The 55309-nt window shown below is 71.6% G+C and carries 53 protein-coding genes, 1 other RNA gene and 3 pseudogenes (1 of these 57 running past the window's edge); 24 read left to right on the top strand and 33 right to left on the bottom strand.

Translation table 11 applies throughout. From position 1 onward, the window contains the following. Positions 1 to 271, bottom strand: partial view of a PPOX class F420-dependent oxidoreductase gene (locus tag ACIBU0_RS15240; protein ID WP_398817351.1) — the 5' portion only. Its footprint begins 161 nt before the window's first position; only the first 271 of its 432 coding nucleotides appear in the window; its start codon is at positions 269 to 271; its stop codon lies off the left edge, out of view. After that, positions 268 to 987, bottom strand: coding sequence for a TetR family transcriptional regulator (locus ACIBU0_RS15245; protein ID WP_398817354.1), 720 nt, complete (start codon positions 985 to 987; stop codon positions 268 to 270). Before ACIBU0_RS15245 ends, ACIBU0_RS15240 begins: the two co-directional genes overlap by 4 nt. Before the next feature lie 110 nt (positions 988 to 1097). Between ACIBU0_RS15245 and ACIBU0_RS15250 the strand changes: the two genes are divergently transcribed. Next, positions 1098 to 2585: a DHA2 family efflux MFS transporter permease subunit gene (locus tag ACIBU0_RS15250; RefSeq protein WP_398817356.1), complete on the top strand. Its 1488-nt coding sequence runs from the start codon at positions 1098 to 1100 to the stop codon at positions 2583 to 2585. A 25-nt stretch (positions 2586 to 2610) separates the two neighbouring features. Here the strand turns inward: ACIBU0_RS15250 and ACIBU0_RS15255 are convergent, their stop codons facing one another. Both ACIBU0_RS15255 and ACIBU0_RS15260 read right to left on the bottom strand, forming a co-directional pair. Next, positions 2611 to 3816 carry an acyltransferase family protein gene (locus ACIBU0_RS15255; protein ID WP_398817358.1) on the bottom strand — a complete coding sequence of 402 codons (1206 nt, stop codon included), beginning with the start codon at positions 3814 to 3816 and terminating at the stop codon, positions 2611 to 2613. An 11-nt stretch (positions 3817 to 3827) separates the two neighbouring features. Continuing rightward, complete coding sequence (locus ACIBU0_RS15260) at positions 3828 to 4706, bottom strand: NmrA/HSCARG family protein (protein WP_398817361.1); 879 nt, start codon at positions 4704 to 4706, stop codon at positions 3828 to 3830. A 281-nt stretch (positions 4707 to 4987) separates the two neighbouring features. On the opposite strand from ACIBU0_RS15260, the gene ACIBU0_RS15265 reads away from it, so the two are divergent. Together ACIBU0_RS15265 and ACIBU0_RS15270 are read left to right on the top strand one after the other, a co-directional pair. Next, positions 4988 to 5398 (top strand): DoxX family protein, encoded by a 411-nt coding sequence (locus ACIBU0_RS15265; RefSeq protein ID WP_398817364.1) that lies wholly within the window; start codon positions 4988 to 4990, stop codon positions 5396 to 5398. After that, complete coding sequence (locus ACIBU0_RS15270; RefSeq protein WP_398817366.1) at positions 5398 to 6570, top strand: acyl-CoA dehydrogenase family protein; 1173 nt, start codon at positions 5398 to 5400, stop codon at positions 6568 to 6570. The genes ACIBU0_RS15265 and ACIBU0_RS15270 overlap by 1 nt, the downstream gene beginning before the upstream one ends. A 117-nt stretch (positions 6571 to 6687) precedes the next feature. On the opposite strand, the gene ACIBU0_RS15275 is transcribed toward ACIBU0_RS15270, so the two are convergent. The 4 genes from ACIBU0_RS15275 to fabG form a co-directional block, all read right to left on the bottom strand. Further along, positions 6688 to 7536 carry a DUF6081 family protein gene (locus tag ACIBU0_RS15275; protein WP_398817369.1) on the bottom strand — a complete coding sequence of 283 codons (849 nt, stop codon included), beginning with the start codon at positions 7534 to 7536 and terminating at the stop codon, positions 6688 to 6690. A 105-nt stretch (positions 7537 to 7641) separates the two neighbouring features. Beyond that, positions 7642 to 8676, bottom strand: a complete 1035-nt coding sequence (locus ACIBU0_RS15280) for an LLM class flavin-dependent oxidoreductase (RefSeq protein ID WP_398817372.1) — start codon at positions 8674 to 8676, stop codon at positions 7642 to 7644. 47 nt (positions 8677 to 8723) lie between these two features. Then, positions 8724 to 9461, bottom strand: coding sequence for an SDR family NAD(P)-dependent oxidoreductase (locus ACIBU0_RS15285; protein ID WP_398817375.1), 738 nt, complete (start codon positions 9459 to 9461; stop codon positions 8724 to 8726). After that, a complete protein-coding gene (gene fabG, locus ACIBU0_RS15290) occupies positions 9461 to 10246 on the bottom strand; it encodes a 3-oxoacyl-ACP reductase FabG (protein ID WP_398817378.1) in 786 nt (261 codons plus the stop codon). The genes ACIBU0_RS15285 and fabG overlap by 1 nt, the downstream gene beginning before the upstream one ends. A gap of 231 nt (positions 10247 to 10477) precedes the next feature. On the opposite strand from fabG, the gene ACIBU0_RS15295 reads away from it, so the two are divergent. After that, a complete protein-coding gene (locus tag ACIBU0_RS15295) occupies positions 10478 to 10906 on the top strand; it encodes a nuclear transport factor 2 family protein (RefSeq protein ID WP_398817380.1) in 429 nt (142 codons plus the stop codon). Between the two features lie 83 nt (positions 10907 to 10989). Here ACIBU0_RS15295 and ACIBU0_RS15300 read toward each other — a convergent pair whose 3' ends face one another. Beyond that, positions 10990 to 11799 carry a BTAD domain-containing putative transcriptional regulator gene (locus ACIBU0_RS15300; RefSeq protein ID WP_398817383.1) on the bottom strand — a complete coding sequence of 270 codons (810 nt, stop codon included), beginning with the start codon at positions 11797 to 11799 and terminating at the stop codon, positions 10990 to 10992. A 179-nt stretch (positions 11800 to 11978) separates the two neighbouring features. After that, positions 11979 to 13562 carry an acyl-CoA carboxylase subunit beta gene (locus ACIBU0_RS15305; RefSeq protein ID WP_398817386.1) on the bottom strand — a complete coding sequence of 528 codons (1584 nt, stop codon included), beginning with the start codon at positions 13560 to 13562 and terminating at the stop codon, positions 11979 to 11981. Positions 13563 to 13746: 184 nt separating this feature from the next. Between ACIBU0_RS15305 and ACIBU0_RS15310 the strand changes: the two genes are divergently transcribed. Then, the gene (locus ACIBU0_RS15310) at positions 13747 to 14259 is read left to right on the top strand and encodes a flavin reductase family protein (RefSeq protein WP_398817389.1); all 513 of its coding nucleotides are present in this window, start codon (positions 13747 to 13749) and stop codon (positions 14257 to 14259) included. Here ACIBU0_RS15310 and ACIBU0_RS15315 read toward each other — a convergent pair. Further along, positions 14229 to 15173, bottom strand: coding sequence for an MBL fold metallo-hydrolase (locus ACIBU0_RS15315; RefSeq protein ID WP_398817392.1), 945 nt, complete (start codon positions 15171 to 15173; stop codon positions 14229 to 14231). The two genes, ACIBU0_RS15310 and ACIBU0_RS15315, sit on opposite strands and share 31 nt — an antisense overlap. Before the next feature lie 262 nt (positions 15174 to 15435). On the opposite strand from ACIBU0_RS15315, the gene ACIBU0_RS15320 reads away from it, so the two are divergent. Next, on the top strand, positions 15436 to 16041 hold the full coding sequence (locus tag ACIBU0_RS15320; protein ID WP_398817396.1) for a DNA-binding response regulator: 606 nt from the start codon (positions 15436 to 15438) through the stop codon (positions 16039 to 16041). 408 nt (positions 16042 to 16449) lie between these two features. On the opposite strand, the pseudogene ACIBU0_RS15325 reads toward ACIBU0_RS15320, so the two are convergent. The 5 genes and pseudogenes from ACIBU0_RS15325 to ACIBU0_RS15345 form a co-directional block, all read right to left on the bottom strand. Continuing rightward, a pseudogene (locus tag ACIBU0_RS15325) lies at positions 16450 to 17175 on the bottom strand (sensor histidine kinase); the annotation flags it as partial. 343 nt (positions 17176 to 17518) lie between these two features. Next, positions 17519 to 17926, bottom strand: an RNA gene (rnpB, locus tag ACIBU0_RS15330) — RNase P RNA component class A. Positions 17927 to 18029: 103 nt separating this feature from the next. Further along, positions 18030 to 18809, bottom strand: a pseudogene (locus ACIBU0_RS15335) (DMT family transporter); the annotation flags it as partial. A 19-nt stretch (positions 18810 to 18828) separates the two neighbouring features. Further along, entirely contained in the window at positions 18829 to 19653 is an 825-nt protein-coding gene (locus tag ACIBU0_RS15340) for a helix-turn-helix domain-containing protein (protein WP_398817399.1), read from the bottom strand. 44 nt (positions 19654 to 19697) lie between these two features. Beyond that, positions 19698 to 20090 (bottom strand): annotated as a pseudogene (locus ACIBU0_RS15345) (Uma2 family endonuclease); the annotation flags it as partial. A gap of 182 nt (positions 20091 to 20272) precedes the next feature. On the opposite strand from ACIBU0_RS15345, the gene ACIBU0_RS15350 reads away from it, so the two are divergent. Beyond that, on the top strand, positions 20273 to 21040 hold the full coding sequence (locus tag ACIBU0_RS15350) for a MerR family transcriptional regulator (protein WP_398817402.1): 768 nt from the start codon (positions 20273 to 20275) through the stop codon (positions 21038 to 21040). Beyond that, positions 21037 to 21621, top strand: a complete 585-nt coding sequence (locus ACIBU0_RS15355) for a hypothetical protein (protein WP_398817405.1) — start codon at positions 21037 to 21039, stop codon at positions 21619 to 21621. The genes ACIBU0_RS15350 and ACIBU0_RS15355 overlap by 4 nt, the downstream gene beginning before the upstream one ends. 21 nt (positions 21622 to 21642) lie before the next feature. Here ACIBU0_RS15355 and ACIBU0_RS15360 read toward each other — a convergent pair whose 3' ends face one another. The 3 genes from ACIBU0_RS15360 to ACIBU0_RS15370 all read right to left on the bottom strand — a co-directional run bounded on the left by ACIBU0_RS15360 (position 21643) and on the right by ACIBU0_RS15370 (position 24170). Further along, on the bottom strand, positions 21643 to 22179 hold the full coding sequence (locus tag ACIBU0_RS15360) for a TetR/AcrR family transcriptional regulator (RefSeq protein ID WP_398817407.1): 537 nt from the start codon (positions 22177 to 22179) through the stop codon (positions 21643 to 21645). Then, positions 22172 to 22642: a DUF4260 family protein gene (locus ACIBU0_RS15365; protein ID WP_398817410.1), complete on the bottom strand. Its 471-nt coding sequence runs from the start codon at positions 22640 to 22642 to the stop codon at positions 22172 to 22174. Before ACIBU0_RS15365 ends, ACIBU0_RS15360 begins: the two co-directional genes overlap by 8 nt. Before the next feature lie 79 nt (positions 22643 to 22721). Next, positions 22722 to 24170, bottom strand: coding sequence for an RNB domain-containing ribonuclease (locus ACIBU0_RS15370; protein WP_398817413.1), 1449 nt, complete (start codon positions 24168 to 24170; stop codon positions 22722 to 22724). Positions 24171 to 24523: 353 nt separating this feature from the next. Here ACIBU0_RS15370 and yaaA point away from each other — a divergent pair, with 353 nt between their 5' ends. Both yaaA and eda read left to right on the top strand, forming a co-directional pair. Beyond that, positions 24524 to 25306, top strand: a complete 783-nt coding sequence (gene yaaA / locus ACIBU0_RS15375; RefSeq protein WP_398817416.1) for a peroxide stress protein YaaA — start codon at positions 24524 to 24526, stop codon at positions 25304 to 25306. Positions 25307 to 25380: 74 nt separating this feature from the next. After that, positions 25381 to 26013 (top strand): bifunctional 4-hydroxy-2-oxoglutarate aldolase/2-dehydro-3-deoxy-phosphogluconate aldolase, encoded by a 633-nt coding sequence (gene eda / locus ACIBU0_RS15380; RefSeq protein WP_398817418.1) that lies wholly within the window; start codon positions 25381 to 25383, stop codon positions 26011 to 26013. Here the strand turns inward: eda and ACIBU0_RS15385 are convergent. The 3 genes from ACIBU0_RS15385 to ACIBU0_RS15395 are packed head-to-tail and all read right to left on the bottom strand — an operon-like array spanning position 25988 to position 28930. Further along, entirely contained in the window at positions 25988 to 27283 is a 1296-nt protein-coding gene (locus ACIBU0_RS15385; RefSeq protein WP_398817420.1) for a bifunctional RNase H/acid phosphatase, read from the bottom strand. The genes eda and ACIBU0_RS15385 overlap by 26 nt on opposite strands. A 49-nt stretch (positions 27284 to 27332) precedes the next feature. Beyond that, a complete protein-coding gene (locus ACIBU0_RS15390) occupies positions 27333 to 28076 on the bottom strand; it encodes a zinc ribbon domain-containing protein (RefSeq protein WP_398818286.1) in 744 nt (247 codons plus the stop codon). Then, positions 28073 to 28930, bottom strand: a complete 858-nt coding sequence (locus ACIBU0_RS15395; protein WP_398817423.1) for a Nif3-like dinuclear metal center hexameric protein — start codon at positions 28928 to 28930, stop codon at positions 28073 to 28075. Before ACIBU0_RS15395 ends, ACIBU0_RS15390 begins: the two co-directional genes overlap by 4 nt. A 232-nt stretch (positions 28931 to 29162) precedes the next feature. Between ACIBU0_RS15395 and ACIBU0_RS15400 the strand changes: the two genes are divergently transcribed. Together ACIBU0_RS15400 and ACIBU0_RS15405 are read left to right on the top strand one after the other, a co-directional pair. Beyond that, positions 29163 to 30362 (top strand): hypothetical protein, encoded by a 1200-nt coding sequence (locus tag ACIBU0_RS15400; RefSeq protein ID WP_398817426.1) that lies wholly within the window; start codon positions 29163 to 29165, stop codon positions 30360 to 30362. Between the two features lie 96 nt (positions 30363 to 30458). Continuing rightward, positions 30459 to 30611 carry a hypothetical protein gene (locus ACIBU0_RS15405; protein WP_398817429.1) on the top strand — a complete coding sequence of 51 codons (153 nt, stop codon included), beginning with the start codon at positions 30459 to 30461 and terminating at the stop codon, positions 30609 to 30611. An 81-nt stretch (positions 30612 to 30692) separates the two neighbouring features. Here the strand turns inward: ACIBU0_RS15405 and ACIBU0_RS15410 are convergent, their stop codons facing one another. The 3 genes from ACIBU0_RS15410 to ACIBU0_RS15420 are packed head-to-tail and all read right to left on the bottom strand — an operon-like array spanning position 30693 to position 33628. Continuing rightward, positions 30693 to 31631: a 3-oxoacyl-ACP reductase gene (locus ACIBU0_RS15410; RefSeq protein ID WP_398817432.1), complete on the bottom strand. Its 939-nt coding sequence runs from the start codon at positions 31629 to 31631 to the stop codon at positions 30693 to 30695. Positions 31632 to 31642: 11 nt separating this feature from the next. Beyond that, on the bottom strand, positions 31643 to 32719 hold the full coding sequence (locus ACIBU0_RS15415; protein WP_398817435.1) for a Zn-dependent alcohol dehydrogenase: 1077 nt from the start codon (positions 32717 to 32719) through the stop codon (positions 31643 to 31645). Between the two features lie 48 nt (positions 32720 to 32767). Then, entirely contained in the window at positions 32768 to 33628 is an 861-nt protein-coding gene (locus ACIBU0_RS15420) for a MaoC/PaaZ C-terminal domain-containing protein (protein WP_398817438.1), read from the bottom strand. 251 nt (positions 33629 to 33879) lie between these two features. Here ACIBU0_RS15420 and ACIBU0_RS15425 point away from each other — a divergent pair, with 251 nt between their 5' ends. The 4 genes from ACIBU0_RS15425 to ACIBU0_RS15440 all read left to right on the top strand — a co-directional run bounded on the left by ACIBU0_RS15425 (position 33880) and on the right by ACIBU0_RS15440 (position 37752). Next, positions 33880 to 34854 (top strand): ABC transporter ATP-binding protein, encoded by a 975-nt coding sequence (locus ACIBU0_RS15425; RefSeq protein WP_398817441.1) that lies wholly within the window; start codon positions 33880 to 33882, stop codon positions 34852 to 34854. Further along, positions 34854 to 35570: an ABC transporter permease gene (locus ACIBU0_RS15430; protein WP_398817444.1), complete on the top strand. Its 717-nt coding sequence runs from the start codon at positions 34854 to 34856 to the stop codon at positions 35568 to 35570. The genes ACIBU0_RS15425 and ACIBU0_RS15430 overlap by 1 nt, the downstream gene beginning before the upstream one ends. A 12-nt stretch (positions 35571 to 35582) precedes the next feature. Then, the gene (locus tag ACIBU0_RS15435; protein ID WP_398817446.1) at positions 35583 to 36992 is read left to right on the top strand and encodes a sensor histidine kinase; all 1410 of its coding nucleotides are present in this window, start codon (positions 35583 to 35585) and stop codon (positions 36990 to 36992) included. Positions 36993 to 37119: 127 nt separating this feature from the next. Further along, a complete protein-coding gene (locus tag ACIBU0_RS15440) occupies positions 37120 to 37752 on the top strand; it encodes a response regulator (protein WP_398818289.1) in 633 nt (210 codons plus the stop codon). A gap of 41 nt (positions 37753 to 37793) precedes the next feature. Here ACIBU0_RS15440 and ACIBU0_RS15445 read toward each other — a convergent pair whose 3' ends face one another. The 5 genes from ACIBU0_RS15445 to ACIBU0_RS15465 all read right to left on the bottom strand — a co-directional run bounded on the left by ACIBU0_RS15445 (position 37794) and on the right by ACIBU0_RS15465 (position 42663). Continuing rightward, positions 37794 to 38522, bottom strand: coding sequence for a class I SAM-dependent methyltransferase (locus tag ACIBU0_RS15445; RefSeq protein ID WP_398817449.1), 729 nt, complete (start codon positions 38520 to 38522; stop codon positions 37794 to 37796). 246 nt (positions 38523 to 38768) lie between these two features. Beyond that, the gene (locus ACIBU0_RS15450; RefSeq protein WP_398817452.1) at positions 38769 to 39608 is read right to left on the bottom strand and encodes a hypothetical protein; all 840 of its coding nucleotides are present in this window, start codon (positions 39606 to 39608) and stop codon (positions 38769 to 38771) included. Further along, the gene (locus ACIBU0_RS15455; RefSeq protein WP_398817454.1) at positions 39608 to 40147 is read right to left on the bottom strand and encodes a SigE family RNA polymerase sigma factor; all 540 of its coding nucleotides are present in this window, start codon (positions 40145 to 40147) and stop codon (positions 39608 to 39610) included. The genes ACIBU0_RS15450 and ACIBU0_RS15455 overlap by 1 nt, the downstream gene beginning before the upstream one ends. 172 nt (positions 40148 to 40319) lie before the next feature. Then, positions 40320 to 41738: an MFS transporter gene (locus ACIBU0_RS15460; RefSeq protein ID WP_398817457.1), complete on the bottom strand. Its 1419-nt coding sequence runs from the start codon at positions 41736 to 41738 to the stop codon at positions 40320 to 40322. 97 nt (positions 41739 to 41835) lie between these two features. Then, positions 41836 to 42663, bottom strand: a complete 828-nt coding sequence (locus tag ACIBU0_RS15465; protein WP_398817460.1) for an alpha/beta fold hydrolase — start codon at positions 42661 to 42663, stop codon at positions 41836 to 41838. A 282-nt stretch (positions 42664 to 42945) separates the two neighbouring features. Here ACIBU0_RS15465 and ACIBU0_RS15470 point away from each other — a divergent pair, with 282 nt between their 5' ends. The 8 genes from ACIBU0_RS15470 to ACIBU0_RS15505 all read left to right on the top strand — a co-directional run bounded on the left by ACIBU0_RS15470 (position 42946) and on the right by ACIBU0_RS15505 (position 51449). Beyond that, on the top strand, positions 42946 to 44703 hold the full coding sequence (locus ACIBU0_RS15470; RefSeq protein WP_398817463.1) for an MFS transporter: 1758 nt from the start codon (positions 42946 to 42948) through the stop codon (positions 44701 to 44703). Between the two features lie 432 nt (positions 44704 to 45135). After that, entirely contained in the window at positions 45136 to 46062 is a 927-nt protein-coding gene (locus ACIBU0_RS15475) for an RICIN domain-containing protein (protein ID WP_398817466.1), read from the top strand. Then, a complete protein-coding gene (locus ACIBU0_RS15480) occupies positions 46020 to 47204 on the top strand; it encodes an exo-alpha-sialidase (RefSeq protein ID WP_398817469.1) in 1185 nt (394 codons plus the stop codon). Before ACIBU0_RS15475 ends, ACIBU0_RS15480 begins: the two co-directional genes overlap by 43 nt. A gap of 99 nt (positions 47205 to 47303) precedes the next feature. After that, positions 47304 to 47954: a class I SAM-dependent methyltransferase gene (locus tag ACIBU0_RS15485; protein WP_398817472.1), complete on the top strand. Its 651-nt coding sequence runs from the start codon at positions 47304 to 47306 to the stop codon at positions 47952 to 47954. Between the two features lie 79 nt (positions 47955 to 48033). Then, positions 48034 to 48999, top strand: a complete 966-nt coding sequence (locus ACIBU0_RS15490) for an N-acetylmuramoyl-L-alanine amidase (protein WP_398817475.1) — start codon at positions 48034 to 48036, stop codon at positions 48997 to 48999. A 164-nt stretch (positions 49000 to 49163) separates the two neighbouring features. Further along, positions 49164 to 49976 carry a hypothetical protein gene (locus tag ACIBU0_RS15495; RefSeq protein ID WP_398817478.1) on the top strand — a complete coding sequence of 271 codons (813 nt, stop codon included), beginning with the start codon at positions 49164 to 49166 and terminating at the stop codon, positions 49974 to 49976. A gap of 105 nt (positions 49977 to 50081) precedes the next feature. Further along, on the top strand, positions 50082 to 51095 hold the full coding sequence (locus tag ACIBU0_RS15500) for an LLM class F420-dependent oxidoreductase (protein WP_398817480.1): 1014 nt from the start codon (positions 50082 to 50084) through the stop codon (positions 51093 to 51095). A 60-nt stretch (positions 51096 to 51155) separates the two neighbouring features. Then, complete coding sequence (locus ACIBU0_RS15505; protein WP_398817483.1) at positions 51156 to 51449, top strand: hypothetical protein; 294 nt, start codon at positions 51156 to 51158, stop codon at positions 51447 to 51449. 12 nt (positions 51450 to 51461) lie between these two features. Here the strand turns inward: ACIBU0_RS15505 and ACIBU0_RS15510 are convergent, their stop codons facing one another. The 3 genes from ACIBU0_RS15510 to ACIBU0_RS15520 all read right to left on the bottom strand — a co-directional run bounded on the left by ACIBU0_RS15510 (position 51462) and on the right by ACIBU0_RS15520 (position 55136). Further along, positions 51462 to 52532 carry a prenyltransferase gene (locus tag ACIBU0_RS15510; protein WP_398817486.1) on the bottom strand — a complete coding sequence of 357 codons (1071 nt, stop codon included), beginning with the start codon at positions 52530 to 52532 and terminating at the stop codon, positions 51462 to 51464. Then, entirely contained in the window at positions 52529 to 53263 is a 735-nt protein-coding gene (locus tag ACIBU0_RS15515; protein ID WP_398817489.1) for a class I SAM-dependent methyltransferase, read from the bottom strand. Before ACIBU0_RS15515 ends, ACIBU0_RS15510 begins: the two co-directional genes overlap by 4 nt. Before the next feature lie 64 nt (positions 53264 to 53327). Further along, positions 53328 to 55136: a glycosyltransferase gene (locus ACIBU0_RS15520; protein WP_398817492.1), complete on the bottom strand. Its 1809-nt coding sequence runs from the start codon at positions 55134 to 55136 to the stop codon at positions 53328 to 53330. Between the last annotated feature and the right edge of the window lie 173 nt (positions 55137 to 55309).

Here is a 55309-nt window from a genome sequence, read left to right on the forward strand (position 1 = left end):
CGATACCCCGCCCGCGGTACGGGGAGTTCACGCTCCCGGCGGGCGCGAAGTCGTCGACGACGAACGAGACCGCCGGATGCGCCTCGATGTTGCGGAACTTCCGGCTGGCCGCGAGGTTCGGCCCGCCGATGTCGATCGTGCCGGTGTCCGTGTTGAGGACGAAGCTGACCGGACGGTTCTGCGGCCGCCCGGACGGGTCGACCGTCGCCAGGCGGCCGTGTCCCTGCGCGGCCAGATAGCTCAGTTCGACCTCGCTGAACGGCACGGTCATCGGGGGCTCCCCTCGTCGGGTTCGGTCACGGTTTGCTGTGGGGACTGCGCTGCGGTGCCGCCGAGGTGGCGGATGAGCCGGCGCAGCTGCTCGCCGTAGGACTCCTGGAACTCCGGTGAGTCGGGGTCCAGGCCGGTCACCTGCCGGGCGGTCTGCGACAGCACGACCGGAGCCAGGATGATGCCCATGAGCGCCAGCCGGACGAAGCCCGGGTCGAGGTCGGCGGCGATCTCGCCGCGCTCCTGGGCGTGGCGCAGGTTGGCCACGTCCTGGCCGAGCGTGGCGTCGTCGTAGGTGTCGTCCGCCGTCGACTCGGCGGTCAGGCCCCGCCAGATGAGCAGCCGGGCCGGGCGCGGGTCCGCGAGGCCGGCCTCGAGGTAGCGGGCGGCCACCTCCTCCAGCGGCAGGTCCGGGTCGGCGAAGACCGTCTCCTGCTCCGCCCAGCCGCGCTGGATCTCGCGGTACAGCCCTTCCTTTCCGCCGAAGTAGTAGTTGATCAGCTGCTTGTTGACACCCGCGCGGGCAGCGATGTCCTGGACGCGGGCGCCTGCGAACCCCTTCTCGGCGAACTCGTCCAGGGCGGCCTCGCACAGGGCCTTCCGGGATCGCTCGGCGTCCCGCTGCCGCTCCTCGGGGGTGGGGGAACGGCGCGACCCCTTCCGTCCGCTCGCTGCCGGTGGGGTCTCCTCGGCCGTCGGGCCGGTCGTCGAGGTCATGACGGCAGCCTAGCAAACCCGTCAACCATCCACCTGACTGAATCAGCCAACTACAACACTTAATCAACCATCCGTTTGACAGAAGAGAACAGTCGGTTGAGACTGCTGGCGTGACAGCTTCCCCCAGCAATGAACCCGACCGCACGACGGAACAGCCGGGGCTGACGCCCGAGGCGCGGCGAGCCGTGATCGTCGTACTCGTCGGCGCCGTACTGGCCTTCCTGGACGCGACCATCGTCAATGTCGCCCTCGACTCGCTGTCGTCGGCGCTGGACAGCTCCCTCCCGACCATCCAGTGGGTGGTCACCGCCTATCTGCTGGCCCAGGCGGCCGTCCTTCCCATGACGGGGTGGGCCGCGCGGAAGGTCGGCCCACGGCGCCTCTACGTGGCCTCACTGCTGTTGTTCACCCTGGCCTCGGTGGCCTGCGGGCTGGTCGACAGCGCCTGGGCCCTCATCGTCGCCCGGACCTTCCAGGGCATCGGCGGCGGCATGATGATTCCGGCCGGGCAGATCATCCTGGTCACGGCGGCGGGGCCGCAGGGACTGGCCCGGGTGATGGGCGCGGTCGGCATTCCGATGGTGCTGACCCCGGTCTTCGGCCCCACCGTCGGCGGCCTGCTGCTCGATCACGCCGGCTGGCAGTGGATCTTCCTGATCAACCTGCCGCTCGGCACGGCCGGTCTGGCCCTCGCGCTGCGTCTGCTGCCCGCGGACCGGCGGGGCGAGGACGCCGGGCCGCTGGACACGGCCGGCCTGGTCCTCGTCTCCCTGGGCATGGTCGGCATCACCTTCGGACTGTCCGAGGCGGGCGGTGACAACGGGCTCGGATCGGTCCAGGTGCTCGGCCCGTTCCTGGCAGGGGCGGCGCTGACCGCCGGCTTCGTGCTGCGTGCGCTGCGGGTGCGGCATCCGCTGCTCGACGTACGGCTCTACCGGGACCGGCTGTTCGGCGCCGCCTCGTTCGTGACCTTCGTCTTCGGCGCGGCCACCTACGGCGGAATGATCCTCATGCCGCTCTACTACCAGGTGGTCCGGCACGAGGACGCCGCGACGACCGGCCTGCTGCTCGCCCCGCAGGGCATCGGCGCCGCCGTCGCCATGGGGCTGTCGAGCCGGCTGTTCGAGAAGATCGGCAGCGTTACCTGTGTGATCGGCGCGGCGGTCAGCGTGGTCGCCAGTGTGCCGTTCGTCCTCATCGGGGGCGACACCTCGTACTGGCTGCTCGGCCTGGCCATGGTGGTACGGGGCCTGGGCATCGGTCTGTCCGTCATGCCGGCCATGACGGCGGCCTTCCAGGCTCTCGACCCGGGCCAGGTCAACGACGCGACGCCTCAGCTCAACATGGCGCAGCGGGTCGGCGGCTCCATGGGTACGGCCGTGTTCGTCGTCGTGCTGCAGCAGCACCTGGTCGGCAGCACCCGGCCGGCCGACCAGGCGTCGGCGTTCGGCACCGCGTTCTGGTGGGTGTTCGGTACCGCCGTACTGGCCGTGCTGCCGACCCTGCTGATGGCGGCGGTCGAACGCCGCCGCCATCAGAGCGAGGCGTCGTCCCACGGCAGCGGGCAGGCCGCCGTCGACGGCGTCGGTACGGCCTGAGCAGGCCGAGGCCGCACCACCTGGCTCACGCGGTGTCCGAGGAGGGTGCCGCGGTCCGCTCGGCCCGCGGCACCGTCTCCCGCTCCCGCGGGCCCGGCGCGGCCGTGGGCCGGCGGGAGCGGGACCAGCGTCGCATCACCGGCATCTCGACCAGTGAGTGCAGCAGCCAGGCGACCGGCAGGCAGGCGGCCAGGAACAGCAGGCTGAGTCCCGCCGCCTGCCAGCCGGACAGTCCCATGCCGAACCCGATCGCCCGGGCGCCGTAGCCGAGCACCAGTTGATGGACCATGTAGAGCGCGAAGGACACCTCGCCCAGCCACACGGCCACCCTCCCGCGCAGGGGAGAGAACTCTCCTTCCAGGTCGGCGACCGCCCCGGCCGGAATGAGCAGGGCCAGCGGCACGATGGTCATGGCGACCGTGCCGTACTGGCCGGGGGCGTACAGCGCGCCGACGTAACCGACGAGGAACAGCAGCGCGGCCGGCCCGAGCCCCACCGGCAGCCGGCGGCCGAGGATCACCAGCCGGGCCAGGAACATGCCGAGCACGAACTCGAACGCCCGCGCCAGCGGGAAGAAGTACACGAACCACAGCTGCGTGACCGAGTAGTCCATGCGGGGCGAGAGGTGCGGGCCGCCGTCCAGGAAGGCCGAGGAGAGCACCGGCAGGCTCCACACGGCGACCACCGCGGCCGCCGCACCCCACCACAGCGCCCGGGCGGAGAGCCGGTTCACCAGCGGCAGCAGGAACGGGAAGGCGGCGTAGAACAGCAACTCGCTGCACAGCGACCAGCTCACCTGGTTGATGCCGGTCAGGACGTCGTACCTCGGGATCCAGGACTGCACGAGCAGCAGATTGGGCACCAGCTGGCCGGCCGTGAACGCGTCGCCGAATCCCAGCATCAGCACGACCGCGGCCAGCGCGGTCACCAGGTGGGTGGGGTAGATCTTGCACAGCCGTCGCCGCCAGAAGGCGCGTGCCGTGGTGCCCGGCCGCGCCGACCAGGTCAGGACGAAGCCACTGAGTACGAAGAAGAACGACACACCCGTCGAGCCGGCGGCGCTCCACCAGAAGCCCGGGCCGGTGCCCGAGATCCAGCTCGCGGGCAGGAGGATGAAGAAGGCGTGCGAGAAGAAGACCATCCCGGAGGCGACGAACCGCATTCCGGTGAGGGTCGGCAGGGCGGGGCGGCGCGACTGCGCCACCGTCTGCACGGAGCCGGTCGTGTCCATGAGCGCCGCCCTCAGCTGCTCGGCGGCGTCCAGCCGCTGCGGCGCAGAAGGTCCGCGAAGGTCAGCAGGTCCGGGTGTGCGGCGCGCAGTGCCGGGATGTCCGCCCGGTAGCCGATGTCGTTGAACCACTCGAATGTCTTCGCCATCCAGATGTCCTTCTTGGCCAGTTCCTCGAGCGGGATGAACTCGTAACGCGCGGGGCGGCCGGTGTACGCGGCGAAGGCGTTCGCGATCTCCGGGCCGGTCAGCGCCTCACCGGCGACCTCCAGGCTGCGCCCCACGAAGGAGTCCGGGTCGTCGAACGCGTCGGCGACGAAGTGGCCGATGTCCTGGGAGGCGATCACCTGCAGCTTCGTGTGCGGGTACAGGGCGCGGCGGAAGACCAGCGTGCCGTCCGCGTCGGGCTCGGGCGGCAGATCCAGGAAGTTCTCCATGAAGTAGACGGGGCGCAGGAAGGTGGTGGGCACGCCCGCCGTGCCGATCGCCTGCTCGGCGCGGAGCTTGGTCTCCCGCCAGCCCACACCGCCCGGCTTCTCCACGCCGCCGACGGAGCTGTGCACGAGATGGCGGACGCCGGCCCGGCCGGCCTCCTCGGCGAGCAGCCGGGCATGCCGCTCCTCGCCGTCCAGGCCGTTGCCGTGGGTCGGGGTGAACACCGTGAACAGACCGTGGGCACCGGCCAGGGCCGACCGGACCGCCTCGCGGTCGTCGAACTCGCCGGACACCAGCACGGCGCCCTTGGCGGCCAGTTCGCGGGCGGCGGGCTTGTCGGGGTCACGCACGAACGCGTGCACCGTCCAGCCCCGGTCCATCAGATGCCGGGCGGCGCTGCCGCCCTGGCGGCCGGTCGCGCCCAGGACCAGGATCCATCGCTTGTCGTCTGCCGTCATCGCGGTCTCCTCGGATAGCCAGCGCTGCGCCGCGGAGCACGGGTGCGCCCGGCGGCTCGCGGCCAGCGTCACCGCCACCGCTCGAATCCGACTCGAGATGTGCGGTCGACACCGGTACGGCAGCGAGTACCGGACCCGGGTGCGGCCCCGGACGGAGTGCGAGCCGTCTTCGAGCGCTCTTCGAGACCTCGCCGGAAGCCTTGCCTCGGGATCGGCGCGCCCGACGACAGAGCCCGTGAACCCGGAAGACCCACCGCTGAACGCTAAGGAGAAGGCGGCCCATGCCTGAAGGACCCCAGCTCATCAGCCGGCTGGCCCGGCCGCTGCTGGCGACGAGCTTCGTCGCCGGCGGCTACGGCGTGCTCCGCGAGCCCGGCCCACTGCCCGAACTCGCCAGGCAGTACGGCATTCCGCTGCCCGAGGCCGCCACCCGGGCGACCGCCACCGGCATGATCGTCGGCGGACTGGCCCTGGGCAGCGGCATCGCGCCGGTGCTCGGCGGCGGCGCGCTGATCGCCTGCCTGGTGCCGACGACAGTGACCGTGCACGCCTTCTGGCGCCAGTCGGACCCGGCGCGACGGCGTATGCAGCGCAACGAGTTCCTCAAGAACGTCAGCCTGCTCGGCGGCCTCGCGATCGCCGCCGCGGCCTCGTCCCGGCGGTCGCTGCCGGGCGGCGGGGAGGGTATCTGATGTCGGACGACGGACAGACCCGAGCCGTGGTGCCGCCGACGGCTCCACCCGCACTCGTCGAGCGCACCCGCGACCTGGCGTCGCTGGCGGGCAAGCACGCGGCGGACGCGGACAGGGAGCGGCGCCTGCACCCCGACGTGGTGCGTGCCGTGGCGGAGGCGGGATTCGGGCGGCACTTCGTTCCGGCCCGCTGGGGCGGCGCCGAGGGTACGTTCACGGACCTGCTGGCCGCGGTCGCCCGCGTCGGCGAAGGATGCACGTCCGCCGCCTGGGTCGCCGCCCTGGCCGCCACCGTGCCGCGCATGGCGGCGCACCTGCCCCGCCAGGGGCAGGCCGAGATCTGGTCCGACGGCCCGGACACGCTGCTGGTCGGCGCACTGATGCCGCTCGGCCGGGCGGAGCGGTCGGCCGGCGGATGGCGGCTGACCGGCACCTGGTCCTACGTCAGCGGCGTCGACTTCTCCGACTGGGCCCTGGTGTGTGCGCGGACGGCGCAGGACGGTGCCGAGGTGCCGCGCTACTTCGCGCTGCCGCGCGAGGCGTACGCGACACGGGACACCTGGTTCACCGTCGGGATGCGCGGCACCGGCAGCAACACCCTCTGTGTGGACGACGTGTACGTTCCCGACCACCGGGTGTGCACCCGCGCGGCCGTGCTGGACGGCGAGTGCCCGGACGCGCCCACCACCTGTGCCCGGGTGCCGCTGAAGGCGGTGAACGGCCTGTCCTTCGCGGCGCCGGTGCTGGGTGCCGCACGGGCGCTGCTGGCCGAGTGGACGCGCTGGGCCGCACCCCGGATCGAGGCGACAGGCGGCGGCGATCCCCGGCTGGCGGACAACGCGCTGCGGCACGGGGTACTGGCTCGCGCGGCCGGGGAGGTGGACGGGGCCGAGTTGCTGCTGGACCGCACCGCTCGTGCGGCGGATGGGGGCGTGCTCGACCAGCTGCTCACCGCGCGCGGTGGCCGGGACTGCGCGCTCGCCGCGGAGCTGCTGCTGGCCGCGGCGGACCGGTTGTTCAGGGCCGCGGGAACGGCCGCCCAGGTCGAGGGCAGTCCGTTCGAACGCGGCTGGCGCGACGTCAGCGCGGCGGTGAGCCACCTGGTGCTGCGCTTCGAACCGGCGGCGACGGCCTACGCGCAGGCGGTGCTGGCGGCACGGGCGGAGGCCTGACAGGCGGTACGACACCAGACCCGCCCTCCCCACGCGGCGATGCGGGGGAGGGCGGGTTCCTTGGTGTCCGGCAGGCTGGGGCGTCGCGGGAGGGCTGTCGCGGGTGGGGTGGCCGTGTCAGCGGGTCGGGACGGAGCGCGAGACCGCGAACCGGCGCACCGTCAGGCGTACGCCGGGGCCCTCCGGAAGTTCGCTGAACAGGCCCATGCCCAGGGCGAGTCGGTCGGGCCGGACGCTCTCCTCGGGGCCGTCGGCCGACCGGGTGAGGTGGGCGCAGCGGGACGGGAGGCGGCGGCCGAGGTCCGGCACCGAGAAGACCTCCACGCCCTCCAGCAGCCACGTCGCCGTGCCGCGGGCCCGGTCGACCCGTATCGCGCACTGATGACGGCGGTCCGGCGAACGCTCGGCGACCGGGATCTCGTAGGTGAAGGTGCCGTGGCCGGTGCCGGGTCGGCCGAGCCGCTCGTACAGCACCCAGACCCGGTCGTTGGTGAGCAGGAAGTCGAGAGCCAGACCGGAGCCGAAGTCCACGCAGAGCATGCCGCCCATCCCGGCCCGGGTGTCGGTCGAGCCGATGTCGGTCACCGAAGCGGGTCCGTAGATCTGGGCGGCGAGTTCCATGTGAGCGGTGAACACCTCCCCGTCGCGCAGGACGAATCCCGGCGCGGTGGTCGTGTCGGCGAAGGCGGCCCAGCGCAGGTGGCCCGCGGCAGCCGCCGGCGGGGGTGCCGCGAACCGGGGCAGACCGGTCGCCGGATCGGTGCCCGGCGGCGCCACGACCAGGCCCTCCGGGGTGATGCGGGCCCTCCCGTCCCCGGCGGGCAGCCCGGCTGCGGGACGGGCGAGCCACCCCGGCGGCAGCCCGACCCGTTCCCGTTCCGGCCCCGCGAGCCGGAACTCGTCGGCGAACACCGACTCGTCCTGGACGTCCGTCGGAACGCCCGTACCGCTGTGTCGTGCGTCCATCACCGTGCCTCCCGCTTCCCACGCCCGGCCGGGCGCTGTCCCTTCGTGCGCGGACCTTCTCGCGGGCGGTCACCCGCCCGTCTGCCGGCCCGCGAGATCGCCGCGTCAGTCGCCGACTCCCGACATCTCCAGCGCCTCCGCCGCGGCGCGCAGGATCCGCAGCCGCCCCTCCAGGGACGTCGCCGCCGCGGACACCATCACGCCCAGCGTGGTCACGCCGGCCTCCGCGTACGCCCGCATCCGGTCGGCGAGCCGGGGCACCGGGCCGGCGAGCGAGGTGCGGTCGATGAAGTCCAGCGGCAGCGCGGCCGCCGCACCGGCCCGGTCGCCACCGGCCAGCCGCTCGTGGAAGACCTCGATCTCGTCGGCGTAGCCCATCCCGCGTGCGAGTGCGCAGTAGAAGTTGTGCGCCGGGTCGCCGATGCCCAGCAGGTAGACGTACTGGCCGCGCAACGCGTCCACCGCGGTGGGCACGTCGTCCGCGACCGAGGCGGGCAGGCTGGGCAGGATCTCGAAGCCGGTCATGGCCCGCCCGGCCGCCTCCCGGCCCGCACGGATCTCGATGACGGCCTTGGCCGCCGCGTCGGGCGGGGTGAACACCCCCAACCAGCCATCCGCGATCTCCCCCGCGAGCCGGAGGCTGCGGGGCCCGACTGCCGCCAGGTAGACGGGGATGCGGGGCCGCGGCAGCTCGGTCAGCACATGCAGCGGCGCCCCGTCACGGCCGTCGGCCGGCAGTCGGAAGTGCCTGCCCCGGTAGGTCACGGGGGCACCGCCGAGCGCCTGCCGGACGATGTCGACGTACTCCCTGGTCCGCTCCAGGGGCCGGTTGAACGGCACTCCGTACCAGCCGTCCGAGACATCGGGGTTGGACACTCCGAGGCCCAGCCGGAACCGGCCGCCGCTCAGCGCGTCCAGGGTGGCCGCGGTGAGGGCGGTCAGACCCGGCGGGCGCGCCGGAATCTGCATGACGCCGGAGGCCAGGCCGATCCGCTCGGTCCGGGCCGCCACCAGACCCAGCACGCTGACCGCGTCCGACCGGTAGCCCTCCGGGGCCAGCACGAGCTCGTACCCCAGGGCCTCGGCGGCGCGGGCGAGTTCCCCCGCGCCCTGATAGACCAGATTCGCCGCAAGTCGCATCGTCAACTCCCCGACAGGATCCCGGACGTCCAGACGCTCATGACTCTTCAGATGAGGTGCGCGCCGCCGTCCACGAGCAGCACCTGCCCGGTTGTGTACGCGGCGTCGGCCAGCGCCAGCACGGCCTCGGCGACGTCCTCGGGCCTGCCCACCCGGCGCAGCGGCGTGCTCTCCCGTACCTTCTGCGCGATCGGCACGAAGAAGTCCTTGCCCTGGGTCCACGGCGTCTCGACCAGGCCGGGAGCGACCGCGTTGACACGGACCGCGGGTCCGGTCACGTTCGCCAGCAGCCGGGTCATGTGCTCGATCGCCGCCTTGCTCACGGCGTACGGGATCGAGCTGCCCGCCGGGCGGCTGCCGGCGATCGAGGAAACGTTCACCACCGATCCGCTGCCGGCCCGGGCCAGGTGCGGCATCGCGGCAACCGTCGTCTGCCAGGTGCCGATGACGTTGAGGCCGAGGACGTCCCGCCAGAGGTCCGGCGTGACCGCCTCCAGGTCGGCGTGCGGCACCGGCCGGGAGAGGCCGGCGTTGTTGACCAGGATGTCGAGCCGCCCGTAGTGCGCGACGGCGGCGTCGACGAGGTTCCGGGCGTCTGTCTCGTCCGAGACGTCGGCCCGTACGTAGATCGCGTCGGGCAGAGCGGCGGCGACCTTCTCGCCGGCCTCCACCGACCGCGCGGAGTTGACGACGACGCGGATCCCCTCGGCGGCGAGCCGGACCGCGACGGCCTCGCCGATACCGGAGGAGGAGCCGGTGACGAGTGCGACCCGTGCGACGGTCATCAGTAGTTCCCCAGTCCGCCGCAGACGTTGAGCGCCTGGGCCGTCACGGCCGCCGCGTCGTCACCGACCAGGTACTCGACCATGGCGGCCACCTCGCGGGGCTCCACGTACCGGCCGAGCGGCACGCGCGTGGTGATGCGGTCGTGCGCCTCCCGCTCGTCCACGCCCCAGATGGCCGCGTAGTGTTCGCGAACCCGCTCGGCCATCGGCGTCTCGACGAAGCCGGGGCAGACCGCGTTGACCGTGATGCCGGTGCGGGCGAGTTCCAGGCCGAGGGCCTTGGTGAAGCCGACCACCCCGTGCTTGGACGCCGAGTAGGGCGCGGCGTGGACGACTCCCTGCTTGCCGCCGGTGGAGGCGATGTTGATGATCCGGCCGCGCCCCCGGTCCAGCATGCCGCCTGCGTTGAGCACTTCCTTGGTCATGAGGAAGACGCTGTTGAGGTTGGTGTTGATCACGTCGAGCCACAGCTCGTCGGGGATCTCGGCGGTGGCGCCACCGCCGCTGCGGCCCGCGTTGTTCACGAGGACGTCCACCGGTCCGTACCGCTCCACCGCGGCGCGGACATACCCTCGGATCTGCTCGGGGTCGCTCACGTCGCAGACGGTCCCGTCGACCTCCAGGCCCTTGTCCCGCAACTCCTTGATCACCCGGGTCAGTTCCACGGAGCCGCGGGCGCAGATGAAGACCTTCGCGCCGCGGCCCGCCAGCCGACCGGTGATCTCCAGGCCGATCCCGCTGGTGGCACCGGTCACCAACGCCACCGGTCGCACTGCCTCCGTCATGCTGCCTCCCTGCGCGTCCTCGACGACGACCGCCCCTTGTGGGGCCTGCGCGTCCTGCGGACCGAGACTGACCGGCGGGACTAGAGGCGGAGTGGAAGGGAGATGGAGCCGGGCGGGCGGTGGCATATCGGAACCGAGGGACGTCGTACCGTCCTTCAAGCTGCTCTCGAGGCGAGCCGGGCACGGTGGGTGCGGCATCAGCCGTTCGCACCTGCAGCCCTGGAGGAGCCGATGACCGCCACCCCGGTCCGCACCGACCTGTACTCGCAGATCCAGCATTTCTACGCGCACCAGATGCAGGCGCTGGACGCCGGCCGGTTCGCGGACTACGCCGCCACCTTCACCGAGGACGGCACCTTCCAGCACTCGCCGGACGCCACGCCTGCGATCACCCGGCCGGGCATCGTCGCGGAACTGGTCGAGTTCAACCGCCGATTCGAGAACGATCCGGTCCAACGCCGCCACTGGTTCAACCACGTCGCCCTGGAGCCACAGCCCGACGGCACGATCCGCTCCACGGTCTACGCGCTGGTGGTCACGGTTCGACCGGGCGGCAAGCCGGAGATCGCGCCGAGCTGCGTGGTGCACGACGTGCTGGTGACCGGCGAGGAGGGCATCCTCACCAAGTCGAGGCTGGTCACGCACGACCAGATGTTCTGAGGTCGGGAGAAGGCAAGGGCCGGGGGTTCCGGGAGCGGGACCTCCCCGCCCGCCGCCCCGGCCCCGTCGCCGTCGGCCCGTGATCAACCGGCGAGTCGTCCCATCCGTTCCCAGTCGCCCGTCTCCAGGGCGGGGTCGCCGCTGAGCACCGCCTGGTGCAGCCGCTGCAGCCGGGAGGACGGTTCCACGCCGAGTTCCTCGATCAGCGTCTCGCGCAGCCGACGGAATGCGTAGAGCGCCCGCCAGCCGCTGCCGGACCGGTACAGCGCGATCATCAGCAGGGCGCACAGATTCTCGTTCATGGGGTGGTGGGCCACCAGGGTCCGCAGCTCCCCCAGGAGGGGGGCGTGCCGGCCCAGCCGCAGGTCGGCCTCGATCCGCTGCTCCAGAACCTGGGTCCGGCTCTCCTCGATGCCGAGCAGCTCCCTCTCCAGCACCCGCCCCACCGGGACGTCCGCGAGTGCCGGCCCCTTCCAGCAGGCCAGTGCCCGGCTCAGGCTGACGGACGCGGCACGCGCGTCCCCCGCCTCAAGGGCGGCTCGGCCGCGTGCGGCCAGCCGCTCGAACTCCCTCAGGTCGAAGGTCTCGAGGGGCGCGGCGAGTTTGTACCCGCCGAGGGACGTGACCAGCACATCCTTGGCGGACAGAGCGGAGTCGGGCGGCAGCGTCCGCGTGATCTTGCGGCGGAGCTGCAGGATGTAGGTCTGCAGGGTGGTCACCGCGCTGCGCGGGATGTCGTTCCCCCAGACCTCCTCCATGAGTGTGGGCACCGGGACGAAGTGCCCGGCGCGCAGCGTCAGCAGAGCCAGGATCTGCCTGGGCTTGCCGGCGCTCGGCACGATCGACATGGCGCGTTCGCGGACCGAGAACTGCCCCAACACCTCGATGTCCACTGAGTATGTCCCCCATTCACATCAGGTTCTCATGTCGTGTTCGGTCGCACGCCGAGCATGTCACTCAGTGCCTCACGGGGCCCAGTGCACACGTCACGACTCCGCCGTGAACACCTCACCCGGCATGTGCGTTCTTCACAAACGGCCGCCCACCACCGCTGCCTGCGGTGGTGTCCGTCTCAGGCGGGCGGGTTGCCGTGCTTGCGCTCGGGCAGGTCCGCGTGCTTGGTGTGCAGCATCGCCAGGGACCGGGTGAGCACCTCCCGGGTGTCGGCAGGGTCGATGACGTCGTCGACCAGGCCCCGCTCGGCGGCGTAATAGGGATGCATCAGCTCGGCCTTGTACTCCTTGACCAGTCGGGCGCGTACCGCGTCCGGGTCGTCGGCCGCGGCGATCTCACGGCGGAAGATGACGTTGGCCGCGCCCTCGGCTCCCATCACCGCGATCTCGTTGGTCGGCCAGGCGTAGGTCAGGTCCGCCCCGGTGGACTGGCTGTCCATCACGATGTAGGCGCCCCCGTAGGCCTTGCGCAGCACCACGGAGATCCGTGGCACGGTGGCGTTGCAGTACGCGTACAGCAGCTTCGCGCCGTGCCGGATGATCCCGCCGTGCTCCTGGTCGACGCCCGGCAGGAATCCGGGCACGTCCAGCAGGGTGACCAGCGGGATGTTGAACGCATCGCACATCTGCACGAACCGCGCCGCCTTCTCGGACGCCTCGATGTCGAGCACTCCGGCCAGCACCTGCGGCTGGTTGGCGACGACGCCGACGACCCGCCCGTCCAGCCGGGCGAGTGCGCAGACGATGTTGCGCGCCCATCGCTCGTGGACCTCCATGTACTCGCCGTCGTCGACGATCTCCTCGATCACCCGGGCCATGTCGTACGGACGGTTCCCGTCCACCGGAACCAGGTCGAGCAGCGCCTCGCACCGCCGGTCCGCGGGATCGTCCGGTGGGGCCGCCGGCGGGTGCTCGCGGTTGTTCTGCGGCAGCAGGGACAACAGGTAGCGGACCTCTTCGAGGCAGGCGTGCTCGTCGTCGTAGGCGAAGTGGCAGACGCCGGAGGTCTCGGCGTGCACGTCCGCGCCGCCGAGGGCGTTGTGGCCGACCTTCTCGCCCGTGACCGACTGGATGACGTCCGGGCCCGTGATGAACATCTGCGAGGTCTCGCGGACCATGAAGACGAAGTCGGTCAGAGCCGGAGAGTACGCGGCTCCGCCCGCACAGGGACCCAGCATGACGCTGATCTGCGGGATGACACCGGAGGCCCTGGTGTTGCGCTGGAAGATGCCGCCGTAACCGGCGAGCGCCAGCACGCCCTCCTGGATACGGGCGCCCGCGCCGTCGTTGAGGGAGACCAGCGGGGCACCGGCTGCGACGGCCATGTCCATGATCTTGTGGATCTTGGCCGCGTGGGCCTCGCCGAGAGCGCCGCCGAACAGCCGGAAGTCGTGTGCGTACACGAACACCGGCCGGCCGTGCACCGTCCCCCAGCCGGTCACCACTCCGTCCGTGTAGGGCCGCCTGGTCTCCATGCCGAAGCCCACCGCCCGATGCCGCCGCAGCGGTTCCACCTCCGTGAACGAGCCCTCATCCAGCAGCAGGTCGATGCGCTCCCGCGCGGTCAGCTTGCCCTTGGCGTGCTGCGCCTCGGTCGCCTTCTCGCTCGGGCCCTGTCGTGCCTGACGCCGGACGGTGCGCAGTTCCGCCACGAGTCGCCGCTGGGGCGAGACGGCCGGCGGCCTTTCCTGAGCGGTGGTCATCGGATGCCTCCTCGTCGACGCGCTGACGGTGTGTCCGTCCCGGCGCCGACTCTGAGGTGACCGCCTCGATGCCCGGTCGAAGGCGGGTGGACCGCAGCCGTCCTCGAGGGGCGGTCCAGCGGGGTTCCAGCCGCGGCCGAAAGCGTAATCGGCGTTGCGACCCACCGACGTGAGGTGAGACGGCATGGCCGTGGATGTGACGCGCTTTCGTGAACTGTTCGGCTCGTTCCCGACGATGGTGTCGGTCGTCACGGCGATGGACGCGAACGGCATGCCCCGCGGGCTGACCTGCAACGCGGTGTCGGCTGTGTCGGCCAGGCCGCCGCTGCTGCTGGTCTGCGTGGACAAGCAGTCACAAACCCTGGACGCCCTGCTGACGTCGGGTTCGTTCGTCCTGAACGTGCTGGCCGACGGCGGTCAGGAGGCGGCCCGGGTCTGCGCGGGCCGCTCCGAGCGGAAGTTCGCGGGACTGCGGTGGATGCCGTCGGCCGTCGCGGGCGGCGCCCCGGTACTCGTCGACGCCGTGCTGGCGTACGCGGAGTGCGTCGTCGTGCAGACCGTGGAGGCGGGCGACCACTGGGTCCTGATCGGCCGGGTGGAGGGGGCCGAGGTGCTGCCGCGGTCGCCCGTGCTGTACCACCAGGGGCAGTTCGAGGTGTGGACGCCTCAGGCCCGGCAGGTGGGCAGCCGGCCGTGAAACTCGACCATCTCGGCGAACAGTGCCCCGATGTCCAGCGGCGCGCCCGGAGCCGCACCCTGGGCCTCCGCATAGGCGCGGCGCAGGTTCGGCAGTAGCCGCTCGGAGTCGCGGAGCCCGCCGAAGTCCCCCAGGTCGCAGTCGCGGGCGACCTGCAAAGGGGTGAGTCCCGCGGCCATGCCGTTCCGCGCCGTCGCCTGGACCCACCGCAGATAGTCCTCGGCGACGTCGAACACCTCGGGGCCCGCGACCGGGCCGTGGCCGGGCACCACGGTACGGGCGCCCAGCGACCGCAGCCGGTCGAGGACGGCGAGCGATCCGCTGACCGACCCCATGGCGCAGAACGGGGTGACACCCGACATGACGATGTCTCCGGTGAACAGCACCTTCTGGTCGGGGAGCCACACGACCGAGTCGTCGGTCGTGTGCGCCGGGCCCGGGTGCAGCACCTCGACGCGCACCTCGCCCACGTGCAGGGTCACGCCGTCGCGGTAGGTGAGCGTCGGGGGCGCGAGGTGGAGCGCACCCCACCGCACCTCGGGCCACAGGCCGGTGAGGTGCAGCCCGGCTGCCAGCACCTCGCTGCGGGTCCGTTCGTGCCCGACGACCAGCGCCTCGGGAAAGACGAAGTTGCCGAAGGTGTGGTCGCCGTGGAAGTGGGTGTTGACCAGGATGCCGGGAGGTGCCGCCGTCACGCCGCGCGCGGCCTCCCGCAGGCGGCGGGACCGGGTCTCGGTAGCGGCGGTGTCGACGAGCGCGGCCCTGCCGTCGGAGACGACGAGGCCCGCGTTGTTCAGGCACCAGCCGCCGTCCGGCTGGACGTAGGCGAAGATGCCGTCCGCCACCTCCTCCAGCGACGCGTCGTCCGGGGCCGTCCGGCCGTGCTGTTCGTCGGATGTCGCACGCGGTGTCATCACAGGGGCCTCCCGGGGGCTGCCGCGGTCATCGCGGGGTTCGAGTTCCGGTACGACCCTCGCCGTACCGGGTCGAGTACGGCTCGAACCCGAAACGCCCAGGCCGTGGCCCGACACACGGTCGGTCCGGGCGTGCGGCGCACGCGGCCCCGCGAAGCGTCGCGCATCCGCACTCGGCCGGGCCTGTTGTGCCGTTCGGCGCACGCCACGGACACTGAGTGACACCAGGAGCATCAATGCTGCGGGGAACGGGGAGGCTTGGGTGATTCGCGTCTTGCTCGCCGAGGACATGGGGATGGTGCGAGGGGCGCTGGTGGCGCTGCTGGAGATGGAGCAGGACCTCAGCGTCGTGGCGCAAGTGGCCGATGGCCGCGAGGTCCTCTCCGCCGGTCTGACGCACCGCCCCGACGTCGCCGTGATCGACGTCGGCCTGCCCGGCGTGGACGGCATCGAGGCCGCTACCCAGTTGCACGAACACCTGCCGGACTGCCGGACCGTGATGCTCACCGGCATGGACCAGCCCGGCACCGTGCGCCGGGCCATGAACGCGATGGTCTTCGGCTATCTGCTCAAGGACGCCCCGCCGTCGGAACTGGCCACGGCGATACGCAAGGTGGCGGCCGGCCAACGGGTGATCGACACCAGGCTGGCCTTCACCTTCTGGCATCGTGACGAGCATCCGCTGACCGAGCGGGAGTCCGACGTCCTGTCACTGGCGTCGGAAGGGGCGGAGGTCTCGGAGATCGCGGCTCAGCTCCACCTCGCCGTCGGTACCGTCCGGAACTACCTGAGTTCGGCGGTGAGCAAGCTGGGCGCCCGCAATCGTCTGGACGCGGTGCGGATCGCCCGGGACGCCGGCTGGATCTGAGGCCACGCCCTGCCGGGGACCGGCAGGGCAGTCGGCGACGAGGCGGAACCAGCCGTCGGTGTCCGCGGTCGCGCGCAGTCGTCCGCCCACCCGCGTCAGCCGCTCGGTGAGGTTGTCCAGCCCGCCGCCCAGCCGGTCCGTCCTCCCGGCCCCCGGGACGACCCCGTTGTTCGAGACGGTCAGGCGTACGCGGCCGTCCTCCTCCCGCAGGACGATGCGGCAGTGCTTCGCCCGGCTGTGCCTGAGCAGGTTGGTCACGCCCTCGCGGAGAACGGTGGCCAGGACCGTCTCCGTCTCGGCGGGAAGGCCGCGCGCGGACATGTCCGTGGACACCTCGATGCCCGCCGCGAGCAGGACACCGCGCACCGAGGCGGTCTCGTCGGCGATTCGCATGTTCCGGTAACCCCGGGACATGGAGCGCACGTCGGCGAGCGCCTCGCGTGAGATCTGCAGGATCTCCAGGAGTTCCGTCCGGGCCCGGTCGTCGCTCGATCCCACCAGCCGGATGGTCAGTTCGCTCTTGAGAGTGATGGCCGACAGGCTGTAGCCGAGCACATCGTGCAGGTCCCGTGCCATCCGCAGCCGTTCCTGCTCGATGGCCAGCCGGGTCGCCATGCCACGGGTCCGGTGCAATTCGGCCACGAGTTCCGCGACGCGGCCGAGGCCGTAGATCATCGTCCCGATCATCAATATCGAGACGACCAGCCAGGAAACGCCGAAGATTCGGCTACCGAAGAGGACGGCGATGGCGCTGGCGGCGATGCACACCGCGGCCAGCAACCCTATGGACAAGGGTGGTTCAAGAACCAACAAAATCGCGCCGGCCAGGAGGCCGGCGAATCCCACCCAATTGAGACCGAAAAACATCGGCGGTATAAACGTGAGCAGGGCCTGTAATATCAGGGTCAGCTTTCCGTAGCGCTTGCGTAACTCATGCGCAGCGGGTGCGCAATGAACGGCCTGGACGGCACCGACCAGCGGCAGAACGGCAAAAAAACCGGTGAGTTGGTAGGTTCGTGGATGCGAGGCCAGAAGGTTGAGAGCGATCATGAATGCCACGCTGCATTGGATGGCGCACATGAGGTGCGAGGCAAGGCGCGAAGGTCGCTGCTCACCAAGGATTTTCGTCACCATAATTCCCCCGCAAGTAGGTTCCGAGAAATCTCGTTAAAAGCCTAACATGTGGCCCTGATTGCTTTGATGAGACCGGGGGGTGAGGCAAGGTGGGTGGTGTCCGGAATAGGACATTGAACTCGGCAATCGGTTCGGGATGTACGGCCACCATCGCCTCCACGGCGACTCAGTGCGGCCGCAGCTCCCGGTCGCCCGACGGGCCGGCAGCTCGCCGGTGATCAGCCAGGACGCCGTGCCGGCGGTGCTCAAGGGGGTTTTCCGCTAGCAGGCCGGAGCGGCGTGCCGCACCTGGACATCCGGAAGAACCCGCGGGCCAGCGGCTCTTTGCGTAAACGTAGAGCGGCAGACGAGTCGGGCTGTACGCCGGGTTCTGTTCCGAGGGGTCCTCGCGAACCCCCCGGCGACGGCCATCCATCTAGGACCGGCGTTGCCGCCGGTCTCGTGCGGTCTACCCGCGGACTCGGGCGGGCAGCCCTCGAACGTCCGCGCAGAGCACCTGTTACAGCGCTCCTCTTGACCTTGCTCCGGGTGGGGTTTACCTAGCTGCCCAGGTCACCCTGGGCACTGGTGGTCTCTTACACCACCGTTTCACCCTTACCCAGCGCCGAAGCGCTGGGCGGTTTGCTTTCTGTGGCACTGTCCCGCGGGTCACCCCGGGTGGCCGTTAGCCACCACCCTGCCCTGTGGAGCCCGGACGTTCCTCGGGAAGCCCCCCGTCAAGGGGACTCCACGCGGCCGTCCGCCCGGCTCGTCTGCCGTGTCGACCATGTTACCGGCCTGCGGGGTGCGGCCGTCGCCAGGACTGATCCGGCGAGGATCAGGACGAAGGCGGCGAGCACTCCCGCCGTCAGGGTCTCGTCCAGGAACAGGGCCCCGGCCGCCACCGCCACCGCCGGATTGACGTACGTGAAGACCGTCGCCCGTGTCGGGCCCGCCTCCTTGATCAGCTCCAGGAAGGCGACGAAGGCGACCGCCGTGCAGATCACGCCCAGGCCGGCGAGGGCCGCCAGCACCGAGGCCGACGGCATCTCGGCCGGCCGGGTGAGGGCGGCCGCGGGGGCGTACACCAGGGCGGCCAGGGTCAGGCAGGCCGCTGTGAGCTGGAGCGACGGCACGTTCCTCAACCATCGCGCCGCGATCAGCGGGGCCGTCGCGTAGCCCAGCACCGTCAGCAGCACTTCCGCCAGCGAGCGGGCGTCGCCGCCCGTCAGGTGCGGGACCGTGAGGACCGCCACCCCGGTCAGGCCAAGGAGCAGGCCGGTCAGCCGACGGACGCCCAGGTGCTCCGCCCCGCCGAAGAAGCGCGCCAAGGCCACGCCGACTATCGGCACGCCCGCGATCAGCAGGCCCGCCGTCGAGCTGGAGAGGTGGCGCTCGGCGTCCGTCAGGGTCCACCAGGGGCCGATGATCTCTATGCACGCGAAGGCCAGCATCGGGCGCCAGTGCCGGAGTACAGCACTGATCAGGCCGCCCTGCCGGATCGCGAACGGCAGGAGCAGGGCGGCGCCCAGGGCGCATCGGGTGAAGACGACCACCGACGGGGACACCGCCTCCACCGCCACCTTGATCATCAGGTACGGGATGCCCCAGATCACGCCCATCAGGGCGAACAGAAACCAGCCGCGTGCAGTCATGCCGCGAGTTTCGGCCGGGTCATGCTCCCGCGTCTTGAACGCTGTTGCGGTACGCCGCCGGAGTCACCCCGAGGACGCGGCGGAACCAGCGGGTGAGGTGGGCCTGGTCCGCGAAGCCGACCAGGGCGGCGACCTCCGCCGGGCGCAGGCCGGTGTCCAGGAGGCTGCGGGCGCGGTTCACGCGGTGCTGTGCCAGCCAGGCGTACGGCGGTATCCCCATCGTCGTGCGGAAGGCGCGCAGGAGCTGGTAGCGGGAGAGGCCCAGGTCGGTGGCGAGGGACGCCAGGGAGGGCGGGGACGTGAGCTCGTCGGCCAGGCGGTCGCGTACGGCGTGTGCGATGCGGTCGGCGCCGGGGATCCGGTCGCTCGCCGCGCGCGCCGTGGAGTGGCGGCGGGTCAGGGCCGTCAGGAGCCAGGGGATGCGGGACTCGGCCTCCAGAGGGTCGGTGCAGGCGGCGAGTTCGGCGTGCGTGATGCGCAGGGCGGTGGCCAGGTCCGGGTCGTCGAGGAGGGGGTCGGGGAAGTACGGGACGGTCGTGCCCAGGGTGCCGTCCGTGAGCAGCGACGTCTCGGCGTACAGGGCTCGGTAGGCGTAGCCGTCGGAGGCCGCCGGGGCGCCGGTGTGCATCTCTCCCGGTGCGAGTACGACGATGGAGCCGGGGCCGGGACGTATGCGGCCGCCCCGGTAGTCGATGACCTCGCTGCCGCCGACGCACACGCCGATCGTGAACTCGTCATGGGCGTGCGGGGCGTAGACGTGCCGGTCGAAGCGGGCCGTCAGCAGATCGAGCGCCGGCCCGCCCCGGCCCAGCCTCGCCCTGGTCCACAGCGCCTGTTCGCCCACTTCGCACCTCCTTCGGTCCTACTGGCAGTGCAACACAGTGAGCCTCAGAGAAAGTCCGCCGTGTGCAGGTCGAAGGCGAAAGGCTCGGGCAGCGCGAGCGGTCTGCCGAAGGCGACGGCGTGGTGCTCCTGATAGTCGCCCGACTCCGGGTCGTTGAACAGCGTGGCCCAGGAGGTGTTCCGGTCGACGAGCAGGTACAAGGGGATGCCACCGCGGGCGTAGCAGCGGCGCTTGATCTCCCGGTCGGTCCCCGGCTTCGAGGACGTGACCTCCAGCACCATGGCGACGCCTGCGCAGGGCATCCAGGGATCGGCCCCCCGGTAGAGCCTCAGCTCCCTGGGAGCGAACGTTCCGTCCGGGATGACGTGGTCCTGTGGGTAACCCTCCGCGTTCTTCAGCTGCAGCCCCTTGTTCGCGGAGAACTGCATCTCGGTCCGGGGTGTCCAGGTCGACGAACCAGTCCAGCAGGAGCTTCTGCCTGATCGGATCCTGTGCCATGGCGTCCATGGAACGCCCCTGCAGCCGCTCACCGGAACGGAACAGCGGCGGGTCACCTGTACGGCAGTCCGCCGGACCGCTCCCTTGACCCTGCCGCAACGTCAACGTCTCTACTGATCCCATGCGGATCGGAGAACTCGCCGCCGCCGTCGGCGTCACCACGCGGACCGTGCGGCACTACCACCATCAGGGGCTGCTGCCCGAGCCCGAGCGGCGCCCGAACGGCTACCGGGACTACACCCTGCGGCACGCCGTCGTCCTCGCCCGGATCCGGCGGCTGACCGAGCTGGGGCTGGGGCTCGCGGAGGTGCGGGACGTGCTGGCCGAGGATGCCGGGAAGGATCTCGTCGAGGTGCTGAGCGAGCTGGATGAGGATCTTGCCCGGCAGGAGGCGGCGATCCGGGAGCGGCGGGTCCGGCTTCGGGCGCTGCTGGAGGCGGAGGAATTGCCCGCCGAGGGGCCCGTCTCGCCCGAGCTGAGTGAGTTGTTCGCCCGGACCGGCCGGCTGTCCGGCCGATCCGGCCTGTCCGACTCCCCCATGGCCGCCAAGGACCGGGAGATCCTCGCGCTGCTCGACACGGCCGCCTCACCGGAGGTCCGGGAGCAGTTGATGTCCCTGTGGAGCAGCGCCCTCGCGACTCCGGATGCCGTGGCGCGGGCGCACGAGGCCTACGCGCTGCTCGACGACCTCGCCGACGCCGAGCCCGACGATCCGCGGGTGGCCGAGGCCGCCCGGCTGCTCGCCGACCTGATTCCCCGCGAACTGCTCGCGGAGGCCGACATCGACCAGGACAACGGCTTCCTTCGCGCCTTCTACGCCGACTTCGCCCCGGCGCAGGCCGAGGCGATCCGCCGCACCCTGCGGTTGCTCACCGAGGAGGGACCGTGACGGCCGTACGTGCACTCGTCCGGCATGAACTGCGGCTGCTCTTCTGCCTCGTGCTCTGGATGACCCGGCGTCGGCACCTCACGGAGGGCGGGCTCGCCTTCGGCTATGCGCGCGGGCAGGGGCCGATGATGTTCGGGTTCGCGTTCGTGTGCGTGGTCGAGTCGGTGACCATGTCCGTGCTGCTGCGGGACTTTCCGGCCGTGCACCGGGTGTGGCTCGCCCTCGACGCGTACACCGTCGTGATCGTCATCGGGCTGCATGCCGCCTCGGTCGTACGGCCGCACGTGCTGGACTCCGGTTGCCTGCGCGTCCGGCGTGCCGTCCACGTCGATCTGCGCATACCGCTGGAGACGATTGCGAGCGTGCGGCGCGAGTTCCGTACCACTCACGCGCGCACCGACGGAGAACTCGACGTCGCCGTGGGCTCGCAGACCACCGTCACGCTCCAACTCGGCGAGCCCGTCGCCCACTTCACCTTCTTCGGCCGCCGACGCGACGTCCACCTGGTCCGCCTCCACGCCGACGACCCCGACCGTCTCGTAGAGGAAATCCGGGAGAGTACGGCCGTCGCGCCCGCGTGAAGCGCAGCACTGGCCCCCGCCTCAGGAACGCAACGCCTTCAACCCCCGCCCCCACGCCGCGTCCAGGTCGGCGTCTCCCGGAAACCTGCCGTGGATCTCCAGGATGACCATGCCGTGCGCGAAGGCCCACACCGCGCGGGCCAGGTCCACGTCACCGCCGCACGCCCGCATCAGCGGGGCCGCCGCCCGGTCCTCCAGGCCGGCCGGGAGCAGGGCGCGGGGCAGGGGGCGTTCGGTGGCCAGGCAGTACAAGTGGGGGTGGGCCACGGCGTAGGTGCGGTAGGCCTCCGCCAGCACGGCCAGCGAGCCGGGGGCGCGTGCCTCGGCCGCCTCCAAGGCCGCCGCCGACTCCTCCAGCAGCTGGGCCGTCAGCTCCACCTCCACGGCGTGCTTGTCCGGGAAGTGCTTGTAGAGGGACGGCGCCTTGATGCCCAGGCGGTCGGCCAGCGTCCGCATGGTGAGGGCGGCAGGCCCGGACTCCTCCAGGATCTCCCGGGCCACGCCCGCGATCTGCCGGGCCCGTGGGAGGAGACGGTCGGGCACAGGGGTGTCAGCCACGCCGGAAGCCCTTCCTCATACGGACGCTCTCCTTCATGCGGAAGCCTTCCTTCATGCGGAAGCCCTCCTTCGTACGCAGCGCGTAACCGAAGGCACGGTCGTACGAGATGTGCGCGAGCCAGCCGCACAGGGCCGCGAACAGCGGCGCCCAGGCGAAGGGCCCGACCGCGTACAGCACCATCAGCGCCAGCGGGACCAGGGGCCGGTGCAGCGCGTTGTAGTACGGCACGGCACGCGGCGGCAACTGGCCCTTGGCCATGCGGGGCGCGTCCTCCATGCCGACGAGGAAGCCGATGTCCGGCAGCACGAAGAACAGCAGCGCCAGTCCGCCGGCGAGCCAGCCGTGGTTGACCGCCTCCAGCACCGCGAAGGCCGACCAGAACAGCGCGCACGCGAGCCAAGCCGTGCGGCGGATCAGCGTGAGGGGGGATGTGGTCCGAGTGGCCGTGCTGTCCGTGCTCATGGAGACCTCCGGCTAACGTCGTTAGCCACACCGTACGCTAACGCTGTTAGCCGTCAAGGAGGCTTCCCCCTCCAGTGGTTCAGGCGAGCGCGAAGCTCACCGTCGGCACCTCCATGTCCGCCCGGGTGAGACGGACCTGGCGGCGCTCGCCGAGGGAGTCCTGGGGCATTTCCGTGATGTCGCCGATGACCGCCGGGGACGCCAGTTGTACGACGCCGGGTTCCACCTTGCCGTCGTGCCCCGGGTGCTCCCGCTCGACCACGCAGCCCTCGAAGACCTCGCCCACCCGGTCCTTGAGCACGGCGGCCTCCACGAGGTCGACGCAGTTGCGCTCGATGTCGCCCGCCCTCCTGCCGCCCTCGGCCATCCGCTGCCGCACGGTCGGGAGCGCGGTGAGTACCCAGCCGGGTGGCTCCCGGCCGGCGACGGCGGCGAGGCAGATCTCGGTGGCGTACCGGTCGACGAGGCGGCGCAGCGGGGCCGTGCAGTGCGCGTAGGGCGCGGCGACGGCGGCGTGGGTGGTCTGCTGCGGGGGGTGGCCGCCCTGGAAGACCGTGTACTTGGCGCGGTTCATCAGGCCGGTGCAGGCCTGGAGGAAGGCCGCGTGGCGCGGTGTGCCCGGGTCGAGGGAGCGCAGCAGCTGGGCGTACGACACGTGGTGCGGCCAGTCGATGTGCAGGGCGTGCGCGGTGCGGCGCAGTTCGTCGAGCTTGCCGGCCGTGGTCGGTTCCTGGGTGCGCAGGATGCCCGTGCCGTGCGCCAGCATCAGCTGGGCGGCGGCCATGCCGGTGAGCAGGGAGAGCTGCTCGTTCCAACCCTCGACCGGGAGCGGGGCGCGGTAGCTCAGCTCGTAGGTGTGGTCCCGTTCGGTGATCTCCTGGTCGGGGACGCGCAGCGAGATGCCGCCGCGTTCGATCTCCAGCTGCTCGCGCAGCAGGCCGATCGTCTTGAGCAGGACCAGGGGCTCCTCCGCCGTACCGGCGTCGATCCGCGCCTGTACGCCCGCGTAGTCGAGCCTGGCCCGGCTGCGGACCAGAGCGCGGCGGACGTCGACGGCGACCGTACGGCCGCTCGCGTCGAGGTCGATCGTCCACAGTGCGGCCGGGCGGGTCCGCTCGGGCAGCAGGCTCGCGGCGTCCTCGCTGAGCGCCTGCGGGTGCAGCGGGATGCGGAGGTCGGGGAAGTACAGAGTCGTCACCCGCCGTTGCGCCTCCTTGTCCAGCGGCCCGTCGGGTACGACGAAGGCGGCGACGTCGGCGATGGCGTACCGGACGCGGTAGCCGGTGCCCTGCCGGGACAGGTGCATCGCCTGGTCCAGGTCGGTGGAGCCCGGCGGGTCGATCGTGAAGAAGGGGATGTCGGTGGCGTCGTGCTCCGGCAGCACCGGCGCCCGCGCGGCCTGCTCGGCGGCCTCGAGCACCTCGGGCGGGAAGTCCGCCGGGACGTGAAGCTTGGCGCGCAGCGCGGCGAGCGCGGCCCGCAGCGGGCCCTCGGGGGCGCCGGTCACAAGGATGGGGCGGCGGGGCATACAGCCACCGTAGGGCGGTGGGCGCCGGGCGGCACGCCGTGGGACGAGGGCACCAGGCGGCACACCGCGGGACGAGGCCACCACACGACACGCCACGGGACGAGGCCACCACACGACACACCGCCGGACGAGGCCACCACAGGACACACCGCCGGACGAAGCCACCACACGACACGCCACCGGACGAAGCCACCACACGACACGCCACCGGACGAAGCCACCACACGACACGCCACCGGACGAAGCCACCACACGGCACGCCATAGGACCGAGGCGCCGGGTGGCACGCCGCGGAACGGGGGCGCCGCACGGCACGCCGTACCCTGTGGCGGAGTTCGATCGAAGGAGTACGTGTGCTTGTCCTGCTGCCGCCTTCCGAGGGGAAGGCCTCGTCCGGCCGGGGTGCCCCGCTGAAGCTGGAGTCGCTGTCGCTGCCCGGGCTCACCGAGGCCCGTGAGGCCGTGCTGGGTGAGCTGGTCGAGCTGTGCTGCGGCGACGAGGACAAGGCGCGGGACGTCCTCGGGCTGAGCGAGGGGCTGCGGGGCGAGGTCGCCAAGAACGCCGGGCTGCGGACCGCGGGGGCGCGGCCCGCCGGGGAGATCTACACCGGTGTGCTGTACGACGCCCTCGACCTGGCATCGCTGGACGCGGCCGCGAAGAGGCGGGCGGGTCGTTCGCTTCTGGTGTTCTCCGGGCTGTGGGGGGCTGTCGGGGTCACCGACAAGATCCCCTCCTATCGGTGCTCGATGGGCGTGAAGCTCCCCGGCCTCGGGGCGCTCGGCGCGCACTGGCGGGCGCCGATGGCGGAGGTGCTGCCCGCGGCCGCCGGGGACGGGCTCGTGCTCGATCTGCGGTCGTCGGCGTACGCGGCGGCGTGGAAGCCGAAGGGCGAGGTGGCCGGGCGGACGGCGACGGTGCGGGTGCTGCACGCGCCGACCCGGAAGGTCGTCAGCCACTTCAACAAGGCGACGAAGGGGCGGATCGTACGGAGTCTGCTGTCGGCGGGGGCCGCGCCCGAGGGGCCGGCTGAGCTCGTGGAGGCGTTGCGGGACCTCGGGTACGAGGTGGAGGTGGACGCGCCGGCGAAGGCCGGGAAGGCGTGGACGCTGGATGTGCTGGTGGCGGAGATCCACTGACCGGACTCCAGCCAGCGATTGCAGCATGCGCAATGACCTTTGCGCATGCTGCTTGCCATCGGCAGGATGAGGCCATGGCCTCAGTTCTGGATCTCGCGCCCGTCGTCCCCGTGGTCGTGGTCGACGACCCCTCCGACGCCGTACCGCTGGCCCGGGCGCTGGTCGCGGGTGGGCTGCCCGCCATCGAGGTGACGTTGCGGACGCCGGCCGCGCCTGAGGCGATACGGGCGATCGCGGACGCGGTGCCGGACGCGGTGGTGGGGGCGGGCACGGTGATCACGCCGGAGCAGGTGGCGGAGGCGGCCTCGGCGGGGGCGCGGTTTCTGGTCAGCCCCGGCTGGACGGACGTACTGCTCGATGCCATGCACGGGTCCGGCGTGCCGTATCTGCCGGGGGTGTCGACCACGTCCGAGGTGGTGGCGCTGCTGGAGCGCGGGGTGCGGGAGATGAAGTTCTTCCCGGCCGAGGCGGCGGGCGGTACGGCGTATCTCAAGTCGCTGTACGGGCCATTGCCGCAGGCGCGGTTCTGTCCGACGGGCGGGATCGGCCCGGCCACGGCGCCCGCCTACCTTGCCCTGCCCAACGTCGGCTGTGTGGGCGGCAGTTGGATGCTCCCGCAGGACGCGGTCGCCGCCCGTGACTGGGGGCGCGTCGAGGCGCTGGCCCGCGAGGCCGCGGGGCTCAGCGCAGGTGTGACGTGTCGTTGACCAGGCGGACGCTGGCGTTGCCGTCGGCGTAGTACGCGATCGCCGAAAGGGAGGCCGCCGACAGTTCCATGCGGAACAGGGACTCGGGCGGGGCGCCCAGGGCGAGGCGTACGAACGTCTTGATCGGGGTGACGTGCGTGACGAGGAGGACCGTGCGGCCGGTGTACGCCGCGATCAGCTTGTCGCGGGTGGCGGCTATGCGGGTGGCGGTCGCCGCGAAGCTCTCACCGTCGCCGGTGGGGCGGGCCTCCGGGTCGGCCAGCCAGGCGCTGAGGTCGTCCGGGTAGCGTTCGCGGACCTCGCCGAAGGTGAGCCCCTCCCAGGCGCCGAAGTCCGTCTCGCGCAGGCCGTCGTCGATGGTCACGTCGAGACCGAGGCGGGCGGCGACGATGCCGGCGGTCTCCCGGGTGCGGGTGAGCGGCGACGCCACGATCGCCTCGATGGTGCCCCGCCGGGCGAGGGCGGCACCCACGCGCTCGGCCTGCTCCCGGCCGACCTCGGAGAGGGACGGGTCGGTACCGCCGCTGCCGGAGAACCGCTTCTGCGGGGTGAGGGGAGTCTCGCCGTGCCGGAGCAGGACGAAGGTGGCCGGAGCCCCCATGTCGGCGGGAGCCCAGCCGGACGAGGGGGTGGCCACGGTGCGCGCGGCCCTGATGTCGGCCTCGGCCTTCGAGGCGGACGGAGCCGCCGAAGTCCGCCCCTCCGCCAGCGCCGCCCGTGCCCGTGCCGCGCCCGCGGCGGCGTCTCCCGGCGGGCCGGACGGCTCGGATGCCGATGCCGATGCGGATACAGCCCTGGCGGCCGCCTTCGCGTCAGCCGCCGCCAGCTCCGCCGTCGAGGTCGACGCCGACCACTGTTCCCCGCGCTTCCCGGCGTCCATGGCCTCGTTCGCCAGCCGGTCCGCGTGCTTGTTCTGCTCCCTCGGGATCCACTCGTACGTCACCTGCGGAACGGGGAAGGCCCGTGCCGCCTCTGCCGCCAGCGGCTTCATGTCGGGGTGCTTGATCTTCCAGCGGCCCGTCATCTGCTCGATGACCAGCTTGGAGTCCATGCGGACGTGGACCGTGGCCGTGGGGTCGAGTTCGTGGGCGGCACGCAGGCCGGCGAGCAGGCCCCGGTACTCGGCCACGTTGTTCGTGGCGACGCCGATGTACTCGGCCGCCTCCACCAGGGTCTCCCCCGTGGCCGCGTCCTTCACCACGGATCCGTAGCCCGCCGGCCCCGGGTTGCCCCGTGACCCGCCGTCGGCCTCGACGATGAACTCCCGCACGACCAAAGCCCCTTACTTACCGGGGCCCGAGCCCCTCACGTACCGGGTCCTACAGACCCGACTCAGCCGTACGCACCAGGATCCGGCGGCAGTTCTCGCAGCGCACCACCGTGTCCGGCGCGGCCGAACGGATCTCGTTCAGCTCGGTGATGGCGAGCTCCTGGCGGCAGCCCTGGCAGGTGCGCTGGTACAGCTTGGCCGCGCCGATGCCGCCCTGCTGCTCGCGCAGCTTGTCGTAGAGCTTGAGCAGGTCGGCGGGGACGGCGCCCGCGATGACCTCGCGCTCCTTGGTGACCGTCGCGACCTCGCCGTCGATCTCCTCGAACGCGGCGTCCCGGCGGGCCGTCGCGTCGTCGATCTTCGACTGGACGGACGCCACGCGCTCGGTCAGCTCGTTCACCCGCTCCTGCGCGGACTCACGGCGCTCCATGACCTCCAGGACGACGTCCTCCAGGTCGCCCTGGCGCTTGGCGAGGGAGGCGATCTCGTGCTGGAGGTTCTCCAGGTCCTTGGGCGAGGTGACGGCACCGGAGTCCAGGCGCTGCTGGTCGCGGGCGGCGCGCTGGCGCACCTGGTCCACGTCCTGCTCGGCCTTGGTCTGCTCGCGGGCGCAGTCGCTCTCCTCGGTCTGCGCGGCCACGAGCAGGTCGCGCAGCTGCGTGTGGTCCTTGGTCAGCGTCTCGATCTCGGCGTGCTCGGGCAGGGACCTCCGCCGGTGCGCGAGCTGCTGCAGGCGGACGTCGAGGGCCTGGACGTCGAGGAGTCGGATCTGGTCGGCCGGCGCGGCGTTCAGTTGGGGGCTCCCGTAGTACTAGTGGGCGGGTTGGACGCCGCGTGGGCGGTCCAGGGGTCGGTGACCGTCTTGGAGACGTGGACGCGCAGGTCCCAGCCATGACGGTCGGAGATCTCGTCGAGCTGGGCTGCGGCCAGCTCGCACCAGGGCCATTCGGTGGCCCAGTGCGCCGCGTCGAGCAGCGCGAGAGGACTGTGGGCCACGGCCTCGGACGCCGGGTGGTGGCGGAGGTCCGCGGTGAGGAAGGCGTCGACGCCGGCCGCCCGGACCTCGTCGAAGAGGCTGTCGCCACTGCCGCCGCTCACGGCGATCGTCCGTACGACCGCCTCGGGGTCGCCGGCCACGCGGATGCCCTGCGCGGTGGCGGGCAGGCGTTCGGCGGCGCGGGCGGCGAGTTCCCGGACGGTGAGGGGGTGGTCGAGCTCGCAGATGCGGCCCAGCCCCCTACGGCCCTCCGGATCACTCGCGTCCGGCACCAGCGGGCGTACGACCCGCAGGTCCAGGGCACCGGCCAGCGCGTCGCTGACGCCCGGGTCGGCGGTGTCCGCGTTGGTGTGCGCGACGTGCAGGGCGATGTCGTTCTTGATCAGCGTGTGGACGACCCGGCCCTTGAAGGTGGAGGCCGCGACCGTCGTCGTGCCGCGGAGGTAGAGCGGGTGGTGGGTGACCAGCAGGTCGGCGCCCAGCTTCACCGCCTCGTCCACGATCTCCTGGACCGGGTCGACGGCGAACAGGACCCGGGTGACCTCCTGGTCGGGGTCGCCCGCGACGGTGCCGACCGCGTCCCAGGACTCGGCCCGCTCGGCGGGCCACAGGTTCTCCAGCGCGGCGATGACTTCAGAGAGACGGGGCACGAGGGACAGGCTACCTGGCTGCTCCGTACGGCTGTACCGGCGCCGGAGCTGCGGGATCACCGCGGGTTCGGGTCCGGGCGGCTGCACCTGCCAGGCCTGGGCCCGCTCAGCACAATCGCCCTCGTTCCCTCAGGCGAATCGTTCCTGTGCCACCCCTTTGTGTGAAACGGATGCCGCCGATCCCACGCCTGTGCGTGCGAAAACTAGCTTCGGGACCGGAGGTGACCGGACCATGACGGCCTGTGCGATCGAGCCTGCGGCTGAGCACGAGGACGGCGACTTGCCTCGGGCGGGCTGCACCATCACGGCGGACGGTTCCTACGCCGCCCGCCTCGCGCTGGACGGCGACTGCTGGTTCCCGGAGCGCTGGACCCTGGACAGCCCCGAGCCCTACGCCGTGCCCCTGCCCGCCCATCAGCCGGAGGAGCCCGGCACCGAGGTGCAGCCCATGGGCGACGGCCGGGTCCTGATCCGCCGCCGCACCGACGGACGGCACGTCTTCTCGCTGCTGTACCCGACCGGGCCCGGCACCGGTGAGCTGCCGCTGGGCGCCGTGCCGTGCCCGGACGAGGAGGCCCGGCTGCGGATGCTGCCCCCGGCGCCGGGCGGCGACCAGGCGTACGCCCTCGCGGTGGGCCGGAGCTCCAGCGCGGTGTGGCTGGTGGCGGGGGGAGCCTCCGGGCCGGAGCAGGTCGCTCGGGTGCCGGGGCGCTGCTCGGGTGGGGCGTGGCTGGACCGGGGCGGGCGGATGCTGGCCCTCGACCGTGAGTCGGGGGGCCGTACGAAGGCCGTCGTGGTGGACCTGGAGCGGGGCGGCGAGGTGTCGCCGCTGCTGCAGATCACGGACGCCAGCGACGACCGGGTGCTGCTCGCCGACCCGGACAGCGGGCTGCTGCTGATCCGCTCGGACGCTCCCTCGCCGGGACAGGGACGGCTGGGCTGGGGGGTGCTGGGCAGCACGCTTCCGGTGCGTTTCCCGGAGTGCCTGCGGATGGCGGACTGCAGGGTGACACCGTTCGCAATCCAGCCGGGGCAGGTGCTGACGCCGGAGAGCTGCGGGGTGGCGCTGCGCATCGACGGGCCGGTGGGGAGCTGGGTCGGCGTGTGGCGGCCGGCGGAACGGCAGGTCCGTCATCTCGCGGCGCCCGAAGGGTGGTTGGCGGGGGCGGGGTTCTGGACGCGGGACGGGGTGCTGCACCTGCCGTACGCCACGGGTGCGGTGCCCTGTGGAGTGGCGCGGTGGGAAGCGCCCCAAAGGGGCGCGGGGCCGGATCCGAATTGCGGCTACCGCCGCGCGGGCGCGATCGACCACGACGGCGCCGCACACGGCCAACGACATGCCGAGGCACCCACAGAGACCCCTTCGACCCCCGCGCCCGCGCGCCCCGTGCCCTTGCAGCAAGCGCCGTTGGGCAATCTTGTAACGAAGTAGTGCCGGTTGGTGCGTCTGCCTGGATTCGGTCCGTGGGGCGCCGGTTAAACTCGCCCGGCTGTTTGAAAGATCATGTTGACGGGGTGAGCTTTACCGATGAGCAACGCCAGCACGACCCAGCCGTCGTCCGACGTCCAGGAGGCCGCCGGTCACGGCAGGCACCGGGGTCCTGTCTCGGCCCACGACAGCGAGACGGCCCCTCGCGGCCGTCACCGCAAGCAGGTCGAGGAGACCGAGACGGCAGCCTGACGCCGCGCGGCCCCTGTTCCTCCCGAGGAGCAGGGGCCGTTCCCGTTCTACGCCCTTCTCAGGTCTACGCCCTCTTCAGATCTACGCCCTTTTCAGGCCCAGCACTTCCGCCGCGCCGAACGTTTCTCCCTGGGGCCGTGCCGCGTAGTGCTGACCGAGTACGGCGTCCAGCTCGTCGTAGGTGAACGCCGCCTGCTTACTGTCGAACTTCGCCTGCACCCGGGGCCGTTCGACGACCGCCACCATGCCGCCGTGCGCGACGAGCAGCTGACCGTTGATCCGGGCGGCGGCCGGCGAGGCCAGGTAGCCGACGAGCGGGGCGACATGCTCGGGGGCGAGGGGGTCCAGTCCGTCCTCCGGCCGCTCCAGGCCGGCGAAGACGTCCTCGGTCATGCGGGTGCGGGCGCGCGGGCAGATGGCGTTGGCGGTGACGCCGTACTTCGCGAGGGCGAGGGCGGTGGAGGTGGTGAGGCCGACGATTCCGCCCTTCGCCGCCGCGTAGTTGGGCTGTCCGGCGGACCCGGCGAGGAACGCCTCCGACGAGGTGTTCACGATCCGCCCGTACACCGGGCCTCCCGCCGCCTTGGACCGCTCGCGCCAGTGTGCGGCGGCGAAGCGGATGGTGTTGAAGTGGCCTTTGAGGTGGACGCGGATCACCGAGTCCCACTCCTCCTCCGCCATGGAGAAGACCATGCGGTCGCGCAGGATGCCCGCGTTGTTGACCAGGATGTCCAGCTTGCCGAACTCGGCGATCGCCCCTTCGACCAGCTCGCCCGCCTGTTGGAAGTCGGCGACGTCCCCGGTGTGGGCGAGCGCCTTGCCGCCCGCCTTCCGGATCTCGGCGGCGACCTCCTCGGCGGGTCCGGTGGAAGCCTCCCCGGAGCCGTCCCGGCCGGACTGTCCGTAGTCGTTGACGACGACGGCCGCCCCGAGCCGGGCGAGTTCGAGCGCCTCGGCCCGGCCCAGACCGCGGCCGGCGCCGGTGACGACGGCGGACAGTCCCTCTAGTGGCAGTGACACGGACACTCCCGTCAGATCTCGATGCACGTACGCAGCGCCGTGCCCGTGCGCATCTGGTCCAGGGCCTCGTTGATGTCGGCGAGCGGTACGCGGTGGGTGATCAGGCCCGCCAGGTCGATCCGGCCGGCGCGCCACAGGGCGATGGTGCGCTCGTAGGAGCGCAGGACGTCGCCGCCGCCGTACATGGACGGCAGGATCCGCTTCTCGTCGAAGAACAGCTCGAACATGTTGAGCTGGAGGAAGTCGTCCATGGCGCCCGCGCCGACGATCACGAGCGTGCCGCCGCGCCGCGTGTTCTCGTACGCCGTCCTGGCGGTGGCGGACTTGCCGACGACCTCGAAGACGTAGTCGAAGCCCTCGCCCGCGGTGACCTGCTGCTTGGCCTCGGCCAGTTCGTCCGGCGCGACCGCCCTGGTGGCGCCGAACTCGAGGGCCGACTCGCGGCGCGCGGCGACCGGGTCGACGGCGACGATCTCGGCGGCGCCCTTGAGCCGCGCACCCTGGATCGCGGAGATGCCGACGCCGCCGCACCCTATGACGGCGACCGACGAACCGGCCTCCACGTCGGCGGTGTTGAGCGCGGCGCCGAGTCCTGTGGTGACCCCGCAGCCGATGAGGGCGGCGATGTCGAAGGGCACGTCGTCGGGGATCGGCACCGCGCAGCCGGCGTCGACGACGACCTCCTCGGCGAAGGTGCCGGTGCCGGCGAACCCGAAGACGTCACCGCCGGGGCGCTTGAAGTTGGGGGTACCGGCGTTCATGAACCCGGCCAGGCACAGCTCGGTCTGCCCGCGCTTGCAGGCGGGGCAGGCACCGCAGGCGGGCAGCCAGCACACGACGACCCGGTCGCCGGGCTTCAAGTGGCTCACGCCCTCGCCGACTTCGAGGATCTCCCCGGCCCCCTCGTGGCCGGGCACGAAGGGCGCCGGCTGCGGCAGTACGCCCGCCATCGCGGACAGGTCCGAGTGACACAGCCCGGTGGCCCGCACCCGGACCCTCACCCTGCCGGGCCCGAACCCCACCGCCTCGACGTCGTCGAGGACGTCGAGCTTGTCCTGGCCGATCTCGTGCAGTACGGCTGCGCGCATGGTGCGGCTCCCCTCGTACGGCGTTCAGGTCTCAGCTGTTGTTCGACGTCAGGTGTGCGTGACGACGGTGTCGGCGAGGACGGGCGCGTCGTCCCGCTGGACCGCGCTCACGGCGACCCGCACCGTGCCTCCGTCCGGCCGCCACATGCGGATCCGCAGGGTCTCCCCCGGATACACGACCCCCGCGAACCGCGTGCCGTAGGACCGCACCCGGCTCACGTCCCCGCCGAGCAGCGTGTCGACGACCGCCTTGAGCGTGATGCCGTAGGTGCACAGCCCGTGCAGGATGGGCCGCTCGAACCCGGCGACCTTGGCGAACTCGGGGTCGGCGTGCAGCGGGTTCCAGTCGCCGGAGAGGCGGTAGAGCAGGGCCTGGTCCTCGCGGACGGGCCGCTCGACGGTGCGCTCGGGGTCGCCGACGGGGGGTTCGAGGCGGGTGGAGGGGCCGCGGTCACCGCCCCAGCCGCCTTCGCCGCGTACGAAGATCTGCGCGTCGTTGGTCCACAGCGGGCCGTCGGCGTCGGCGACGTCCGTGCGCATGACGAGGACGGCCGCCTTGCCCTTGTCGTACACGGCGGCGATGCGGCCGGTGGCGGTGGCGGTGCCGCCCGCCGGGATCGGGCGGTGGACGGTGAGCGACTGGCCGCCGTGCAGGACCTTGGCCAGGTCGACCTCGATGCCCGGCATGGACAGGCTGCTGATCACGCCCGGCGAGCCGGAGCCCGCGACGGTGGCGAAGCTCGGCAGGACGTGCAGCCGGGACTCCAGGGTGTAGCGCAGTTCGTCGGGGTCGGTGGCGGGCACGCCCGCCCCGATCCCGAGGTGGTAGAGCTGGACGTCCTTGGAGTTCCAGGAGATCTCGCCGGTCCGGGGCTCGGCGGCGAGGGCCTTGGCTGCGTCGATGGGCATGCGGCTCCCTGAGGATCGGAGACCTCGGTACGGCCGTCCGCACCGTCGGCCGCACCGAGGTCGTTCACGGGGCCGTCCAGAACCCGCGGTCTAGAACGCGTTCCAGTCCGGCGCCCTCTGTATAGCCGAGCCCACCACAGTTGTGAAGGCTCCTGACGCTGTGTCAGTTCCGTGGCCGTGACATTTGTACTGCCCGACTCCGTACAACCGCATCTGCCGCAGGTGCGCCCCGCGTTCGTAGCGTCGTAGGCATGACACAGCAAGTCCTGGGCGGGACACAGGGGACAGAGACGGCCGTGGCCTTCACAGTCGCGGTCAAGACCTTCGGCGCGGTGCGGGCCGTCGACGGCATCGACCTCAGGATCAGGACCGGCGAGACCGTGGCCCTCCTCGGCTGCAACGGCGCCGGCAAGTCGACGGCGATCTCGCTGCTGCTCGGCCTGAACGAACCGGACGAGGGCACTGTGGAGCTCTTCGGCGCGTCCCCGCAGCGGGCGGTGCGGGCCGGGCGGGTCGGCGCCATGCTGCAGGAGGGGCGGGCCGTGCCCCGGGTCACCGTGCGCGAGCTGGTCGCCTTCGTCGCCGGCCGCTACCCGGCGCCGCTGCCCGTCGCGCAGGCCCTGGAGCTGGCCGGGATCGCCGAGCTGGCGGGGCGGCGGGTGGACCGGCTGTCCGGCGGCCAGACCCAGCGCGTGCGGTTCGCGGTCGCGCTGGCCGGCAACCCCTCGCTGCTGGTCCTGGACGAGCCCACCGCCGCCCTGGACGTGGAGGCGCGGCACGCCTTCTGGGCGTCGATGCGGGCGTACGCGCGCCGCGGGCACACGGTGCTGTTCTCCACGCATCACCTCGAGGAGGCGGACGCCTACGCCGACCGGATCGTGGTCATCGACCGCGGTCGTATCGTCGCGGACGGCACCGCTGAGCAGCTCAAGCGGTCGGTGGGCGGCGGCCTGGTCGCCTTCGACCTCGCGGGGCGCGGCACCGAGGGGCTGCATCTGCTGCCGGGGGTGCGGTCGTTGGAGGTGCGCGGGGACCGGGCGCGGCTGCGCACGGACGATCCCGACGCGACGGTGGTCGCGCTGGCCGAACTCGGCGCGATCCGCGGCCTGGAGGTCGCACCGGCGTCGCTGGACGACGCGTTCCTGGCCCTTACGGCGCGAGAGGACTCGCGAGCGGAATCGCGAGTGAAATCGCGAGTTGAATCGGGAGTGGCGGAGGCGGCGTGATGCTGGACTATCTGCGACTGGAGGTACGCCGGACGCTGCGCGACGTCGGCTTCGTCGTCGGCGGGATCGCGATGCCGGTGCTGATGTATCTGCTGTTCACCAACCTCGGTACGGTGGACGGCAGTTGGAGGACCGCCGCCATGGTCGGGATGGCCGGGTACGGTGCCGTCGGCTCCGCCCTCAACACCGGTGGCGGGGTCGCCGAGGACCGGGCCATCGGCTGGCTGCGGCAGCTGCGGGTGACACCGATGACCCCGCGCCAGGTCGTCGTCGGCCGGGCGCTGACCGGCTCGGTGACCGTGCTGCCGGCCATCGTGGCGGTGCTCGCGGCGGGCGGGCTCGTCAACGGGGTACGGCTGGCGGTCTGGCAGTGGGCGGCGATCGCGCTGCTGCTCTGGCTCGGTTCGATCCCCTTCACCTTGCTCGGCCTCGGCAACGGTTACCGGCTGACCGGGCAGACGACGGGCGTCGCCAACATGGTGTGCAACCTGGGCCTTGCGGTGCTCGGCGGCCTGTGGTTCCCGGTGGCCCTGTTCCCCGGCTGGCTGCGCGCCCTGTCCGAGTACACCCCCACCTACCGCTTCGCCCAGCTCGGCACGTCGGTCGCGGACGGCCGTGCCCCGGCGCCGGGTGCGGTCGCGGTACTGAGCCTCTGGCTGCTGGTGTTCGGTTCCTACGCTGTGATGTCGTACCGACGGTCCGCGCGGACCGTCTGACGGGGGAGTGAGATGTCCTGGTTGCGCAAGGCGTCGTACCGGGTTCAGACGTGGCAGGGGGCGCGGGCGCACTGGAGGAAGAACATGGCCCGCGGGAGGGAGCACATGGGCCGCTGGAGGGCGGACATGTCCCGCCGGAAGGAGGACGAGGACATGGCGCGGTGCCAGGCCGACCGGCGTGCCGCGCGTGAGGCCGGGGAGCGGCTGGAGCACCTCGGCCCGCCGGCCACCGGCCGCACCCTCCTGCCCTGGCTGCTGCTGGGGATGGGCGCCTTCTCCAACCTCTTCCAGGACACGACGCCGAACCCGTGGATCGGCGCCCTGGGCCTGCTGGCCTTCAACTCCCTCTACATCTACGTCGCCTTCCGCGCCTTCCGGAAGGAGACCCGCGAGGCCACCTCCACGCGGGTGGCGCTGGGCCTCATGGCCGCGGTGACCTGCGGCCTCGGCATGGGCTACGGCGGCAGCTGGCTGCTGTTCTTCCCCCTGCTCGGCCTCGCCACCGGCGCGGTCGTACGGATGCCGCAGCTGCGCACGGTCGGTGCGGCCGTGACCCTGCTCTCCGCCGTGGCCGCCGTCCTGCGCGACGGCTGGGACGGACTCGACACCGCGTACGCGACCTGGATCTCGACGATGGTGACAGCGGCGATCCTGTCCCTGTCCGAGGCGGTACGGGAACTGCGCGCCGCCCGCGAGGAACTGGCCCGGCGGGCGGTGGAGAAGGAGCGTCTGCGCTTCTCCCGCGATCTGCACGACCTGCTCGGGCACACCCTGTCGGTGATCGTGGTGAAGTCGGAGGCGGCGCGGCGGCTGGCCGCGCGGGACGTGGACGCGGCGGTCGCCCAGATCACCGACATCGAGTCCGTCGGCCGGCAGGCGCTGACCGAGATCCGCGAGGCGGTGACGGGTTACCGCGAGGGCAGCCTGGGCACGGAACTCGACCGGGCGCGCTCGGCGCTGGAAGCCGCCGGCATCGAGCCCGTCCTGCGCCGTTCGGGCCCGCCGCTCGCCGCCCCGACCGAGACCCTGCTGAGCTGGGTGGTCCGCGAGGCGGTCACCAACGCGGTCCGCCACAGCGGGGCGACCCGGTGCGAGATCGCGGTGGCGGGCACGTCGGAACGCGTCCACCTGACCATCCGCGACAACGGCACCGGCGCCCCGCAACAACCCGCCGGCCCCGTCGGCGGCACGGGCCTCAAGGGCCTGACGGAGCGCCTCGCGGCAGCGGGCGGCTTCCTGCGGGCGGGGGCGGGTGCCCGGGGCGGCTTCGAGGTGATGGCTGAACTGCCCGCGGAGGAAGTGGGGTTGGTGGGCGAGGCGGCGCGGGCGGGCGAAGCCGACTTGGCGGGCGAGGTCGACGCGCAGAACCCCTCTCGACGAGAGGGAACACCGGCCCCCCTGGAGTCCTGGCGAGTCGAGTAACGAGGTCGGGCCCCGTTCACCGACTCCCATGCTGGGCGCCCCGGTGTCCCGGACCGTGTTCCCGCAGCCGCGCCGCCAACCCGGCTCCCACCAGGCGTACTGCTTCTACGCTGGTCCCGTGAACGACATGCCGCGGGATCACCGGCCCGCCAAGTCCATCAGGGTCCTGCTCGCCGAGGACCAGGGCATGATGCGCGGGGCGCTCGCCTTACTGCTGGGGATGGAGCCGGACATCGAGGTCGTGGCGCAGGTGTCGGCCGGCGACGCGATCGTGGACGCCGCCCTCACGCACCGCCCCGATGTCGCCCTCCTCGACATCGAACTCCCGGGCATGAGCGGCCTCGACGCCGCCGCCGAACTGCGCGACCAGGCCCCCGACTGCCGGGTGCTGATCCTGACGACCTTCGGCCGCCCCGGCTATCTCCGCCGGGCCATGGAGGCCGGAGCCGCCGGTTTCCTGGTGAAGGACGGCCCCGTGGAGGAGCTCGCCGTCGCCGTCCGTCGCGTCCTGACCGGCGAGACGGTGATCGATCCGGCCCTGGCCGCCGCCGCTCTGAGCGCCGGCCCGAACCCCCTCACCGCCCGCGAGTGTGACGTCCTCAAGGCCTCGGCGGACGGTGCGACCGTCGCCGACATCGCGGCCAGGCTCCACCTGTCGGAGTCCACGGTCCGCAACTACCTCTCCTCCGCCATCGGCAAGACGGGCACCCGCAACCGGATGGAGGCGATGCGGGAGGCCCGGCAGCAGGGGTGGCTGTAGGGCCGTGCGGCAGGGCCCCTGCCTTGGCAGCCTGTGACGGCTCAGCCCCGCTGGAACAGCGCCGTCCACAGGAAGTCCTCGCCGAAGCACGGTGAACCGGCCGGTTCGGCGTGCATGCGGCGCAGCTCGATCTCCGTGAGGTCCGAGAAGATCCGGCGCAGGGATTCGGGCGTGTAGGCGAGGCCGCCCTCCAGGCGCGCCTGGCGGTAGAACTCGGCGTCGGGCAGCTCCGAACCCATGGCGCCGGACGCGAAACAGGTGAGGGCGAAGTGGCCGCCGGGTGCGAGGACTTGGTCGAGCAGGGCCAGGTAGCTGATCCGGCGGTGCGGGGGCAGGTGGTGGAAGCACCCGGAGTCGTAGACGAGGTCGTACGGTCCGGTCAGTGCCGTGCCGGCCAGGGCGAAGGCGTCCCCGCAGTGGAACCGGGCCTCGACCCCCGCCTCCCGCGACCGCTCCCCTGCCCAGGCGAGGGCCGCCGGGGACAGGTCGACGGCGTCCACCTCGAAGCCTCGCGCGGCCAGGTGGAGGGTGTTGCGGCCGGGCCCGCAGCCCAGGTCGAGGGCTCGGCCCGGGGTGATCAGGCCGCGGTCGAGGTAGGAGACGAGGTTCTCGTCCGGTTTGGCCACGAAGAACGGCACCGGCTTGGAACGGTCGGCGTAGAAGCCGTCCCACCAGTCGGCGCCCTGGTCCGTCCAGCGGTCGGCGTCCGGCGCGAACAGGCCGTCCAGGAGCTCGAGTACGTCGTCCACCGAGCGAATGTGCCGGTCCATCCGGTCCCCCCTCTCGTATGCGTCGATCGTAGGCCTGGTTCGCTTGAACGCCCAGGTCAGCGTGGGCGGGAGGGGGGCGGTCGGACGCTGTCGGCGGCCGTGTGCAGAGCCGGGGCGGTGGGCTTGGAGGCATCACCCGGGGGCAGGGCGAAGTCCCGGCAGGGCCCTGGCCCATGACCGTCAGGGCGGCGTTCTGCGCGGCGCCGACCGGGCTTTGTTCACCGGCCCCTGTCCCCTGCCTACCTCCTACTTCGTCACCTTCACCGACTTGTACGCCGTTCCCTCCGGGGCCAGGCAGATGAACCAGTTCGTGGGTGACCCGTCCGCCGGGCGGATCACCTGCTCGTCGGTATTGACGTCGTACCCCCGAGGCACCCTGCGGACTTGGGTCGTCGTGCCGTCCGCCCAGGTGCAGCCGACACGCTGGACGGTCATGGCGACCTGGCCGATGACCAGGCGGTGAGGGGCGGCGAAGTTCGGGTCCAGGGGGAACGACGCGTGCTCCATGTCCTTGCCCGACAGGGTGTCCCCCTGGCCGAAGGTGCCCGACATCGTCACTGACTGCTCTTCATCACCGACGCTGCGCCAGACGAAGAACGAGCTCTTGCCGACCAGATCGGAGGAGTCGTCCGCGTCCGCGGGCCGCTCACCGTATGCGTAGTTGCCCATCGCCTCCCACTGGCCCGCAGCCTCCGTCTCGTCACGCGGTGCCGGCCACACGTCAATGACGACCCGCCACTCCTTGCCCTGGTCCATTCCGATCGCCAGCGTGGTCCGCTGGGCGGTGTACAGGCTTCGCTCGTCCTCCGTCGGCGACTGTGTGGATGCCGGCGGCGTCAGCTGTCCGTTCCCGCCCTGGAGCCCGGCCACCGCCAGCCCACCCGACGCCCCGGCCAGCACCAGCGCCGTAGCCGCGGCCACCGCCCACCGCCGTGCCCTGCGTCGCCGCCCGCCGCGCACCACCGCCTGGTAGGGGGCTATACCGATCTCGACCTCGTCCGCCGCGTCGGCCAGCAGGAGAGCGATGTCCGTGTGGGTCATGTCGTGGCTGGTCATGCCGTGGTTCGTCTCCCGGTCCGCGCTCATCACTTCCGCCCTCCCTGTGTCACCATCTCGGCCAGTCCGGGTATGGCGCGGAGTTTTGCGATCCCCTTGGCCGCGTTGCTCTTCACCGCGCCGACGGAACAGCCCATCGCCTCCGCCGTCTGCGTCTCGGTCAGGTCCTCCCAGTACCGCAGGACCACCGCCTCCCGCTGCCGCGTCGGCAACTGGGCGAGCGCCGACAGCAGGGCACTGCGGTCCTCGGCCTGGGCGATGCGGTCGCCGGTGTCCGCCACCTCACGGGCCAGGCCGGAGTCGTCCTTCGGTGCGAGGAACTCCCTGAGCCGTCTGCGGTGTTTGCGCGCGTGCGCGTTGATCATCACGCGCCGTACATAGGCCTCCGGGTCGTCGGCCGAGCCGACTCTGCGCCAGGCCACGTAGACATGTTCCAGCGTCGACTGGACCAGGTCCTCCGCGGCGTGCTGCTCCCCCGTGAGGAGAAATGCCGTCCGCATCAGCCGCGGCCAGCGGCCGATGACAAAGCTCTGGAACTCCGAGTCCCGAGCCGCCTTGCGATCCCCCATGGGCACCTCCTAGATGTCTAAAGGAGTCCATGGACCGACCGGATCGTTGCCTGCCTCCGAAGAAGATTTTCTCGACCCTCGAAGAGGGTTCCAGATTCTCGACGAGCGTTCCCGGTCTCGAAGAACAGGTCTCGGTTCTCGAAGAACACGTCTCCGTCCTCGAAGACTCTTCTCAGTTCACGGAAGTCTTCCGCGGCAGCCACACCAGCATCAGCGCCAAGCCCCCGACCAGCACCCCGGCCCCCACCCGGAACGCCAGCGCGTACCCCTCCGTCAGCGCCTGCGGCGTCACGCTCCCCGCCGAACGGGCCGACGCGATGGTCGACATGACCGCGAGGCCGAGTGAACCGCCCATGGTGCGGGAGGTGTTGACCAGCCCCGACACCAGCCCGGCCTCCCCCGGCGCCGTCCCGGACGTGGCCAGCGCCGCGAGCGGGGTCGAGGCAAGACCCGCACCCAGCATCATCAGGATGCCCGGGAACATGATCGAGGTCAGATACGTGCCGTGCACGGTCATCGTCGACTGCCAGACGAACCCGGCGATCGCCACGGCCGTCCCCGCCGCCGCCAGATTGCGCGCCCCGAGCACCCGCATGACCCGCGGCGCGACCTTGGAGCCGAAGACGATCGCAAGCGAGCTCGGCACCAGCGCGAGACCGGCCTCCAACGGCGTGTAGCCCAGCACGTTCTGCGCGTACAGGGTCATGAAGAACCACATGCAGAACATCGCCGACCCGCTCAGGAACATCGCCACGTTCGCCGACGACACCGCTCGCCGGCGGAACAGCCGCAGCGGCATCAGCGGAGCGGCCGTACGCGCCTCGACGACGAGGAACACACCGATCAGCGCGAGGCCGGCGAGCAGGGGTACGACCGTGGCGTCGGCCGTCCAGCCCTCCGCCTCCGTCTGTGAGATGCCGTACGCCAGGGTGGCCAGCCCCGATGTCACCAGCACCGCACCCGGAAGGTCCAGCCGCCGTCCGTCCCCGTTGCGGCTCTCCGCCAGCCACAGGATCGCGGCGGTCAGCACCGCCGCCCCCACGGGCACGTTGATCAGCAGCACCCAGCGCCACGACAGCACGTCGACGAGCACACCGCCGACGACCCCGCCCGCCGCGCCGCCGCCCCCGGCGACGGCGGTCCAGGTGCCTATGGCCCGCGCACGGGGAGGGCCCTCCGGCACCGCAGCCGTGAGAATCGTCAGCGTCGAGGGTGCCAGCACCGCCGCCCCCAGCCCCTGCACGGCCCGCGCGGCCAGCAGCTGCCAGCCCTCCTGGGCCAGCCCGCCGGCCAGCGAGGCCACGGTGAACAGTGCGAGGCCCAGCACGAACATCCTCTTGCGCCCGTAGATGTCCCCGGCCCGCCCGCCGAGCAGCATGAACCCGGCGAAGGCGATGGCGTACGCGTTCACCACCCACTGCAACCCGAGCGCGCTCAGCCCCAGGTCCGTCCGCATCGACGGCAGAGCCGTGTTCACGACGGACACGTCGAGCACGACCAGGAACTGCCCGGCGCAGGCGAGCGCCACCACCAGCCAGGTGGGCGGCGCGGTACGGCGGGAGGTGCGGGTGACGTCGGCGGCTTCGAGCATGGGTGTCATGCTCTCAACCCGGTTACGCTCCTTGCATCGGCTTTTCGCGCCGCCCCGCCTCGGCCGCGAGACCTAGGACCGCAAGCCCCGGACGTCGTCATCGGGGATCCCGCCGCCGGCACTCCTCGACGAAGCCGATCACGCGTTCCGCGTAGGCGTCGGGATGGGTGACATGGGGAATGTGCCCCGCCCCTGGAAAGGCGTGCGTGCGGGCCTGCGGCAGGGCGCCGGACAGCCGGGCGATGATCGCGGCGAAGAACGGCGGGCTCTCCGTGCCCTGCGTCAGCAGGACCGGCCCGGTGTAGCGGGAGAGGCCGTCGAGGTCGAGATCCGCCCACTGCGGATCGGCCTGCTCGTCCGCGAACGTGTCGGCGTTGCGCAGGAACGTCTCGCGGGCCTGCTCCGGCATCTGCTCCCAGGCGCCGGGACCGAGCGCGACCTCGTCCATGAACATGCGCGCCCCCGCGAGGGTCTCGCCCGCCCGCAGATGGGTGACGACCGCTTGGATGCGCTCCGCACTGGCCGCCATCAGCGGCAACATGTCCGGCGCATCGGTCACGATGCCCATGAGCGGGGGTTCGTGGGCGAGGAGACCGCGGAAGAGCTCAGGGCGCCGGGCGGCGAGGCCGAGCGCCGTCGAGGCACCGAAGGAGTTGCCCGCGACGTAGGCGGGCGCGAGCCCCAGCGCCTCCATCAGCGCGGCCAGGTCCTCCTCGTCCTCGAACCGGGTCCCCTGCCCCGGCCGCTCGCTCAGGCTGTGCCCCCGCCGGTCGTGGACGAGCACGCGGAAGCGCGCCGCGAGGGCGGGCAGGACCAGGGCCCAGGTGTCGTGGTCGGCCCAGGAGCCGTGCACCAGGACCAGCGGATCGCCGTCCCCGGTCACCTCGTGGAACAGCTCCACACCGTTGACCGCGATCCGTGGCATGCCCGGGCTCCTCTCTCGGTACCGCTCTCTTCGCCGTATCGCTCTCGGATCACCTTGCGACGCGGCCGTGACGGCCGCGAGGCAAGGGCGGCCAGGCGGATGGCGGCCAGGCGGGATGGCGGCCGGGTTCAGGCCGCACCCGCCTGACGGTGGATCACATCCCCATGGAATGGTCAAGAATTCGTTAGTACGCCAAAGCATCGGAATAGTTGCCCATGCATACGTAGTTCAGGACACACGTACCCGACGTCACCCCACTCCCCGGCCCGGAGGCCTCGCCCCATGACGCACACGTCGACGCACCCGTCGGCCGACCAGCCCACCGGCAGAGCGGCAGGGAAAGCCCTCGTCCCGGTGCTCGCCTTCGCGGGCATCGTGGTCGCGGTGATGCAGACCCTGCTCGTGCCGGTCATCAAGGACCTGCCGCAGCTGCTCAGCACCGCGCCCAGCAACGCCACCTGGGTCCTGACCTCGACCCTCCTCTCGGGCGCCGTCGCCACCCCGATCATGGGCCGCCTCGGCGACCTCTACGGCAAGCGCCGCATGCTGATCACCAGCCTGGCCGTGATGGTCGCCGGCGCGCTGGTCAGCGCGGTCACCAGCGATCTGCTCCCCATGATCGCCGGCCGTACCCTCCAGGGCTTCGCGATGGGCGCGATCCCGCTCGGCATCGGCCTGATGCGCGACATGCTGCCCCGCGAGCGGCTCGGCTCGGCGATGGCCCTGATGAGCTCCTCGATCGGCGTCGGCGGCGGCCTCGCGCTGCCCGCCGCGGCCCTGATCGCCCAGCACACGAACTGGCACGCCCTCTTCTACGGCGCCGCGGGCCTCGGCGCCCTCGCCATCGCCCTCACCCTCCTCGTCGTACCGGAGTCCGAGGTCCGCGCCGAGGGCTCCTTCGACCTGCCGGGCGCGCTCGGCCTGTCCGCCGGCCTCGTCCTCTTCCTCCTGCCGATCACCAAGGGCAGCGACTGGGGCTGGACGTCCGGCACCACGCTCGGCCTGTTCGGCGCGTCGGTGGCCGTCCTCGTCCTGTGGGGAATCTACGAGCTGCGCACTCAGGCCCCGCTGGTCGACCTGCGCACCACGGCCCGCCCGGCGGTGCTCTTCACCAACCTGGCGTCGATCATGGTGGGTGTCTCGTTCTACGTCGTCTCGCTCGTCCTGCCCCAGCTGCTCCAGCTGCCGAAGGCGACCGGCTACGGCCTCGGCCAGTCGATGGTCGTCGCGGGCCTGCTGGTGGCCCCGCTGGGCCTGACGATGATGTTCACCGCCCCGGTCTACGCCCGCCTGTCCGCCAAGTACGGCCCCAAGACCACCCTCATCCTCGGCATGCTGATCATCGCGATCGGCTACGGCGCCGGCCTCGGCCTGATGAGCGCTCCCTGGCAGAGCCTCGTCATCGCGGTCGTCCTGGGCGCCGGCATCGGCCTGGCGTACTCCTCCCTCCCCGCCCTGATCGTCGGCGCGGTCCCGGCCTCGGAGACGGGCGCGGCGAACGGCCTCAACACGCTGATGCGCTCCATCGGTACGTCCGTGTCGAGCGCCGTCATCGGCATGGTGCTGGCCAACACCGCGAACGACGTCGGCGGCGTCGAGATCCCGACCATGCACGGCTTCCGGGTGTCCTTCCTGATCGCGACCGCCGCGGTGGCCGTAGGCCTCCTCCTGGCCCTCTTCCTCCCGAAGCAGCGCCCGGCAGCCACCCACCCGCAGCTGCGCGCCAGCAGCGAGGAGGACGCCAACCTGGAGCGCGCCGAAGAGGCCCTGCGCGGCTTCCGCGGCCGTGTCCTGGACGCCGAGGGCACGCCGGTCGCCCGCGCCAAGGTGACGCTCATCGACCGCCGGGGCCGCCAGGCGGGCGCCACCCTCTCCGCGGACGACGGCAGCTACACCCTCACCGTCCCCGCCCAGGGCGCCTACGTCCTGGCCGCCCGGGCCGACGGTCACGCCCCGCTCGCCTCGTCCGCCACGCACGCGGGCGACGACAGCGCGGTGGACGTGGACCTGCCGCTGCCGGGCGAGACGGTCACCGCCTGACGGCCTGACACCTCACTCCCGTACGCCCCCCGTCGTTCCGGCGGGGGGCGTAGTGCGTCATGAGCCCGGGGGAGCGACAGCCAAGCGCCCTCGGCCGGAGAGTTCGCCGCCATGCCGCCTGTGATTGACCGTCCGTTCCAGGTCACTTCACCCCACCCGCATCGGCTTGTCACTCGGCGCCCGCGAGTACACAGCGGAACCGGGAATCCGTCACGTGTGCGGAGATCCCAGGGAGCGCCCTGAGGGGAGCGGGCCGGGGGAACGCGGGGAGGCGGGGGTGTATGGGGCGGGGGCAGCACGCAGACGCGTGTTCAGCAGACATCACCGCCATCACCCTGCACTGCCGACGCCGCTCATCGCCGGTTCACGCACCTCTCACCCGCGGAGTACCGACTCCCGGACGCAAACGAGAGGTCGTTCGATGTCATGTCTATGAAAAAGCCGAAGCGCGTCTTTGCCGTCGTGGCCGCGGTGTTGTGCTCGATCGCCGCGACGCTGGTGTACACCCTTGCCTCATCCACCCCGGCGAAGGCGGAGGACGACTGGAGAAACCTCCGCAACCTCAACGCGGGAAGATGCCTGGCCGTCCCCAACTCCAGTACGGCCGACGGCACCGGCCTGGTCCAGTGGACCTGTAGCGAGAACTCCGACCAGGACTGGACGTTCACCAAGGTGGCGGGCGGGAACGGAGACCGGTACCTCATCCGCAACCGCTACAGCCTCAAGTGCCTGGCCATGCCCAACTCCAGCCTGGCCGACGGCACACAGGCCGTTCAGTGGCCCTGCGACAGCACCGGCAACGAGCAGGTCTGGATCCACGACAGCTGGAACCGGCTGCGGAACGTGAACAGCGACAAGTGCCTGGCGGTCCCCAACTCCAGCACCGCCAACGGCGCCGCCGTCGTCCAGTGGACCTGCTCGACGAACCTGGACCAGCGCTGGGTGTGGTCCGAGGACACCTCCACCTACGCCCGTCTCTACAACTTCGGCACCGGCCAGTGCCTGGCCGACCCCGGCTCCAGCTACGAAAACGGCATCGCCATGATCCAGTGGTCGTGCAGCAACAGCGACAGCAACTACTGGGCGCTCCAATCGGTGTCCGGGGGTTTCCGGGTCGTCAACAAGGCGAACGGCAAGTGCCTGGCCCTCGCGGGCGCGAGTACACAGAACGGCGCCAAGGTCATCCAGTGGCCGTGCGGCGGCGGCGACGAGCAGGTCTGGGTCCGCATCAGCCTGGACCGATTCCAGAACAAGAACAGCGGGCTGTGTCTCGCGATCCCCAGCTCCAGTCAGACCCCGGGAACGGAGGCCATTCAGTGGACCTGCTCGACCAGCGGGAGCCAGCAGTGGATGTGGTGACGCGCAGACGGGCATGGCCCGTCCTCCTGACCGCACTCGTCCTCACCGTCCTGTCCGGCCTGCTGCTGCCAGGGCCGGCCGCCGCCGAGGGCACGTCGTCCGAGTCGACGGTCTACGCGAACGTCGTCACCGGGGGCGACGGGCCGCGCACCCCCGACATCGTCAGCACCAGCGCGAACAACGCGGTCGTCGCCTGGCGGGAAGGCCTTAGGCCCGGCAACCGGGACATGGGCTACATCCGGTACTCGTACACGACCGACGGCGGCGCCAACTGGAGCCGCCCCCAGATGCTGGCCCAGGAGACCAGCGCGTTCGCCTGGCACTACGTCATCCTCTACAAGACGGGCAGCGAGCTCTACGCGTTCATGGGGCGTACCCCGATCGCGGACGCGACCGAGGACGACGGAATCAACCACGACGGCCTTCCGATCAGCGACACCGTCGTCAAGCGCAGCACCGACGAGGGTCACTCCTGGCAGACCTACCCCGCCACCTTCCCCCCGGACATCCGCAACCTCGTCTTCGCCGGGCGCCCGCTCAAGCTGGAGACCGGCGAGGACGCCGGCAAGCACGTCATCCCGTACTGGGCGAGCGGGCGGGAGAACGGGGTGCTGGTCTCCTCGGACCTGAAGTCCTGGGTGAAGCGTGGCACCGTAGGTGGCGGGCTCGCGTTGGAGGCCGGCGAACCCCAGATCGCCTTCTCGCAGAGCGACACGGCCACCAAGGACGAACTGGTCATGGTCGCCCGCTCCAAGAACGCCCAAGCCGTGACCTCCACGAGCCCGGATGGCGGCAGAACCTGGAATCCCACCTCCTTCGCATCCGACGCCAACGTGCCCAGCAACAACTCCAAGGTCTACTTCACCAAGGACAGCAACGGCCGGTATCTGGCCATCTACAACACGGCCACCGACCGGGGCGTTCTGAACTACAAGGTCAAGAGCCCTGGCGGAGCCTGGGGAGCCGGAAAGTTCTTCGCCAACGGCACGGAGCCCGAGGTCGACTCTCCCGGTACCACAGGGGAGGGCTGGGACACATACGCGATGGCCGATGAGTACGCCCCGGGCAAGTTCTTCGTCGTCTGGGAGTACGACACCAGCCGCATCAAGGTGAACAGGCTCGACATCTCCGACGCACCCTGATCCACCCCGCCGTACCGCCGTACCCCCTGTCGCCCGCCGACCAGGGGGTACGGCAGCATGGGGCGCGTCTCGCCGCACCTACGACCGGAAGGCCCCGCGATGCCCCCAGCCCCCAAGCCCGAGATCCTGGCCGCGTTCGAGGCGGCGAAGGGCTTCATGCCCACGGGTGAGGGGCTCGCGCTCTATGCGGCGGCCGTCGAGGCCGGGCGCCTCGGCCTTCCGCTCCTGGAGGTCGGCACGTACTGCGGTCGCTCCGCGATCCTGCTCGCCGACGCCGCCCGCGAGGCCGGTGTGACGGCCCTCACGGTCGACCACCACCGGGGCAGCGAGGAGCAGCAGCCGGGCTGGGAGTACCACGACCCGGAGACGGTCGACCCCGAGATCGGGCTGATGGACACGCTGCCGACGTTCCGCCGCACGCTCCACAAGGCGGGCCTGGAGGAGCACGTCGTCGCGCTGGTCGGCCGCTCACCGCAGGTCGCCAAGGTCTGGGGCACCCCGCTCGGCCTCGTCTTCATCGACGGCGGCCACACCGACGAGCACGCGAACGCCGACTACGAGGGCTGGGCACCGCATGTCGCCGAGGGTGGGCTGCTCGTCATCCACGACGTCTTCCCGGACCCGGCCGACGAGTTCACCGGGCAGGCGCCGTACCGCGTCTATCTGCGGGCTTTGGAGTCCGGGGCGTTCACGGAGGTGTCGGTGACGGAGTCGCTGCGGGTGCTGCGGCGGACGGGGACCGGCGTCTGACCCCGCCGCGACAACGCCCGACGGCGGCCCAGCCGTGGCTTACCGGCGGACGCCCGGGTCGGCCCGTAAGGTGGCAGGCGTGTCGTACGTAGGTCCGGACTTCGATCCTCCCCAGCCCCGCCGCCGACGCCGCGCCCTGACCGTCGCGGCCGCCGCTCTCGTGCCGGGGGCGCTGCTCGGGTGGGTGATGTACGAGGCGGTGGGTGACACCGGCGGCCGAGGCGCATCGGGCGATACGGCCGTACGGTCGCCGTCCGCGGCACCGGCGGGCACGACACCGACGGACGCCACCACGACCGACGACAAGCCACCGGGCCCGACCCCGACCGCCGGCTCCACGGCCGACTCCACCTCCGCGCCCGCCGCCTCCGGCCCCCTCAAGGGCAAGGTCGTCGTCATCGACCCGGGCCACAACCCGCACAACTTCCAGCACACGGCCGAGATCAACCGCAAGGTGAACATCGGCACGAACCGGAAGGAGTGCGACACCACGGGCACATCCACCAACGACGGCTACACGGAAGCCGAGTTCACCCTGGACGTCGCCCACCGTCTGCGCACGTTGCTGCAGAAGCAGGGCGCCACGGTGAAGTTCACGCAGGACGGCGACCGCTCGTGGGGGCCGTGCGTGGACGAGCGGGCGCAGATCGGCAACAAGGCGGGCGCCGACGCGGTCGTCTCGATCCACGCCGACGGCGCGGCGGCCGGCGACCGCGGCTTCCACGTCATCCTCCCGGACCGGGTGGACGCGGGCGCCGCCGACACCGGCCCGATCGTCGCCCCCTCCCGCGACCTCGGCGAACGCATCGCCGGCTCCTTCGTCCGCGTCACCGGCAGCGCGCCCTCCAACTACGTCGGCGACGGCACCGGCCTCGTCACGCGTAAGGATCTTGGCGGTCTCAATCTGTCAACGGTTCCCAAGGTGTTCATCGAGTGCGGCAACATGCGCGATAGCAAGGACGCGGCACTGCTCACCAGCGGCGCTTGGCGGCAGAAGGCGGCGCAAGGGATCTCTGGCGGAATCGTGAGTTTCCTGCGGGGGTAATGGTCCACGGGCTGATCCCGGCGGACAGCCTCGTCGGTCGGACGATAAGGTCGTCCGTACGATGAGGGGCCACCCCCGCGCTTCACACCGGGGCCTGATGGCGACATGGTGACAGCGACGCCTCCAGCGATGCCGATGACGAGACGACTGACGAAGGACCTGAAGTGAATATCCGCTCCCTCACTCGAGGCGACGGCGTGGTGATCGGAGCAGCGGTATTGCTGTTCATCGCGTCGTTCCTCGACATCTACTCCGCCGATGGTGCCGAGGGCATCGATCTGCCGAACGCCTGGGGCAGCGGACCGCTCCTGCTCGGCGTCGTGCTGGCGGGTCTCATCGGCGCCGCACTCATCGTGGTCGCCCGGGGGCTGCCGCAGGCGCCGAAGGTCGCCGGTCTGGACCTCGGCCAGTTCGGTATCGCCTTCACGGTCTTCGCCGCCTGGAGCGCGCTCGGCAACATCTTCGACCCGGCGGGCGGCGCGAACAACGTGGGCGGGAGCACCTCCGGCCCCGACGCGGGCATCGGGCTGATCCTCGCACTGATCGCCACCCTGGCCATGGCCGGCGCCGCGGTCGCCACCCCTCTGGTCCCCGCCCTCCAGGCCGCCCTCCTCCCCGCCCCCAAGCCCCCCACCCCTCAGCCCTACGGCGCCCAGCCGCCCGGTGGTTACGGCTACCCCGGCGCCCAGCAGCCGCAGGCCGGACAGCCCTACGGCGGTCAGCCGCAGCCGGGGCAGCCCTTCGGTGGGCAGCCGCAGCAGCCGCAGGCGCCCTCCGCCGACTTCTCGCCGTTCTGGTTCGCCGTACCCGTGCCCCGCCCCCTGTTCGCGGAGGACGGCTCCCCCACCCCGATCGCCGAACTCGCGCCGGGCACCTGGTACCTGGCCGTCGAGCAGCGCGGTCCGGCGCTGGTCGCGCAGACGCAGGACGGGCGCCGTGGCGTCCTCCAGGACACGTCGGGCATCCAGCGCGGCTGAGTCGCAGCTCTCTCCTCAGCGGCCCCTCACCCTTCCCGGTGAGGGGCCGCTGTCGTACAGTCGCAAGCCCAGGCACGGATCTGACGACCCGTCAGGAGGCGGCGCATGCGGCTCGGGCTCGCACTCGGCTACTGGGGTCGCGGCCCCTCCGCGGACCACGTACCCCTAGCCCAGGAGGCAGAGCGGCTCGGCTACGACTCCGTGTGGACGGCCGAGTCCTGGGGTTCCGACGCCTTCACGCCGCTCACCTGGATCGCCGCGCAGACCTCAAGGATCAAGCTCGGCACGGCGGTTGCCCAGATGGCCGCCCGCTCACCGACCACCACCGCCATGCACGCCCTCACCCTCGACCACCTCTCGGGCGGGCGCATGATGCTGGGGCTGGGGCTGTCGGGGCCGCAGGTGGTGGAGGGGTGGTACGGGCGGCCGTTCCCGAAGTCGCCGCTGACCGCGACGAGGGAGTACGTCGATGTCGTACGCCAAGTCCTCAGGCGTGAGGCTCCCGTCGAACTCGACGGGCGCTTCCACTCCCACCCGTACCGCGGCCCGGACGCCACCGGCATCGGCAAGGCCCTGAAACCGATCACTCACCCCCTCCGGCCCGACCTCCCCGTCCTTCTCGGGGCCGAGGGGCCCAAGAACGTCGCCCAGACCACCCGGATCGCGGACGGCTGGCTGCCGCTGTACTGGTCGCCGAGCAAGCCGGAGGAGGTGTACGGGGAGGCCGTCACCGACCTGCCGGAGGGGTTCCTCGTCGCCCCCATGGCCCAGGTGCGGGTCTGCGCCGACGTCTCCGAAGGGCTGCTCCCCGTCAAGGTCATGCTCGGCTTCTACATCGGCGGCATGGGCCACGCGGCCCGCAACTTCCACGCCGACCTCATGGCCCGCATGGGGTATGAGGCAGAAGCGCGCCGGATCCAGCGGCTGTTCCTGGACGGCCGTCGCGAGGAGGCCGTCCTCGCGGTCCCCGACGCCTTCGCCGACGAGATCTCCCTCGTCGGCCCGCGTGAACGCATCGCCGAGCGGCTGGAGTTGTGGCGGAAGGGCCCGGTGACGGACCTGCTGGCCCTGGCACCGGACCGGCACACGCTGCGCGTGCTCGCCGAGCTCAACTCATAGCCCGACCCACAGCCCGGCGCGCCGAGGTTTCATCCAGGGTTCAAGGGTCACCCGACGGGCATGTCCCCTCGATATCGCAACGGTGCCAACCAGGCCGGCACGGTCATCGCGATCGTCGCCGACATCATGGCCCTCATCCTGGGCCTCTGGATCCTGATGTACCTCCTGGACGCCAACCGCGCCAACGACTTCGTGCAGTTCATCCATGACGCGGCGCGGTGGCTGGCGGGCTGGTCGCACGACCTGTTCACGTTCGACGAGGCGTGGGCGAGGGTCGTTGCCGGGTACGGTCTGGCGGCGGTCGTGTACCTGTTCGTGGGGCACGCCATCGCCAATCGTGTGCACCGGCACTGAGGCCCCGTCGTCTCAGGCGCAGCAGTCCGGGTCGAGTCCCCTCGGCAGCTCCTCGCCGCCGAACACCTGGCAGGTGGCCTCGTGGCCGCCGAGGGCGGCGACGGCGAGGAGGAGGGAGCCGGCCGTCCAAGTGGTCAGCTCCAGCGGCCAGATCGCGTCGTCCTCGAAGACGTAGCCGGTCCAGTACAGCCCGCTCTCCGGGTCCCGTAGGTGCTGGATCGACTGCAGGATCTCCAGCGCCCGGTCGGACTCGCCCATCGCCCACAGGGCCAGGGCGAGTTCGGCGGACTCACCGCCCGTGACCCACGGGTTGGGCACCACGCACCGCACCCCGAGCCCGGGCACGACGAAGCGCTCCCAGCCCTCCTCCATGCGGGACTTGGCCTCGGTACCCGTCAACGCCCCACCGAGGACCGGGTAGTACCAGTCCATGGAGTACCGGTCCTTGTCCAGGAACCGCTCCGGGTGCCGGCGGATCGCATGCCGTAGCGCCCCCGCCGCCAGCTCCCAGTCCGGTTGCGGCTCTTCACGCTGCTCGGCGATGGCAAGGGCGCACCGCAGCGCATGGTGGATCGACGAGGAACCGGTCAGCAGCGCGTCCGCTGTCGCCGTGCCGTCCTCGTCGCGCCGCCAGCCGATCTGCCCGCCGGGCTGCTGGAGCTGGAGGACGAACTCGATGGCCGCGTAGACGGACGGCCACATGCGGTCCAGGAACGTGTCGTCGCCGGTGGAGAGGTAGTGGTGCCAGACGCCCACGGCTATGTAGGCGACGAAGTTGGTCTCGCGCCCGGTGTCGGTGACGTCGTCGAAGGCGCCGTCCGCGTAGGCGGCGTACCAGGAGCCGTCCTCGTTCTGGTGGGTCGCCAGCCAGGTGTAGGCCCGCTCGGCGGCCGCGTGCTCACCGGCCGCGTCCAGTGCCATCGCCGCCTCGACGTGGTCCCACGGGTCGAGGTGGTGCCCGCGGAACCACGGGATGGCCCCGTCCTCCCGCTGCACGGCGAGGATGCCCGCGACGGTCGCGGCGGCCTGCTCGGCGGTGAGGACCCCGGGCAGGACGAGGTGTTCTGTCCGGGGGGTCGTCACTTGGCGTCCACCCGGGGGAGGTGGGGCTTGGTCGCGTACGCCACGAAGCTCTTGCCGATCAGCGGGTTCAGCGCCTGTTCGGCGACCCGGGTGGCCAGCGGTTTCTTCATGATGTCCCAGACCAGCAGCTTGTGGTACGCCCGCACCGGCAGCGCCTTGTCGTTGTCGACGCCGAACGCGCACTTCAGCCACCAGTACGGCGAGTGCAGCGCGTGCGCGTGGTGGGTGCCGTACGGCTTCAGGCCCGCCTCGCGGATCTTCGCCAGCAGCTCGTCCGCCTTGTAGATGCGGATGTGGCCGCCCTCGACCTCGTGGTACTCGTCGGACAGCGCCCAGCAGACCTTCTCGGGGCCGTAGCGCGGGACGGTGATGGCGATACGGCCGCCCGGCTTGAGCACCCGCACCATCTCGGCGAGGACGCCCTTGTCGTCCGGGATGTGCTCCATGACCTCGGAGATGATGACGACGTCGAAGGACTCGTCCGGGAAGGGCAGCGCGAGGGCGTCGCCCTCCATGGCGGTGGCCGTGGCCCCCTCCGGCGCCTCCCCCGCCTCCTTCATCGCCGCGAACCACTTCGCGACCTCGCGGATCTCCTCACCGTTCTGGTCCAGCGCCACGACCTGGGCGCCGCGCCGATAGCACTCGAACGCGTGCCGGCCGGCACCGCAGCCGAGGTCCAGGACGCGGTCGCCCGCGGCGAGCGGGAACCGGGAGAAGTCGACGGTCAGCACGGGGGCCTGCTTTCGCGGTCGGAACGGTTGGCGGGGCGGGGATCGAGGGTTGTGGGGGCGGCGGTCACTGGGCGGTCCCGGTGACTCGGGTGGACTCGCCGGCCCTGGCAGCACCGGTCACGCGGGTGGATTCGCCGGCTCTGGCAACCCCGGCCAGGTGGGCGGACTCACCGGTCATGGCGGTTGCGGCCAGTGGGGCGGGCTCGCCGGTCTCAGCGGCCCCGGCCAAGCGGGTCGGCTCACCGACCCCGGCAGCCTCGACCACGCGGGCAGACCCTGCCCCGTCCGCCTCAGCCAGCCGGCCGGACTCACCGACCCCCACGGCCGCGCCCACACTGTCCGACTCACCGACCCCAGCAGCCTCGACCACGCGGGCAGACCCGGCCCCGGCCGCCTCAGCCATCCGGCCGGACTCACCGACCCCCGCGGCCGCGGTCACACTGTCCGACTCACCGACCCCGGCAGCCTCGGCCACGCGCGTGGACTCACCGTTCTTCGCGGCCCCTGCCGCCCTTGCCGCCGCGGCAGTTGTCGGGGCCGCGGAGCGGGAGGGATCCGGGCGCGCGGAGCGGGCGATCGCCTCGCGGTAGCGGGCCACCGTTCCCTCGGCGGCCCGCGCCCACGTGAAGTGCCGTAGCACCCGCTCACGCCCAGCAGAACCAAGCCGTACCCGCAGCTCCGGGTCGCCCAGCAACCGGCTCAGCCCAGCGGCCAGCGCCCCCGCGTCGCCCGGCGGTACCGCCAGGCATGTCTCGCCGTCCTGACCGGCGACCTCCGGGATAGCGCCGCCGGTCGTGGCGACGAGCGGCGTCCCGGTGGCCATGGCCTCGGCGGCCGGCAGGGAGAAGCCCTCGTAGAGCGACGGTACGCAGGCCACCTCGGCCGAGCGGACGAGGTCGACGAGCTCGGCGTCGGAGATGCCCTTGACGAACTCGACGGCGCCTTCGAGGCCGTACCGTTCGACGGCCTGCGCGACCGGCCCCTCCTCAGGGCGCTTGCCGACGACGACGAGGTGGGCGTCGGGGTGCTCGGTGCGGACCTTGGCGAGGGCCTCGACGAGGAAGACGAGGCCCTTCAGCGGGACGTCGGCGCTGGAGGTCGTCACGATGCGGCCCGGTATCTGCCGTACCGAGGGATCCGGCGAGAAAAGGTCGGTGTCGGCGCCGATGTGGACGACGTGGATACGGTCCTGCCGTACGCCGAGGTGGTCGACGATCTCCGCGCGGGACGTACCCGACACGGTGAGCACCGACGGCAGGCGGCGCGCCACGCGCTTCTGCATGCGCGTGAAGGCGTACCAGCGGCGTACGGACATGCGTCGCTGCCGGCCCTCGGCGGCGTCCAGCTCCAGCTGCCGGTCCACGGTGATGGGGTGGTGGATCGTGGTGACGAGGGGGGCGCCGATGTCGCCCAGCAGGCCGTAGCCCAGGGTCTGGTTGTCGTGGACGACGTCGAAGTCGCCGCGCCGGGCGCGCAGATGGCGGCGGGCGCGCAGCGAGAACGTCAGCGGCTCGGGGAAGCCGCCGGTCCACATGGTCGCCACTTCCAGCGCGTCGATCCAGTCGCGGTACTCGTCGCGCCCCGGGGTGCGGAAGGGGTCGGGCTGGCGGTAGAGGTCGAGGCTGGGGAGCTCGGTGAGGGTCAGACGGTCGGCGTAGTCCGCGCCCTCGTCGAGGACGGGGTAGGGCTGGGAGCCGATGACCTCGACGCGGTGACCGAGGCGGGCCAGCTCGCGGGAGAGGTGCCGAACGTAGACGCCCTGGCCGCCGCAGAACGGGTTCCCTTTATAGGTGAGAAGCGCGATGTCGAGCGGTCGCTCGCCGTCGGCGGCAAGGTCCGTCGGGGACCCGGCCTCCCTGGCCTCAGCGGTCACTCCAGGCCCCCTTCTCCCTGCTCTGTCCCGCGAGATTACGACGGGACGCTAATCTAGAACAAGTTTCAGACTTGATCGTTCAAGAGGCTCTGAATCTACCGGCAGGTAGCGCCGCTGTGAGCGATGGATCAGGTGATTCACGCCACGGCCGACGCCCTGGCATGCTCTGTCCG

It is taken from the genome of Streptomyces sp. NPDC049627, from assembly GCF_044465645.1.
GTDB lineage: Bacteria > Actinomycetota > Actinomycetes > Streptomycetales > Streptomycetaceae > Streptomyces.

Excerpts from the sequence above, each read along its gene's own strand:
- ACIBU0_RS15270 (WP_398817366.1), top strand. The coding sequence starts at position 5,398 with ATGTCGGACGACGGACAGACCCGAGCCGTGGTGCCGCCGACGGCTCCA.
- ACIBU0_RS15450 (WP_398817452.1), bottom strand. The coding sequence starts at position 39,608 with ATGAGCGCGGACCGGGAGACGAACCACGGCATGACCAGCCACGACATG.
- ACIBU0_RS15365 (WP_398817410.1), bottom strand. The coding sequence starts at position 22,642 with ATGAGCACGGACAGCACGGCCACTCGGACCACATCCCCCCTCACGCTG.
- ACIBU0_RS15465 (WP_398817460.1), bottom strand. The coding sequence starts at position 42,663 with ATGCCACGGATCGCGGTCAACGGTGTGGAGCTGTTCCACGAGGTGACC.
- ACIBU0_RS15295 (WP_398817380.1), top strand. The coding sequence starts at position 10,478 with ATGACCGCCACCCCGGTCCGCACCGACCTGTACTCGCAGATCCAGCAT.
- ACIBU0_RS15425 (WP_398817441.1), top strand. The coding sequence starts at position 33,880 with ATGACACAGCAAGTCCTGGGCGGGACACAGGGGACAGAGACGGCCGTG.
- ACIBU0_RS15310 (WP_398817389.1), top strand. The coding sequence starts at position 13,747 with ATGGCCGTGGATGTGACGCGCTTTCGTGAACTGTTCGGCTCGTTCCCG.
- ACIBU0_RS15405 (WP_398817429.1), top strand. The coding sequence starts at position 30,459 with ATGAGCAACGCCAGCACGACCCAGCCGTCGTCCGACGTCCAGGAGGCC.
- ACIBU0_RS15265 (WP_398817364.1), top strand. The coding sequence starts at position 4,988 with ATGCCTGAAGGACCCCAGCTCATCAGCCGGCTGGCCCGGCCGCTGCTG.
- ACIBU0_RS15280 (WP_398817372.1), bottom strand. The coding sequence starts at position 8,676 with ATGCGACTTGCGGCGAATCTGGTCTATCAGGGCGCGGGGGAACTCGCC.
- ACIBU0_RS15260 (WP_398817361.1), bottom strand. The coding sequence starts at position 4,706 with ATGACGGCAGACGACAAGCGATGGATCCTGGTCCTGGGCGCGACCGGC.
- ACIBU0_RS15315 (WP_398817392.1), bottom strand. The coding sequence starts at position 15,173 with ATGACACCGCGTGCGACATCCGACGAACAGCACGGCCGGACGGCCCCG.
- ACIBU0_RS15245 (WP_398817354.1), bottom strand. The coding sequence starts at position 987 with ATGACCTCGACGACCGGCCCGACGGCCGAGGAGACCCCACCGGCAGCG.
- fabG (WP_398817378.1), bottom strand. The coding sequence starts at position 10,246 with ATGACGGAGGCAGTGCGACCGGTGGCGTTGGTGACCGGTGCCACCAGC.
- ACIBU0_RS15440 (WP_398818289.1), top strand. The coding sequence starts at position 37,120 with ATGCCGCGGGATCACCGGCCCGCCAAGTCCATCAGGGTCCTGCTCGCC.
- ACIBU0_RS15420 (WP_398817438.1), bottom strand. The coding sequence starts at position 33,628 with ATGCCCATCGACGCAGCCAAGGCCCTCGCCGCCGAGCCCCGGACCGGC.
- ACIBU0_RS15430 (WP_398817444.1), top strand. The coding sequence starts at position 34,854 with ATGCTGGACTATCTGCGACTGGAGGTACGCCGGACGCTGCGCGACGTC.
- ACIBU0_RS15400 (WP_398817426.1), top strand. The coding sequence starts at position 29,163 with ATGACGGCCTGTGCGATCGAGCCTGCGGCTGAGCACGAGGACGGCGAC.
- ACIBU0_RS15370 (WP_398817413.1), bottom strand. The coding sequence starts at position 24,170 with ATGCCCCGCCGCCCCATCCTTGTGACCGGCGCCCCCGAGGGCCCGCTG.
- ACIBU0_RS15500 (WP_398817480.1), top strand. The coding sequence starts at position 50,082 with ATGCGGCTCGGGCTCGCACTCGGCTACTGGGGTCGCGGCCCCTCCGCG.
- ACIBU0_RS15255 (WP_398817358.1), bottom strand. The coding sequence starts at position 3,816 with ATGGACACGACCGGCTCCGTGCAGACGGTGGCGCAGTCGCGCCGCCCC.
- ACIBU0_RS15415 (WP_398817435.1), bottom strand. The coding sequence starts at position 32,719 with ATGCGCGCAGCCGTACTGCACGAGATCGGCCAGGACAAGCTCGACGTC.
- ACIBU0_RS15505 (WP_398817483.1), top strand. The coding sequence starts at position 51,156 with ATGTCCCCTCGATATCGCAACGGTGCCAACCAGGCCGGCACGGTCATC.
- ACIBU0_RS15470 (WP_398817463.1), top strand. The coding sequence starts at position 42,946 with ATGACGCACACGTCGACGCACCCGTCGGCCGACCAGCCCACCGGCAGA.
- ACIBU0_RS15485 (WP_398817472.1), top strand. The coding sequence starts at position 47,304 with ATGCCCCCAGCCCCCAAGCCCGAGATCCTGGCCGCGTTCGAGGCGGCG.
- ACIBU0_RS15435 (WP_398817446.1), top strand. The coding sequence starts at position 35,583 with ATGTCCTGGTTGCGCAAGGCGTCGTACCGGGTTCAGACGTGGCAGGGG.
- ACIBU0_RS15285 (WP_398817375.1), bottom strand. The coding sequence starts at position 9,461 with ATGACCGTCGCACGGGTCGCACTCGTCACCGGCTCCTCCTCCGGTATC.
- ACIBU0_RS15460 (WP_398817457.1), bottom strand. The coding sequence starts at position 41,738 with ATGCTCGAAGCCGCCGACGTCACCCGCACCTCCCGCCGTACCGCGCCG.
- eda (WP_398817418.1), top strand. The coding sequence starts at position 25,381 with ATGGCCTCAGTTCTGGATCTCGCGCCCGTCGTCCCCGTGGTCGTGGTC.
- ACIBU0_RS15475 (WP_398817466.1), top strand. The coding sequence starts at position 45,136 with ATGAAAAAGCCGAAGCGCGTCTTTGCCGTCGTGGCCGCGGTGTTGTGC.
- ACIBU0_RS15455 (WP_398817454.1), bottom strand. The coding sequence starts at position 40,147 with ATGGGGGATCGCAAGGCGGCTCGGGACTCGGAGTTCCAGAGCTTTGTC.
- ACIBU0_RS15275 (WP_398817369.1), bottom strand. The coding sequence starts at position 7,536 with ATGGACGCACGACACAGCGGTACGGGCGTTCCGACGGACGTCCAGGAC.
- ACIBU0_RS15350 (WP_398817402.1), top strand. The coding sequence starts at position 20,273 with ATGCGGATCGGAGAACTCGCCGCCGCCGTCGGCGTCACCACGCGGACC.
- ACIBU0_RS15445 (WP_398817449.1), bottom strand. The coding sequence starts at position 38,522 with ATGGACCGGCACATTCGCTCGGTGGACGACGTACTCGAGCTCCTGGAC.
- ACIBU0_RS15305 (WP_398817386.1), bottom strand. The coding sequence starts at position 13,562 with ATGACCACCGCTCAGGAAAGGCCGCCGGCCGTCTCGCCCCAGCGGCGA.